Origin of the sequence: Pseudomonas sp. Irchel s3h17, assembly GCF_900187505.1 — a bacterium.
In the GTDB taxonomy this organism is placed as follows: Bacteria; Pseudomonadota; Gammaproteobacteria; order Pseudomonadales; family Pseudomonadaceae; genus Aquipseudomonas.
The window spans coordinates 31,210-88,880 of record NZ_FYDL01000012.1; the positions used below are offsets into that span (position 1 = coordinate 31,210).

The 57,671-nt window shown below is 60.6% G+C and carries 50 protein-coding genes and 3 pseudogenes; 28 read left to right on the plus strand and 25 right to left on the minus strand.

The window, feature by feature from the left end; translation table 11 throughout:
- From CKW25_RS18410 to CKW25_RS18440, 7 genes and pseudogenes are all read left to right on the plus strand, one after another.
- Nucleotides 1-460: glutathione S-transferase family protein (locus tag CKW25_RS18410; RefSeq protein WP_095081582.1), on the plus strand; the 460-nt coding region annotated here is incomplete at its 5' end.
- Between the two features lie 102 nt (nt 461-562).
- Nucleotides 563-1,135, plus strand: a pseudogene (locus CKW25_RS18415) (RHS repeat-associated core domain-containing protein); the annotation flags it as partial.
- 86 nt (nt 1,136-1,221) lie between these two features.
- On the plus strand, nt 1,222-1,494 hold the full coding sequence (locus CKW25_RS18420) for a hypothetical protein (protein ID WP_095081366.1): 273 nt from the start codon (nt 1,222-1,224) through the stop codon (nt 1,492-1,494).
- Nucleotides 1,495-1,548: 54 nt separating this feature from the next.
- Nucleotides 1,549-2,220, plus strand: a pseudogene (locus CKW25_RS18425) (transposase).
- A gap of 279 nt (nt 2,221-2,499) precedes the next feature.
- On the plus strand, nt 2,500-3,138 hold the full coding sequence (locus tag CKW25_RS18430) for a glutathione S-transferase (RefSeq protein ID WP_095081368.1): 639 nt from the start codon (nt 2,500-2,502) through the stop codon (nt 3,136-3,138).
- A 103-nt stretch (nt 3,139-3,241) separates the two neighbouring features.
- Complete coding sequence (locus CKW25_RS18435; protein ID WP_095081370.1) at nt 3,242-4,309, plus strand: RHS repeat-associated core domain-containing protein; 1,068 nt, start codon at nt 3,242-3,244, stop codon at nt 4,307-4,309.
- Between the two features lie 40 nt (nt 4,310-4,349).
- Nucleotides 4,350-5,414, plus strand: a complete 1,065-nt coding sequence (locus CKW25_RS18440; protein WP_095081371.1) for an RHS repeat-associated core domain-containing protein — start codon at nt 4,350-4,352, stop codon at nt 5,412-5,414.
- A 94-nt stretch (nt 5,415-5,508) separates the two neighbouring features.
- Here CKW25_RS18440 and creD read toward each other — a convergent pair whose 3' ends face one another.
- From creD to creB, 3 genes are all read right to left on the minus strand, one after another.
- The gene (gene creD, locus CKW25_RS18445) at nt 5,509-6,870 is read right to left on the minus strand and encodes a cell envelope integrity protein CreD (RefSeq protein ID WP_095081372.1); all 1,362 of its coding nucleotides are present in this window, start codon (nt 6,868-6,870) and stop codon (nt 5,509-5,511) included.
- A gap of 115 nt (nt 6,871-6,985) precedes the next feature.
- Complete coding sequence (creC, locus tag CKW25_RS18450; protein ID WP_095081373.1) at nt 6,986-8,404, minus strand: two-component system sensor histidine kinase CreC; 1,419 nt, start codon at nt 8,402-8,404, stop codon at nt 6,986-6,988.
- Nucleotides 8,404-9,084, minus strand: a complete 681-nt coding sequence (gene creB, locus CKW25_RS18455; RefSeq protein WP_095081583.1) for a two-component system response regulator CreB — start codon at nt 9,082-9,084, stop codon at nt 8,404-8,406. Before creB ends, creC begins: the two co-directional genes overlap by 1 nt.
- A gap of 179 nt (nt 9,085-9,263) precedes the next feature.
- On the opposite strand from creB, the gene CKW25_RS18460 reads away from it, so the two are divergent.
- Nucleotides 9,264-10,247 (plus strand): RHS repeat-associated core domain-containing protein, encoded by a 984-nt coding sequence (locus tag CKW25_RS18460; RefSeq protein WP_095081375.1) that lies wholly within the window; start codon nt 9,264-9,266, stop codon nt 10,245-10,247.
- Between the two features lie 31 nt (nt 10,248-10,278).
- Here CKW25_RS18460 and CKW25_RS18465 read toward each other — a convergent pair whose 3' ends face one another.
- Nucleotides 10,279-10,785 carry an ATP-dependent zinc protease gene (locus CKW25_RS18465; RefSeq protein WP_172736569.1) on the minus strand — a complete coding sequence of 169 codons (507 nt, stop codon included), beginning with the start codon at nt 10,783-10,785 and terminating at the stop codon, nt 10,279-10,281.
- A gap of 265 nt (nt 10,786-11,050) precedes the next feature.
- Here CKW25_RS18465 and CKW25_RS18470 point away from each other — a divergent pair, with 265 nt between their 5' ends.
- A complete protein-coding gene (locus tag CKW25_RS18470) occupies nt 11,051-11,938 on the plus strand; it encodes an acyltransferase (RefSeq protein WP_095081377.1) in 888 nt (295 codons plus the stop codon).
- A gap of 1 nt (nt 11,939) precedes the next feature.
- Here the strand turns inward: CKW25_RS18470 and CKW25_RS18475 are convergent, their stop codons facing one another.
- Entirely contained in the window at nt 11,940-12,488 is a 549-nt protein-coding gene (locus CKW25_RS18475; protein WP_095081378.1) for a DUF2780 domain-containing protein, read from the minus strand.
- Between the two features lie 146 nt (nt 12,489-12,634).
- On the opposite strand from CKW25_RS18475, the gene CKW25_RS18480 reads away from it, so the two are divergent.
- From CKW25_RS18480 to CKW25_RS18490, 3 genes are all read left to right on the plus strand, one after another.
- Nucleotides 12,635-13,270 (plus strand): RNA polymerase sigma factor, encoded by a 636-nt coding sequence (locus tag CKW25_RS18480; protein ID WP_095081379.1) that lies wholly within the window; start codon nt 12,635-12,637, stop codon nt 13,268-13,270.
- On the plus strand, nt 13,267-13,941 hold the full coding sequence (locus tag CKW25_RS18485) for an anti-sigma factor domain-containing protein (protein ID WP_095081380.1): 675 nt from the start codon (nt 13,267-13,269) through the stop codon (nt 13,939-13,941). The genes CKW25_RS18480 and CKW25_RS18485 overlap by 4 nt, the downstream gene beginning before the upstream one ends.
- Nucleotides 13,942-14,110: 169 nt before the next feature.
- Entirely contained in the window at nt 14,111-15,133 is a 1,023-nt protein-coding gene (locus CKW25_RS18490) for an RHS repeat-associated core domain-containing protein (RefSeq protein ID WP_095081382.1), read from the plus strand.
- 47 nt (nt 15,134-15,180) lie between these two features.
- Here the strand turns inward: CKW25_RS18490 and CKW25_RS18495 are convergent.
- Nucleotides 15,181-15,423 (minus strand): annotated as a pseudogene (locus CKW25_RS18495) (formaldehyde dehydrogenase, glutathione-independent); the annotation flags it as partial.
- Nucleotides 15,424-15,604: 181 nt separating this feature from the next.
- Here CKW25_RS18495 and CKW25_RS27105 point away from each other — a divergent pair.
- Both CKW25_RS27105 and CKW25_RS18505 read left to right on the plus strand, forming a co-directional pair.
- Nucleotides 15,605-16,594 (plus strand): RHS repeat-associated core domain-containing protein, encoded by a 990-nt coding sequence (locus tag CKW25_RS27105; protein ID WP_256577991.1) that lies wholly within the window; start codon nt 15,605-15,607, stop codon nt 16,592-16,594.
- A gap of 162 nt (nt 16,595-16,756) precedes the next feature.
- Nucleotides 16,757-17,881: an RHS repeat-associated core domain-containing protein gene (locus CKW25_RS18505; protein WP_095081383.1), complete on the plus strand. Its 1,125-nt coding sequence runs from the start codon at nt 16,757-16,759 to the stop codon at nt 17,879-17,881.
- A 42-nt stretch (nt 17,882-17,923) separates the two neighbouring features.
- Here the strand turns inward: CKW25_RS18505 and fdhA are convergent, their stop codons facing one another.
- The 8 genes from fdhA to CKW25_RS18545 form a co-directional block, all read right to left on the minus strand.
- Nucleotides 17,924-19,123, minus strand: coding sequence for a formaldehyde dehydrogenase, glutathione-independent (gene fdhA / locus CKW25_RS18510; RefSeq protein WP_095081385.1), 1,200 nt, complete (start codon nt 19,121-19,123; stop codon nt 17,924-17,926).
- Nucleotides 19,124-19,258: 135 nt separating this feature from the next.
- Complete coding sequence (gene purU / locus CKW25_RS18515) at nt 19,259-20,116, minus strand: formyltetrahydrofolate deformylase (protein ID WP_095081386.1); 858 nt, start codon at nt 20,114-20,116, stop codon at nt 19,259-19,261.
- Between the two features lie 216 nt (nt 20,117-20,332).
- Complete coding sequence (locus tag CKW25_RS18520) at nt 20,333-20,965, minus strand: sarcosine oxidase subunit gamma (protein ID WP_095081387.1); 633 nt, start codon at nt 20,963-20,965, stop codon at nt 20,333-20,335.
- 168 nt (nt 20,966-21,133) lie between these two features.
- The gene (locus CKW25_RS18525; RefSeq protein WP_095081388.1) at nt 21,134-24,151 is read right to left on the minus strand and encodes a sarcosine oxidase subunit alpha; all 3,018 of its coding nucleotides are present in this window, start codon (nt 24,149-24,151) and stop codon (nt 21,134-21,136) included.
- On the minus strand, nt 24,148-24,477 hold the full coding sequence (locus tag CKW25_RS18530) for a sarcosine oxidase subunit delta (RefSeq protein ID WP_095081389.1): 330 nt from the start codon (nt 24,475-24,477) through the stop codon (nt 24,148-24,150). The genes CKW25_RS18525 and CKW25_RS18530 overlap by 4 nt, the downstream gene beginning before the upstream one ends.
- Before the next feature lie 15 nt (nt 24,478-24,492).
- Nucleotides 24,493-25,743, minus strand: a complete 1,251-nt coding sequence (locus tag CKW25_RS18535) for a sarcosine oxidase subunit beta (protein ID WP_027617102.1) — start codon at nt 25,741-25,743, stop codon at nt 24,493-24,495.
- 23 nt (nt 25,744-25,766) lie between these two features.
- Nucleotides 25,767-27,020: a serine hydroxymethyltransferase gene (gene glyA, locus CKW25_RS18540; protein WP_095081391.1), complete on the minus strand. Its 1,254-nt coding sequence runs from the start codon at nt 27,018-27,020 to the stop codon at nt 25,767-25,769.
- A 314-nt stretch (nt 27,021-27,334) separates the two neighbouring features.
- Nucleotides 27,335-28,057 carry a TraX family protein gene (locus CKW25_RS18545; RefSeq protein ID WP_095081392.1) on the minus strand — a complete coding sequence of 241 codons (723 nt, stop codon included), beginning with the start codon at nt 28,055-28,057 and terminating at the stop codon, nt 27,335-27,337.
- Between the two features lie 130 nt (nt 28,058-28,187).
- On the opposite strand from CKW25_RS18545, the gene CKW25_RS18550 reads away from it, so the two are divergent.
- Both CKW25_RS18550 and CKW25_RS18555 read left to right on the plus strand, forming a co-directional pair.
- A complete protein-coding gene (locus tag CKW25_RS18550; RefSeq protein WP_095081394.1) occupies nt 28,188-29,228 on the plus strand; it encodes a low specificity L-threonine aldolase in 1,041 nt (346 codons plus the stop codon).
- A 261-nt stretch (nt 29,229-29,489) separates the two neighbouring features.
- A complete protein-coding gene (locus tag CKW25_RS18555; RefSeq protein WP_095081395.1) occupies nt 29,490-30,314 on the plus strand; it encodes an NAD(P)-dependent oxidoreductase in 825 nt (274 codons plus the stop codon).
- Nucleotides 30,315-30,354: 40 nt separating this feature from the next.
- On the opposite strand, the gene gbcB is transcribed toward CKW25_RS18555, so the two are convergent.
- A complete protein-coding gene (gbcB, locus tag CKW25_RS18560; RefSeq protein WP_095081397.1) occupies nt 30,355-31,455 on the minus strand; it encodes a glycine-betaine demethylase subunit GbcB in 1,101 nt (366 codons plus the stop codon).
- 295 nt (nt 31,456-31,750) lie between these two features.
- On the opposite strand from gbcB, the gene gbcA reads away from it, so the two are divergent.
- A complete protein-coding gene (gene gbcA / locus CKW25_RS18565; protein ID WP_095081398.1) occupies nt 31,751-33,046 on the plus strand; it encodes a glycine-betaine demethylase subunit GbcA in 1,296 nt (431 codons plus the stop codon).
- A gap of 958 nt (nt 33,047-34,004) precedes the next feature.
- On the opposite strand, the gene CKW25_RS18570 is transcribed toward gbcA, so the two are convergent.
- The 7 genes from CKW25_RS18570 to CKW25_RS18600 form a co-directional block, all read right to left on the minus strand.
- Complete coding sequence (locus CKW25_RS18570; RefSeq protein ID WP_256577992.1) at nt 34,005-34,922, minus strand: RHS repeat-associated core domain-containing protein; 918 nt, start codon at nt 34,920-34,922, stop codon at nt 34,005-34,007.
- A 124-nt stretch (nt 34,923-35,046) separates the two neighbouring features.
- Complete coding sequence (locus CKW25_RS18575; protein ID WP_095081401.1) at nt 35,047-35,817, minus strand: electron transfer flavoprotein subunit beta; 771 nt, start codon at nt 35,815-35,817, stop codon at nt 35,047-35,049.
- Nucleotides 35,818-35,832: 15 nt separating this feature from the next.
- Complete coding sequence (locus CKW25_RS18580) at nt 35,833-37,053, minus strand: electron transfer flavoprotein subunit alpha/FixB family protein (protein WP_095081402.1); 1,221 nt, start codon at nt 37,051-37,053, stop codon at nt 35,833-35,835.
- On the minus strand, nt 37,053-39,014 hold the full coding sequence (gene dgcB / locus CKW25_RS18585; RefSeq protein WP_095081403.1) for a dimethylglycine demethylation protein DgcB: 1,962 nt from the start codon (nt 39,012-39,014) through the stop codon (nt 37,053-37,055). The genes CKW25_RS18580 and dgcB overlap by 1 nt, the downstream gene beginning before the upstream one ends.
- A gap of 210 nt (nt 39,015-39,224) precedes the next feature.
- A complete protein-coding gene (gene dgcA, locus CKW25_RS18590) occupies nt 39,225-41,285 on the minus strand; it encodes a dimethylglycine demethylation protein DgcA (RefSeq protein WP_095081404.1) in 2,061 nt (686 codons plus the stop codon).
- Between the two features lie 15 nt (nt 41,286-41,300).
- Nucleotides 41,301-41,831, minus strand: coding sequence for a DUF5943 domain-containing protein (locus CKW25_RS18595; RefSeq protein ID WP_008033249.1), 531 nt, complete (start codon nt 41,829-41,831; stop codon nt 41,301-41,303).
- A 213-nt stretch (nt 41,832-42,044) separates the two neighbouring features.
- A complete protein-coding gene (locus CKW25_RS18600; RefSeq protein WP_095081406.1) occupies nt 42,045-43,022 on the minus strand; it encodes a dipeptidase in 978 nt (325 codons plus the stop codon).
- A 237-nt stretch (nt 43,023-43,259) separates the two neighbouring features.
- Between CKW25_RS18600 and CKW25_RS18605 the strand changes: the two genes are divergently transcribed.
- Both CKW25_RS18605 and CKW25_RS18610 read left to right on the plus strand, forming a co-directional pair.
- Nucleotides 43,260-43,661, plus strand: a complete 402-nt coding sequence (locus tag CKW25_RS18605; RefSeq protein ID WP_095081407.1) for a lysozyme inhibitor LprI family protein — start codon at nt 43,260-43,262, stop codon at nt 43,659-43,661.
- A gap of 116 nt (nt 43,662-43,777) precedes the next feature.
- Entirely contained in the window at nt 43,778-44,194 is a 417-nt protein-coding gene (locus tag CKW25_RS18610; RefSeq protein WP_095081409.1) for a DUF3010 family protein, read from the plus strand.
- 287 nt (nt 44,195-44,481) lie between these two features.
- Here the strand turns inward: CKW25_RS18610 and CKW25_RS18615 are convergent, their stop codons facing one another.
- On the minus strand, nt 44,482-45,441 hold the full coding sequence (locus tag CKW25_RS18615) for a GlxA family transcriptional regulator (RefSeq protein WP_095081411.1): 960 nt from the start codon (nt 45,439-45,441) through the stop codon (nt 44,482-44,484).
- Nucleotides 45,442-45,634: 193 nt separating this feature from the next.
- Here CKW25_RS18615 and CKW25_RS18620 point away from each other — a divergent pair, with 193 nt between their 5' ends.
- The 6 genes from CKW25_RS18620 (at nt 45,635) to CKW25_RS18650 (ending at nt 51,071) form a co-directional block, all read left to right on the plus strand.
- A complete protein-coding gene (locus CKW25_RS18620; protein WP_095081413.1) occupies nt 45,635-46,579 on the plus strand; it encodes a choline ABC transporter substrate-binding protein in 945 nt (314 codons plus the stop codon).
- 101 nt (nt 46,580-46,680) lie between these two features.
- Nucleotides 46,681-47,568, plus strand: a complete 888-nt coding sequence (locus CKW25_RS18625; protein ID WP_095081415.1) for a 3-keto-5-aminohexanoate cleavage protein — start codon at nt 46,681-46,683, stop codon at nt 47,566-47,568.
- A gap of 142 nt (nt 47,569-47,710) precedes the next feature.
- Nucleotides 47,711-48,676, plus strand: coding sequence for an L-carnitine dehydrogenase (locus CKW25_RS18630; protein ID WP_095081417.1), 966 nt, complete (start codon nt 47,711-47,713; stop codon nt 48,674-48,676).
- A gap of 180 nt (nt 48,677-48,856) precedes the next feature.
- Nucleotides 48,857-49,333, plus strand: coding sequence for a thioesterase family protein (locus CKW25_RS18635; RefSeq protein WP_095081419.1), 477 nt, complete (start codon nt 48,857-48,859; stop codon nt 49,331-49,333).
- Between the two features lie 19 nt (nt 49,334-49,352).
- Nucleotides 49,353-50,516 (plus strand): gamma-butyrobetaine dioxygenase, encoded by a 1,164-nt coding sequence (locus tag CKW25_RS18640; RefSeq protein WP_095081421.1) that lies wholly within the window; start codon nt 49,353-49,355, stop codon nt 50,514-50,516.
- 285 nt (nt 50,517-50,801) lie between these two features.
- The gene (locus CKW25_RS18650; RefSeq protein ID WP_095081584.1) at nt 50,802-51,071 is read left to right on the plus strand and encodes a hypothetical protein; all 270 of its coding nucleotides are present in this window, start codon (nt 50,802-50,804) and stop codon (nt 51,069-51,071) included.
- A 173-nt stretch (nt 51,072-51,244) separates the two neighbouring features.
- Here the strand turns inward: CKW25_RS18650 and CKW25_RS18660 are convergent, their stop codons facing one another.
- Nucleotides 51,245-52,348 (minus strand): GlxA family transcriptional regulator, encoded by a 1,104-nt coding sequence (locus CKW25_RS18660; RefSeq protein WP_095081422.1) that lies wholly within the window; start codon nt 52,346-52,348, stop codon nt 51,245-51,247.
- Between the two features lie 452 nt (nt 52,349-52,800).
- A complete protein-coding gene (locus CKW25_RS18665) occupies nt 52,801-54,177 on the minus strand; it encodes an L-serine ammonia-lyase (RefSeq protein WP_095081424.1) in 1,377 nt (458 codons plus the stop codon).
- 435 nt (nt 54,178-54,612) lie between these two features.
- On the opposite strand from CKW25_RS18665, the gene CKW25_RS18670 reads away from it, so the two are divergent.
- From CKW25_RS18670 to choV, 3 genes are all read left to right on the plus strand, one after another.
- Nucleotides 54,613-55,560, plus strand: a complete 948-nt coding sequence (locus CKW25_RS18670; protein WP_095081426.1) for a choline ABC transporter substrate-binding protein — start codon at nt 54,613-54,615, stop codon at nt 55,558-55,560.
- Nucleotides 55,561-55,626: 66 nt separating this feature from the next.
- Nucleotides 55,627-56,472 (plus strand): choline ABC transporter permease subunit, encoded by an 846-nt coding sequence (gene choW, locus CKW25_RS18675; protein WP_095081427.1) that lies wholly within the window; start codon nt 55,627-55,629, stop codon nt 56,470-56,472.
- The gene (gene choV / locus CKW25_RS18680; protein WP_095081429.1) at nt 56,469-57,647 is read left to right on the plus strand and encodes a choline ABC transporter ATP-binding protein; all 1,179 of its coding nucleotides are present in this window, start codon (nt 56,469-56,471) and stop codon (nt 57,645-57,647) included. The genes choW and choV overlap by 4 nt, the downstream gene beginning before the upstream one ends.
- Nucleotides 57,648-57,671: the final 24 nt, after the last annotated feature.

The following is a 57,671-nucleotide window of genomic DNA, read 5'->3' on the forward strand; positions in this document are numbered from 1 at the left end:
AATCCCGGCACTGCGCCTGGCCGACGGCAATGTGCTGTACGACAGCCGGGTGATCCTCGACTACCTCGACCAGCAACACGTCGGCAACCCGCTGATCCCTCGTGAAGGCAGCGCCCGCTGGCGGCGCCTGACCCTGGCCGCACTGGCCGACGGCATCATGGACGCCTCGGTGACGATCCGTTACGAACTGGCCTTGCGCGCCCCGGACAAACACTGGGACCAATGGCTCGACGCCCAACGCGACAAAATCCGCCGCGCCCTCGCGGTGCTGGAAGCCGACGCCATCGCCGAACTGACCAGCCACTTCGACATCGCCGCCATCAGCGTCGCCTGCGCCCTGGGCTACCTGGACCTGCGTCATCCGGATCTGGATTGGCGCACAGCGAATCCACAACTGGCGGCATGGTATTTCGAGGTGAGTCAGCGGGCTTCGATGTTGGCGACGATGCAGAAATTTTGAAACAGGAAAGCTCAGAAGACTAGCAGTTCTGCTAGTGGGCAACACCTGAGAAATCTCCGATGCTAAAGGTCCGGTTTTTTTGACATCCACGGAACTCAGCCAATGCCTACGCCACCTCGCGAAACAGTGCTTTGCCGCTACCGCTACGATCCGCTGGATCATTCGATTGACTGGGCGCCAGACCAACAGGCCAACATCCAGCGCTATTACTGCCAAAACCGCTTGGCCACCGAAATCCAGGACGCCGCGAAGTGCAGCATTTTCCAGCATGACGACCATGTGCTGGCGCAACAGCGCCACCTGAACGCCAAAGCCGAAACCACCCTGCTGGCAACCGATCAACAACGCTCAGTGCTGAACGCACTCGACTCAACTCGACCTAACCCCATTGCTTATTCACCCTATGGTCATCGCCCGGCGGAAAATGGCCTGCTCAGCCTGCTCGGTTTCAACGGCGAACGGCCGGACCCAGTGACCGGGCATTATCATTTAGGCAATGGCTATCGGCAGTTCAATCCGGTGTTGATGCGCTTTAACAGCCCGGACAGTTGGAGTCCGTTTGGGAAAGGTGGAGTGAATGCCTATGCGTATTGCAAGGGAGACCCTAGGAATCACAATGATTCGACAGGACATGTTTCTAACCCTTTTAAGGGGGCTGCGAATTTACTGGGTCGAACGAAAAGTCCTAAAACGGTCGTAATTAAGTACCTATCAAAAAAACTGTTTGAAATGAAAAAAAACTAGCCGCTGAAGATAAGGAATTGAAAAAGGAGTTTAAAGCATTCGATAAAAAAACAGCCTCAGAATCACTAAAGCTCAAAGAAACCCACCTCCCAACAAAAGAAAGAACAAATGAGATACTCACCAATAAGCATGATGCTCCTGACAACAAGTTTAAGGCAACCATGCACAATCGCGCAGAAGAATACGCTAAAACATACCAGCAACTCTCCCAAAGAGTTGACAAAAGTACCAAAGAAAAAATCGAAATCGACTTCTTGGAAAGAGACATCAAAAACCTAAGGAAAAGCTAAAAAAGACTTCCTGATTTGGCAAAACCCACAGGACACCTGTCGCCGAGTTTCCCGATGAAGCAAATGACCTTCACCGACGCCGAGTACGCCGGCAAACGCAAGCAGACCCGCAAAGAGCTGTTCCTGATCGAGATGGATCAGGTGGTGCCGTGGAAAGGGTGATCGCCCTGATCGAACCGCACTACCCGAAGGGTGAGGGCGGTCGTCCGGCTTATCCGTTGATGGCGATGCTGCGAGTACATCCGATGCAGAACGGGTTCGGCTACAGTGATCCGCGATGGAGGAAGCGCTTTACATCAGGATTGGTACACCGCGTGGTGGTCAAGGTGGCCAATGTCGTGGACGTCACCCAGGTCGACAAACGGCTGCACGGCGAGGAGAGCGTGGTGTGCGCCGATACTGTCTATACCGGGTTCGAGAAACGCCAAGAGCATGCGGGACGCCAAATCATCTGGCAGATTGCGGCGTGGCGCAGCTCCTACAAGAAACACGGAAAACGCAGCGCGTTATACAAGGCGATACGTAAAATCGAGAAGGCCAAGGCCCAAGTGCGCGCCAAGGTCGAGCATCCGTTCCGGGTGATCAAGCGTCAGCTTGGTTATACCAAGGTGCGCTTCCGGGCGCTTGACCAAGAACACCGCTCAGAGGGTGACGCTGTTTGCACTGTCAAACCTGTGGATGGCGCGCCGACATCTACTGGCGAGCGCGGGAGAGGTACGTCTGTAATACAGGGAATGGCCACTGCGAGATGCTCGCAGCGGCGAAAAGTGCGTACTCAGCAACGATTTTGATCGTATTTTGAGCTACCGCCGTTTTTGAAATCGCAGCTGGAGAAATGGTCGGAAAATATCGGGACTGTCCATGAATTTTGTGTTCAACCAAGGTCAACTGTACAAGCGGGCTTGCCCGCGAAGGCGATTTCACAGGCGCCATCAACCTCCTCGCCAGCACGCCGGAACTCACTAGGCTAAGCCTCTGCTCCCCGATGATCGCCGAGGAATGCCCATGTCCGCCCCCAGCATGACCCTGTTCCACAACCCTGCCTCGCCCTACGTGCGCAAAGTGATGGTGCTGCTGCACGAAACCGGTCAACTGGACCGCGTGACCCTGCAACACAGCCAGCTCAGCCCGGTCAGCCCGGTCAGCCCCGATGCCGCGTTGAACCAGGACAACCCGCTGGGCAAGATCCCGGCACTGCGCCTGGCCGACGGCAATGTGCTGTACGACAGCCGGGTGATCCTCGACTACCTCGACCAGCAACACGTCGGCAACCCGCTGATCCCTCGTGAAGGCAGCGCCCGCTGGCGGCGCCTGACCCTGGCCGCACTGGCCGACGGCATCATGGACGCCTCGGTGACGATCCGTTACGAACTGGCCTTGCGCGCCCCGGACAAACACTGGGACCAATGGCTCGACGCCCAACGCGACAAAATCCGCCGCGCCCTCGCGGTGCTGGAAGCCGACGCCATCGCCGAACTGACCAGCCACTTCGACATCGCCGCCATCAGCGTCGCCTGCGCCCTGGGCTACCTGGACCTGCGCCACCCCGATCTGAACTGGCGTGACGCCCATCCGCAACTCAGCGCCTGGTACGCGCACGTCAGCCAACGGCCGTCGATGCTGGCGACTGTGCCGAAGGTGTGAAACCGGCAAGGTCCGGTACCTAGCAGTTCTGCTAGTAGGCAACGCCTGAGAAAGCTCCGATGCTGAAGGTCCGGTTTTTTGGACCCTGCACGGAGCCCAGTCGATGCCCTCCTCATCTCGCCTGACCGAGTTGTGCCGCTACCACTACGACCCGCTGGATCGCCAGGCCGGTTGCACCCTCACGCTATTGCAGCCGGCCACCCTCCAGCACTTTTACTGCAAAAGCCGCTTGGCCACTGAAGTACAGGGCGCAGTCGGGACCAGTCTGTTCCAGCACGACGACCAGCTATTGGCGCAACAGCGGCACCAGAACGATCAGGTCGATACCACACTCCTGGCGACCGATCAGCAGCGCTCGGTATTGACTGCGCTCGACACAACCCGCCCCCATCCCCTCGCCTATACCCCCTACGGCCATCGTCCGGCAGAAAGCGGCCTGCTCAGCCTGCTCGGTTTCAACGGTGAACGGCCGGATTCGGTGACCGGGCATTATCATTTGGGTAATGGTTATCGGCAGTTCAATCCGGTGTTGATGCGGTTTAACAGCCCGGACAGTTGGAGTCCGTTTGGCGAGGGTGGGTTGAATGCCTATGCGTACTGTGAGGGGGAGCCGGTGCTTGGAAGCGACTCATCAGGCCACTTCAACGTCATTAGAAGTTTCTGGAAGGGTGTTAGGAATCGCCTTGGCATGCGAACACCCAATGAAGCTAAAAAACATTTCACTGCTAAAACAACGCAAACATCTAAAACTGACAGCCATAATACTCAACATAAAAGCCCCACCAACAACAGCCTCGACCAAAACCTCAGCAATATCCAAACACCCGCCTCCATATCTCTCCAAGAGGATATCGCAGGCTTAAACAAATATAAGTCTTGGATAGAATCACAGAAACGGAACAAATTAAAAATCAGTGAAATAATATCAAAAAACACTCGAGAATCCGAACCCCACAGCAGTGAGCATTATTGGCCAAGAAGGACTAAAGCCACCACACCACAACCAGCGCCAGAGCCTTCCTATAAAGAATTCATATCAAACGCACCTGGCTCAGAGCTTAATAACGCCTATAGCGAGTTACTCACAGAAACCAAACATGCAGCATTTCCACGAGAGATCAAGATAGCTGCCGCAATGGAAAGAGAGATCATTCGGCGTCTTACCAGTTGACTTTTCAATTCACCACGCAGGCCTTCTTGGAGCACTGTCGATGCCCACTTTCCCTCGCGCAAGCCTATTGTGTCGCTACCACTACGACCCGCTGGATCGCCAGGCCGGTTGCACCCTCACGCTATTGCAGCCGGCCACCCTCCAGCGCTTTTACTGCAAAAGCCGCTTGGCCACTGAAGTACAGGGCGCAGTTGGGACCAGCCTGTTCCAGCACGACGACCAGCTATTGGCGCAACAGCGGCACCAACACGGCAAGGTCGATACCACACTCCTGGCGACCGATCAGCAGCGCTCGGTATTGACTGCGCTCGACACGACCCGCCCCCATCCCCTCGCCTATACCCCCTACGGCCATCGCCCGGCAGAAAACGGCCTGCTCAGCCTGCTCGGTTTTAACGGCGAACGGCCAGATCCGGTGACCGGGCATTATCATTTGGGTAATGGCTATCGGCAGTTCAATCCGGTGTTGATGCGGTTTAACAGCCCCGACAGCTGGAGTCCGTTTGGCAAAGGCGGGTTGAATGCTTACGCCTATTGCGAAGGAGACCCGAGGAATCAAGCAGATCCCACCGGGCACTCACTCCATGGGATTTTAAGTTTGTTTAGATCAAGAAATTCGCCAGCAAGAGTCATGACAACACCAGCAATTAGCCCAGAAATAACAAATACCGCTTCCGATATCGCGAACATGAAACGAGGAATGACTTATAAAGGCCAGGTCTTAGGCTATCAACTTGGTGAAAGTTCATCAAATATAAAACTAGACAACATGAGCGTCAAAGACATCAATCTCCACGCCCGAGTAATCGAAGAAGCCAACCTCAAATTAACCACCGAAAGAACCTCCCTATTAAACAACACACCAAGTTCTCCAGAAAAACAAAGAGCAATTGAACATTTCACAATGCCCATACAATACCCCACCGTGACAAATCCTTCGAGCGCCAGAGGGAAAGCAGTACTCAACCTACACTCACAAGCAATGTACTTCGACCAGCACAAAAACGACCTAAATTTCCTCAACAACATCAATTCCAACCCAACACCGACCCACCAGAACTCTGCTGTACGGCAACTTACATGGCCTCCTGCCTCTAACCACTAAACTGTCACGTTCAATATGATTCAAGACGAATAGACTGGCGATATTGATCGCCAGTTCTCTTGCTAGCGCCCTCTCCTCCCGCAACCCCAACGATCTACTCACCCCCCACCTCCGCCTTGCTCAACTTTCCCCGCCCCATCCCATACCAATCCAGCCTACGCGTCAGCACCATAAACACCCCCAACAACCCAAACAGCAACAACGAGCCCATCAACAACGCGTAATCCTCGGCACTCAACAGCCCGTAAAGCAGCCCATACAACGCCGCCAACCCCGCCGAAAAACTCAAGCCATGCACCGCACTGCGCAGTACGTGGCAGACATAAAACCCGATCAGCAACACACAGGCACTGGCCGACAACAGATACGCCAGGGCAAACCCAATGTGCTCGGACAGTGACAACAGCAGCAAGTAGAAGAACGCCAGCGCCACGCCGACCAGGGCGTATTGCACCGGGTGCACCGCCAGGCTTTTCAGCACTTCGAAGAGGAAGAAGCCGGCGAAGGTCAGCACGATGAACAGCAGGGCGTATTTGATCGCCCGCTCGCTCTTGAGGTACTGGTCCACCGGATCGATGAAGCTCACGCCGAAGCTGCGGCTTTTGAACTCTTCGCAACTGTCACGGGCAACGCAGGTGCTCAGCGCTTGTTCCAGGTTGGTGGAGAAGAACGAGGTCTGCCAGTTGGCCTTGAAGCCTTCAGCGCTGATCGCTCGTTGGGCCGGCAGGTAGTTGCCGATAAAGCTGGGGTGGGGCCAGTTGGCGGACACCGTCACGTTGCTGGTCCTGCCCACCGGGGTGATCTGCAGCTGGCCGGTGCCCTGCAAGCGCAGGTCGAATGCGAAGGTCAGTTCATTGGCTTTGCGAACATCCAGTGGTGCCAGCGTGGCATGCACGCCTTCCCCCAACCATTCCTCTTGGCTGCCCGGCACAAAGTCCAGGCGCTGGCCATCGAGTTCCAGTTGCAAGGCGTTTTCGATGCCGCGGATATCACTGATGCCCACGGCCAGATAGGGCGAATCAAACGTGTAGTCGGCAAAGTCTTCCTCGATCCCCAGGCGTTCCGGGATCGAGAAGTGCCCGCTGATGCGGTTATCCGCATGGAACAGCCGCGCCTCGTAAATACCACGGGCACGCAGTTCGGTCTGCACCTGCCCCTCAAGTTCGAAACGCTCCGGCAGGAAATACAGGCGCCCGCGCTCCAGGCTGGTCTCCTGGTAACGCGCGCTGGTTTTTTCGTTGCGTTTCCAGGTACGCACCACCTTGCGGTACGGCACCACCATCACCGGCCCGCTCAACTGCTGGCTGTAACTGGAACTGCGGGCGATGTCTTCTAGGACGCCGTCGCGCAGTTGCTGGCGGTCGTCAATCATGCTGCTGATCATCAATAACGGAATCAGCAACAACAGAATCAAAAGGGCAATCGCCCCGACTTTCAAGGCCAGGCTACGGTTCATGGGGTCTCTCCCTGTTCGAATGAGGGAGAGTCTGAGGGGGCGCTGTGGGGGTTTTATGGAGAGAATGTGGAGACTGTGTGGAGAACACTCACTTCAATAAGCCACAAACAGGTCGTCAGGGAAGCTGCAGCGTGACTTCCACGCCGCCCGGCACATTGCCGACGTGCATTGCCCCGCCATGCAGCTTCACCACCTCTTCGACAAAGTTAAGTCCCAGCCCGGTGCTTTTACGTCCACTGTCCGGACGCGGCAGTGAGTAAAAGCGCTCGCTCAATCGCGGCAAGGCATATTCGGGAATCGGCTCGGCCTGGTTGAACACCTTGAACACACACTGATCGCCGTGCCGCTCTGCACTGAAGCGCAACACGCCCTCGACCGGGCTGAAGTCCAAGGCGTTTTCCAGCAAGTTGGCCAACGCCTGACGCAGTAAAAACGGCTCGCCCATCAGGTTTAGATCCGCTGGAATCTGCAGGTCGACCCGCAATTGCTTACGCTCGATCCGCGCCTGCTGGCCGCTGAGCAATTCTTCCACCAACGCTGCCAGCGGCACCGGCACACGCGCCTCCAGCCCCTGGCGCTGCTCAACCTGGGCCAGGTTCAACAAACGCTCGATCAACTGCTGCATCCGCGCGCTTTCGCTGTCGATGTTGCTGACAAAACGCTGTTGCTGCGCCGCCGGCATCTCACCCTGCAGCAACTCGGCGGCACCGCGAATCGCCGCCAGCGGGCTTTTCAATTCGTGGGTCAGGGTATGCACATAACGCTCGACGTAGGCCTTGCCCTCCAGTTGCGTGCGCATGTGCTCCACGGCCACGGCCAACTGCTCCAGTTCGCCTCCCCGATAGTGGGGCAATTGGGCCCGCTGGCCTTCACTGACGGCCTTGGCGTAACCGGTCAAACGCCGCAACGCCCTGCTCAGCCACCACGACAGCGCCGCGCCGAACAGCAAGCCCAGGCCGATCAACCCGGCGCCGTACCACAGCAAGCGGCGCTCGGTGCGGTCGACGTAGGGCTGCAAGGAACTGTTGGGCTTGGCCACGGTGACCACGCCGATGATCTGCCCGTTGTCGCGAATCGGCGCGCCGACGTGCATCACCGATGAACCGGGGTCGTCGGTGATGCTGCGGGTCGAGCGCGCACCGTATTGACCGCGCAGGGTCAGGTAGACATCGTTCCAGCGTGAATAGTCCTGGCCCAGCGCCGTGCCGCTGGAGTCCAGCACCACGATGCCCTTGGCGTCGGTGACGTAGATACGGTGGTTGACCTGGTTCTTCGGCAAGCCCCAGATGCTTGCCGCGGGTTGCCGCTCGCCATAGGCCTTGAGCAACTCGGGCCAGCGGTTCTGATTGAGGGTGCCGGCCTTGAAGTCGTCGCGCAGGATCTCGGCCATCAGGTTGGCGGTGTCCACCAGGGTTTCTTCGGTGGACTGGCGCACGCCGGGGCGGATCTCTTCCATCACGGTGCTGAGCACGAAGTAACCGGTCAGGCCGACGAACAGCACATAGACCAGGAAGATCCGGATTCCCAATGGCATCAGCTGTGCCCTGGGCTGTAGCTGTAACCGAGGCCACGGTGGGTCTGGATTGGCTCGGCGTTGGCCGCCACCAGGCGCAACTTGGCGCGCACGCTTTTGATATGGCTGTCGATGCTGCGCTCGTACCCGGCATCGGCGGCCACCCCGAGCGCATCAAGCAATTGCTCGCGGCTGAACACCCGCTCGGGTTGTTCCAGCAAGCACTGGAGCAATCGGAACTCATGCCGGGTCAGGCTCAACGGCTGACCGCGATAGCTGATCAGCACCCGCTCGCTGTCGACCTGAAACAACGCGCTGGTGGACTCGATCCCCGGACGCGGCGCCACGCGCTTGAGAATCGCCCGCACCCGCGCCGCCACTTCCCGTGGGCTGAACGGCTTGACCACATAATCGTCAGCGCCAATCTCCAGGCCCACCACCCGGTCGATCTCACCATCACGGGCACTGAGGAACATCACCGGCACCTCGCTGAAACGCCGCAACTGCTTGCAGGTTTCAAAGCCGCTGATGTCCGGCAAGCCGATGTCCAGAATGATCAGATCGGCCGGTGTCAGCCGTTGATGCTCAAGCGCGGCAGCCCCCAGGCTCAACCACGTGGTGGCAAACCCCTCGCCTTGCAACGCATACACCAGGGTATCGGCAATCGCTGCTTCGTCTTCGACAATCAGGATATGAGGCATGGCATCCAGGCCCGGCAATTGAATGGACGAACGGTGCCCCAAGGCGCAGTCGTCGTCAATCCGACACCGGCAATCAGCGGCAAGGCCTGTAGTACCTAGCAGTTCTGATAGTAGGCAATGACTGAAAAAAACCGGATGCTGGTGATCCTGTCATTCGGAACTTGCACGGAGATCAGCCAATGCCTGTTTCCCGCAGCGGCACCGTACTGAGTCGGTACAGCTATGACCCGCTGGATCGTCAGACCGATTGCTCTCTCCTCGCGCTGCCCGCCATCCAGCGTTTCTACTGCAAAAGTCGCTTGGCGACCGAGATCCAGGGCACGCTACGGACCAGCGTTTTCCAGCATGACGATCAGTTGCTGGCGCAGCAGCGGCAGCAGGACGGTAGCGTCGACACCACCTTGTTGGCGACGGATCAGCAACGATCGGTGTTGGGTACACGCGGGTTAACCGGTTCTCATCTTCTCGCCTACAGCCCCTACGGTCATCGCCCAGCGGAAAACGGAATGCTCAGCCTGCTCGGGTTCAACGGCGAACGGCCGGACCCGCTGACCGGGCACTATCATTTGGGGAATGGGTATCGACAGTTCAATCCGGTGTTGATGCGCTTTAACAGTCCGGACAACTGGAGTCCGTTTGGGGAGGGAGGGCTGAATGCTTATGGGTATTGTGGGGGCGACTCGGTGAACATGGTGGATCGAACCGGGCATGCCCGATGGTACATCAAGCTATTACGGCACATACCTGGACTTGAAAATCTGGGGAAGACAAATGCCCCAAAACCTCTCTTGGCAACGCCCTCGGCACCGGGTAATACCTCAAAAGTCGTGGATAACTTGCAAGAAGGATCCGTGCCTCCACCACTACCACCCCGAGGAGTACCAGCACTACATCCGCCACGGCCCCTTACAAAACCCCAGGCACAACCGCCAAAAAATTTCACCATCATGGAAAATGGTCAGGCATGGATAAAACTTCCCGGCACCACAACTCATGCGTACAACGCTAAAGTCCCATTAAATCATGACTCTATAATCAAACTCAGAAAGGAAGGAGTGCATATCCACCCTGATCTACTATCTCCAGATATAGGCAAATCACATGACAACGCCGGCTTCATACCTGATACCCCTAAACCTGCGTGGAAGATCCGCAAACAGTAATCCTTCAATAAGTTGCAGCGAAAAATAATCCTCAACAGTCCGGCTTATCCGCCGTAAACCGCCGCGCCGGGTTCACCGCCGCGCCAAACTCGCGCAACGCCTTGGCACCAATCAACAGCGGGTAGTTGAAGCTGCTGCGGTCGGTCAGGTTGACCTCGACGGTGCGTTTCACATCCCCCAGGCACAGTTCCAGATCGACCACCGGACGCTTGGTGGGCTCGATCACTTCATTGTCATCCTCGTCTTCTTCGGAGCGGGTCTTGATCTTGCTGATCCGCGCCACCTTGTGCTCGTAGACCTTATTGCTCGCGTCCTTGGTCGCCAGGCGGAAGCGCACCCACTCTTCGCCATCGCGGGTGAAGGTCTCGATGTCTTTGGCCGACAACGAAGCGGTCAACGCGCCGGTGTCCATCTTGGCCTTGAGCACTTCACCGCCGATTTCCGGCAACTGGATGTATTCGTAGCGGCCATACAGGGTCGGCTCGGCGGCCATGACTGGCAGGGCCAGGAGGGATAACAGTGCGAAGACGGATTTCACGTAAGGGATTCCCTGGGAGTAGGACAACGGGATTTTAGACCGCATTGGCGATGATCGTTCCCACGCTCCCGCGTGGGAATGCAACTCGTGACGCTCCGCGTCACTGGACGCGGAGCGTCCCTTGAGGCATTCCCACTCAGAGCGTGGGAACGATCATCACGAGTAGGTTAGAGGGTCAAAGGTGAAACATTCGTCGGCCCCCACATTTGGCCTCGGCGTCGAAGCTGCTTATCATGGCGCGCCCAAGGATTGCCAAGAGTTACTTATGCGCCGCCTGCTCACCGGCTGTTTCGTCACCCTGTTGCTGTTACTCAACACCCTGGTCCTGATCGGGCCGTTACTGGTGTTTGCCCTGCTCAAACTGCTCCTGCCCGGGCGTTATCGCGACGATGCCAGCGCGGCGGTGATGTGGATCGCCGAGACCTGGGCCGAAATCGACAAGCTGATTTTTGCCCGGTGCATCCCCACCCAATGGGACATTCGCGGAGGCGAAGGCCTGCGGGTCGACACCTCCTACCTGGTGGTCAGCAACCACCAGTCCTGGGTCGATATCCCGGCACTGATCCAGACCCTCAACCGGCGCATACCGTTCTTCAAGTTCTTCCTGAAAAAGGAACTGATCTGGGTGCCCTTCCTGGGCCTGGCCTGGTGGGCGCTGGACTACCCGTTCATGAAGCGCTACAGCAAAGCCTTCCTGGCCAGACACCCGGAGCTGCAAGGCAAGGACCTGGAGATCACCAAAGCCGCCTGCGAGCTGTTCAAGCGCCAGCCGGTGACCGTGGTCAACTACCTGGAAGGCACGCGCTTCACCCAGGCCAAAAGCCGCGCCCAACAGCCCCCCTTCAAGCACCTGCTCAAGCCCAAGGCTGGTGGCGTGGCGTTTGTCTTGGCCGCCATGGGCGAACAACTGGACGCCATCCTCGACGTGACCGTGGTCTATCCGCAGGCGAAGATTCCGGGATTCTGGGATTTGATCAGCGGCGCGGTGCCACGGGTGATCATCGACATCAAGCCCCGCGAGCTGGACCCGGCACTGTGGCAGGGCGACTACGAAAACGATCCGGCGTTCCGGGAAGCCGTCCAGAACTGGGTCAACCAGCTCTGGACCGAGAAAGACGCACGCATCGACGCCTTGCGCGCCGAGCGTCGCTGAATCAGCTACCGGCGCCCCAGATACCGCCCAGGCTCTGCAGCAGCGTACCGGCCACACCCTGTTGGCCCAGGAACTGCAGCAGGATCGGGGCAAACTGGCCGACCATGCCACTGTCCATGCCCAGTGCGCTGAAGGCGGTATTCAGGTCATTGGTGTCCTTGACCGTGCCCAGGGCATTTTCCAGGCCGGCCGTTTTACCGGACGAACCCAGCAAGCCCGCCAGGGCGCCCAGCTCACCGCCACCCGCCAGTTTTTCAATCCCCGGCACGCTCTTGGCCAGTTCGGAGTAGTCGGTGGTACTGAGCTGGTTCTTCGCCAGGCCCAACATCGCACTGGTGCCGCCAATCGCTTGTTCCGGCGTCACGTTCAGCGCGCTCAGGGCACTCAGCAAACCGGCGGCCTGCGAGGTCGGCGCAGCCGCCGCAGCCTTGTCGCCACCTTGCATACCCGATACCGCACCCGCCACATCGTTCAGGCTGAAACCGGCGAAGACCGGACTGGCCGCCAGGGTCATGAGCGAAGCCAAAGCAAACCCGCGTGAAATCTTCATCGAAACCAACTCCTGAACTCTCAAAGGTGCCCTTCATGGGCGACGAACCGCCATTTTGACTGAAACCGACCCGGGATTGTTCCGCGTTCACCCATCCATTTTCAGCGCTGAGACGTATAACGGCCGTGCCCCCGTACCAGCAGCCGATGAATGGCACGACCGCCCAGGCTGAACTAGCCTGTGAACACTGTGCCCCAACAAGCCCGCGCACCGCTTTCGCCTGGAGAATCACCATTTCCACTGCCGACGCCGATTCCCTCAGCCAGCTCCTCGCGCAATGCTCACTCGGTGACCGCCGTGCATTCGAGACCCTGTATCGCAGCGCCGCACCGCGCCTGCATGGCATGGCCCTGCACTTCATGGGCAACAAGGCGTTGGCCGAAGACGTGCTGCAGGAAAGCTTCGTGCGCATCTGGAACAACGCCTCGCGTTATCAAGCGCAGGTGTCGGCGCCGATGACCTGGATGATCAACATCACCCGCCACCAGGCCATCGACCAGCTACGCAAACACCGCGACCGGCGCCTGACCGATCAAGAACAACAGGTGCCGGTCGACAACCCGCCTTCCACCCACGAACCGCTCAGCAGCGACCGCGAGGCCCGTGCGTTGAACCGCTGCCTGGACACCCTGGATGTCCAGCAGCGCCTGTCGATCAGTGCCGCCTACTTTCAGGGATTGTCCTGTTCGGAGCTGGCCGAGCACCTGGCCGCGCCACCGGACTCGGTCAAATCCTCGGTTCGCCGTGGCATGGAACGCCTGCGCAGGTGCCTGGAATCATGAACGCTCACAACCGTCGCCTGCGCCGAGCGCTGGCCGCCGACTATGCCATTGGCCTGATGTCGGCACCGGCCCGCCGCCGTTTCGAACAGCGGCTGCTGGACGACGCCGAACTGCGCAACGAGGTGGCCAAGTGGCAAGAAAGCCTGGCCCAACTCAATGAACCCCTGGTGGCCGTCCCGGTGCCAGACCGGATATGGGCCGCCATCAACGCGCGCATCGAACCACAACACCTGCACGTACCGGCCAAACGCCCGCTCTGGAACAGGTTGCGCGTCACGGCGGCGGTCTGCTCGCTGTTGGTGGCGCTGACCCTGGGGCTGCTTTACCACCGCGACAACGCCCGCTACAGCGCCACCTTGCTCGACGCCAGCGCCCAACCGGCCCTGCGCATCCAGGCCCATGACAATTATCTGCAAGTCGAACCCCTGACCCTGCCCACCGTCACCCCTGGCCGCAGCCTGGAACTGTGGGCGATCCCGGCGAACGGCAAACCCATCTCGATGGGCATGATCCCGGCGGGCGGCCAAGGTCGAGTTGAATTGAGCGATGAACAACAGGCACTGCTAGGCGAACCGATTGCACTGGCGGTCAGCCTGGAGCCGGAGGGCGGCTCACCCACCGGGCAACCGACTGGGCCGGTGTTGTATCAAGGGGCGTTGGCGGGCTTGTAGGCCGACCCTGCTCAGACTGATCGTTCCCACGCGAGACAAAGGAATGCCGCCCGTGACGCTCCGAGTCACCTCCAGCCGTCGACCCTGGCAGTTCTGCTAGTAGGCAACCCTGGCCGATTGATCCACAGTAAGAACCCTGAATCGCCGCACTTTTCAGGGAGCCCCACCGATGCCACTCAATCAACAAACCCTGCTCTGCCGCTACCGCTACGACCCTCTGGATCGCCTGGCCGATTGCACCCCTACGGCGCAGGCCAGCACCCAACGCTTCTACCTCAAAGACCGCTTGTCCACCGAAATTCAAGGCGTGTTACAGCATTCGATCATGCAGCACGAAGATCAACTGCTGGCGCAGCAACAACGCCAGGACGGCACGCAGGAAACTCGCTTGCTCACCACTGATCAGCAACGCTCGGTGCTGGCCATCCTCGACGTCGCACGCCCCAATCATCTCGCCTACACACCCTACGGCCATCGTATTCCAGAGAACGGCTTGCTCAGCCTGCTCGGCTTCAACGGCGAACAGCCGGACCCGGTGACGGGGCATTATTTGTTGGGTAATGGCTACCGGGCGTTTAACCCGGTGTTGATGCGGTTCAACAGTCCGGACAGTTGGAGTCCGTTTGGGAAGGGGGGGTTGAATGGGTATGCGTATTGTGTGGGGGATCCGGTGAATCGCCATGACCCGACGGGACATACCCCGAAATGGTTGAAAACCTTTCTGCGCTCAATCAAGTTCATGAAAAAAAACACACCTATTGTTAATCTCGACAGCACCAGTGCTGCTAGTACCCCCCTTCAAAAAATCCAACGGCCGCGCAATACAAGCATAGGGTCCGAGAGGATAAGCAATGACCAAGCAAACCTCTCAGAAATTTCAAAAACAGAACCATTAAACATCACTAAAGAAGAGGCAATCGAAAAAATTTCAGCTTTACGAGAACTGCAGAAACATACGACTAGCCAAATCGAATACTTAGGTAAAGTATCGAACGACACCGGCACCACCATTAAAAAAAGTACAGAAAAAAAATATACCTATGGCAGACCTTCAGACCATGAAACCTCGCCCTCTAATACCTTAGAATTAATTCACAAACGAAACTCAACACGTGAGGTGCGCGCACATAATGCCAGAGACCTATACAACATCGAAAAACTTATAAAAAAATACTCACTATATATACAATGATTAAAAACTGTTTGAAAAATGGCGGCAACATGTCGCCCTAAACTTATTTACGCCGCACTAAACATTTTATGCGATTCAATCACAAACTTCTTCGGCACGCCGGCATCGAACTCGCCATAACCCTGCGGCACCTGATCCAGGCTGACCACCTGAACGCCCACCACTTCGGCGATGTTGATGCGGTCCCACATGATCGCCTGCGTCAGTTGGCGGTTGTACTTCATCACCGGGGTCTGGCCGGTGTGGAAGTTGTAGGATTTGGCTCAGCCCAGACCGAAGCGGATGCTCAGGTCGTGGGGGCCTTGACGCTGCCCAGGGCATTGTCCAGCCTGCAACTTTGCTTTGCTGCTGAAGCCGAGCAAGCCGCTCGTCACAAAGCAGCCCGGCACTATCAGATCTGCTAGTAGCCGGCTCCGTTCAAATGCACCACATTAAAACCCTAGATCGACAAACTCATTCAGGAACCCGGCCATGTTCCCCCATCGCGAAACGTTGCTCTGCCGCTACCACTACGACCCGCTGGATCGTCTGGTTGATTGCACTCCCTCTGCGCAGGTCCCCACCCGGCGCTTTTACCTGAAAGATCGTCTGGCCACCGAGATTCAAGACGCGGTGCAGCGTTCGATCATGCAGCACGACGATCAGTTGCTGGCTCAGCAACAACGTCAGAGCGGCACGCAGGAAACCCGCTTGCTCGCCACCGATCAGCAACGCTCGATGCTGGCCATCCTCGACGCCACACGTCCTCATCATCTCGCCTACACACCCTACGGCCATCGTATTCCAGAGAACGGCTTGCTCAGCCTGCTCGGCTTCAACGGCGAACAGCCGGACCCGGTGACCGGGCATTATTTGTTGGGCAATGGTTATCGGGCGTTTAACCCGGTGTTGATGCGGTTCAACAGCCCGGACAGTTGGAGTCCGTTTGGGAAGGGGGGGTTGAATGGGTATGCGTATTGTGTGGGGGATCCGGTGAATATTGAGGATCCGTCTGGGCACATGCCCTTTAAATTCTCTAAGTCATTTAAGAGCAGTTCGCGCCCTAACTCAACCTCCCGACCTAACGTTAGCCCTCCGACAAACACCACATCACAACCAACCCCCTCCCTTGCTACAGCATCAACTTCCAGAAACGCCTCGACATCGCAAGCGGCACCAACTGATCGCCACGACGCAAGAACTGAAAATACAAACGACCTGTCAAGCAACCATCGTATAAACCAAGCGAACCTCAGAAACAATCTACAACCAGCCCAAATCACAAGCCTTCCCCCTGATATGACCTATATAATCGGCTTTGGTTCGAACAATGGACCTCTCAAATATTTTCAAATCCCCCAAAAACAACTAGACCTCTACCGTCGCGCTCAAGACCAGGAAATGTCACGACATGCTTTATCCGACCTAATTAGAAAGGGATCGAATCTTCCTGAAGGCTACACTTACGTAACATTCAGATAAAAATGGTGGATATATTGATCATTCCCACGCTCGCGTGGGAATATCGCCCGTGACGCTCTGCATTACCTCCCACCGCCGACCCTGGCAGTTCTGCTAGTAGGCAACCACCGACTGATTGGGCCACAGTAAAAACCTCGAATTGCGCACCGGGGAGCCCCGCCCATGCCAGCCCACCGTGAAACCCTGCTCTGCCGCTACCGCTACGACCCTCTGGATCGCCTGGCCGATTTCACCCCGGCGACGCAGGCCAGCACCCAACGCTTCTACCTCAAGGACCGCCTGGCCACCGAGATTCAAGGCGCGATACAGCGCTCGATCCTCCAGCACGAAGATCAACTGCTGGCGCAGCAACAGCGCCAGAACGACACCTTGGAAACCCACTTGTTCGCCACCGATCAACAACGCTCGGTGCTGGGCATCCTCGACGCCACACGCCCCCATCACCTCGCCTACACACCTTATGGTCATCGCGTACCGGAAAATGGCTTGCTCAGCCTGCTCGGTTTCAACGGCGAACGGCCGGATCCGGTGACTGGGAATTATTTGTTGGGCAATGGCTATCGGGCGTTCAGTCCGGTGTTGATGCGGTTCAACAGCCCGGACAATTGGAGTCCGTTTGGGGACGGTGGGTTGAATCCGTATGCATATTGCGTGGGGGACCCGGTGAATCGAAGGGATCCTACAGGGCACACGCCGGCCTGGTTGAAAGTTGTACTGCGTTCGATAGGGTTTATGAGGAGCAGAGTGTCTGCCGCCTCCAATGAAGTTTACAGCGCCGGTGGAGCGTTTCGTCGGAGCTCTTCAGTAGATGGTCCCCCCACCCTCCCTATAACCCAGAAGACCCCTGCCTGGACGACCCAAGACAGGTTAGCTTTCTCAGGTACCGAAGCACGCCACCCTGGTGCTCCCCGCTCTGCCACTTCACAAGAATCATTAACTTCATTCTCAAGTGACGGTTCGCGTACCTCAGATGCCGATATTCAACCGTTGTCCGCACGACAATCAACATCAGCCAGCACACCACCAAGAAGAAGACGTGGAGCCGATGTCTATGATGCCATGATGGATACAGCGATATCTGACTTAAGAGCCAGATATGGAAATGGCAATCTCACGACGAACCTGGCCGAACCCGTTTTCGATCCGCCACCCGGGTACTCTCAATCGTTTATCCCACCCCCAAACTATGGCGCCCCCCCTCTACCTTCTTTTCGGCAAGCTCTGGTCAATGCTGAGTATTTGAAAGAGCCATCCAAACGACAAAGCATCGTAAGACGAGAGAACTAAGAAAGCGGCGACAAAAAGGTCGCCGCTTTCTTACGCTAGACCTTACGCCGCACTAAACATCTTATGCGGATCAATCACAAACTTCTTCGGTACACCCGCATCAAACTCGCCATAACCACGTGGCGCATCATCCAGGCTGATCACCTCAACGCCCACGATGTCGGCAATCTTGATCCGGTCCCACATGATCGCCTGCATCAGCTGGCGGTTGTACTTCATGACCGGGGTCTGGCCGGTGTGGAAGCTGTGGGATTTGGCCCAGCCCAAGCCGAAGCGGATGCTCAGGCTGCCCATTTTCGCGGCGGCATCCACCGCACCCGGGTCTTCAGTTACGTAGAGGCCAGGAATACCGATCTTGCCGGCGACACGGACCACGCCCATCAACGAGTTGAGCACGGTGGCCGGGGCTTCGTGTTTCACACCGGCATGGCCGTGGCCACGGGCTTCGAAGCCAACGGCGTCGACGGCACAATCCACCTCCGGCTCGCCGAGCAAGGCGGCGATCTGTTCGTGCAGCGGGGTGTCCAGGGACAGGTCGGCGATTTCGAAACCCTGGGCCTTGGCATGGGCCAGGCGGATCGGGTTGACGTCACCGATGATCACCACCGCCGCACCCAGCAGGCGCGCGGAAGCGGCAGCCGCCAGGCCAACCGGGCCGGCGCCGGCGACGTACACGGTGCTGCCCGGGCCAACGCCGGCGGTGACAGCGCCGTGGTAGCCGGTGGGCAGGATGTCGGAGAGGCAGGTCAGGTCACGGATTTTCTCCATGGCCCGGTCGCGATCCGGCAGTTTCAGCAGGTTGAAGTCGGCATACGGCACCATGGCGTATTCGGCCTGGCCGCCAGTCCAGTCGCCCATGTCGACATAACCGTAGGCACCACCGGGACGGGCCGGGTTGACGCTCAGGCAGACGCCAGTGTGCATCTCCTTGCAGGAACGGCAGCGCCCGCAAGCCACGTTGAACGGCACCGACACCAGGTCGCCGATTTTCAGGTTCTCGACATCGCTGCCCTTCTCGATCACCTCGCCGGTGATCTCATGACCCAGCACCAGACCGGTCTGGGCGGTGGTGCGACCGCGCACCATGTGCTGGTCCGAACCACAGATATTGGTGGAGACCACGCGCAGGATCACACCGTGCTCGATCTTCCTGCCGCGCGGGTCCTGCATTTTCGGATAGTCGATTTTCTGCACTTCGACCTTGCCAGCGCCGAGATACACCACACCACGATTGCCAGACATGCTTTCACCTCGCTGTTGTTTTTATGTAGCGGTCGCGTCACCAGGGATCGGCGGCGCGTTGATTGCTCGGGTTATTGCCTGTGTGTCTTGTGTTGTCTGTTATCGCTTCTTCGCGGGCAAGCCCGCGATAGCGACCTAGAGAACGACCGTGCGATTGGCGTTCAAGAACACCCGCCGCTCGATGTGATACCCCACCGCCCGGGCCAGGGTCAGGCCTTCGATGTCACGGCCCTTGGCGATCAGGTCTTCGGGGTAGTGGCTGTGATCCACCGCTTCCACGCCCTGGGCGATGATCGGGCCTTCGTCGAGGTCGTTGTTGATGTAGTGCGCCGTGGCGCCCACCAGTTTCACGCCCTTGTTGTAGGCCTGGTGATAGGGCTTGGCACCCTTGAAGCCAGGCAACAGGGAGTGGTGAATGTTGATCGCCTTGCCGTCGAGCTTGCGGCACAGCTCCGGCGACAGCACTTGCATGTAGCGGGCAAGGACTACCAGTTCGGCACCGGACTCCTCGATCACCTGCCACACCTGACGCTCCTGGGACGGTTTGTCGTTGGGGTCGAGGGGGAAGTGGTAGTAGGGAATGTCGTGCCAGTCGGCCAAGGGCTTGAGGTCCGGGTGGTTGGACACCACGGCGACGACGTCCATCGACAACTGGCCGATGCGCTGGCGGTAGAGCAAGTCGTTGAGGCAGTGATCGGCCTTGGAAACCATGATCACCACTTTGGGTCGATGATGCGGCGGTGTCAGCTCGAAGATCATGCCGAAGGCTTCAGCCCGTTCAGCCAGGCCTGCGTGGAATGACTGTTCGTCAAAGCCGTCGGGCTGACGGAATTCCACGCGAATGAAGAATCGGCCCGAGAGCCGGTCGTCGAAGGAATGGTGTTCGGTGACGTAGCAACCCTGTTCGAACAGAAAGCGGGTCACCGCGTCGACCGTGCCGAGCACGCTAGGGCAGTCGGCGGTCAGAATCCATGTATCTGGGGCGCGGCTCATAGTGCGGTGACTCCTGTTCGAAAATACCTACGCGACTGCGCAGACCTGTGGCGAGGGAGCTTGCTCCCGCTGGGTTGCGAAGCGACCCCAAAATCAGCAACCGCATTCTTTCAGGAAGAATGCGGACTCAGGTTTTACGACTCCTTCGCCCGGGCGCGGATCGGCCGACGGGAGCAAGCTCCCTCGCCACAAAAGCAGTCATGACACGACACTGAGTTACGCCTGGACGCTCAGGCCGTACTCGGCAGAAGCATCCTGCAACCACAGCCACCAGTAATCGGAGAAGCTGCGACGGATCAGCAGTTCCCAGGTGTCTTCAGCGGTATGGCGAATCATCAGCTGGGACTTGGCGAACACCGTGCCCACCGCCTTGCCCACCGGGAAGTTGTTGGGATGCACGTCATAGCTGGTGGATTTCATCAGCACTTCACGCACATTCGGGCCGCTCAGTTCGAGGAGCTGCTGACCGCCGCTGACGTTGACGATAGCGATGTGCAGGTCACCCAGCGCGGCGCGCAGCTTCTGCTCGGCGGCGAACTCTTCGCCGGTCGGTACGATCAGCAGCCACTCGTCCGGTCCCATCCATTGCAGGCTGGTTTCACCTTTGCCGACCACGGTCAGGGCCACGGGCAGTTCCAGGCCCAGGGCCTTGTGCACACCGGCAGCGAATGCCGGGTCATGGCCATCGCCGCGAAGGGTCAGGTGGCCCAGCAGTTTTTTCTCGCGCACGGTGACACCGGCGCTCTTGCGGCCCTTGCCCACCAGGCTGGCGAGGTCGGCATGATGCAGCGACGACTCGGCCTTGGCCCCGGTGGTTGGGCGTTGTTGGTACACATTGGCTGCGGTCATAAAACACCTTTCCTCAATTCTGTTGGTTCCGGCCCTGTGGTGGCTGTACTGCCGCCTTCGCGAGCAAGCCCGCTCCCACATCCGACCGCGTTCTCCTGTGGGAGCGGGCTTGCTCGGGAATCGATCAAACGACTCGGCGCAGCTGGCACCCCACAGGACCCGAAGCCCTTACACGTTCTGGCGATCGCCTTTCGGATCGAAGAACACCGAAGAAACGATTTCCGCTTCGATCACGCTGCCGTCGGCCAGCGGTGCGAACACTCGCTCACCGAGGCGCTTCAGACCGCCTTTGACCACACCCATGGCAAACGAGTAGCCCAGGGAGTTGTGGGCGTAGCTGGAGGTCACGTGACCGACCATGGTCATCGGGATCGCTTGCTTGGTGTTGAACACCAGCTGCGCACCCTCCGGCAGCCATTTGGTCGGATCGATCGGCTTGAGGCCGACTAGCTGTTTACGCTGATCGCGCACGCAGTCTTCGCGATTCATGCCACGCCAGCCGATCCACGAGAACGGTTTGGTGCGACCCACGCACCAGCCCATGTTCAGGTCATCCGGGGTCATCGAGCTATCGGTGTCCTGGCCGACGATGATGAAGCCCTTCTCGGCCCGCAGTACGTGCATGGTTTCGGTGCCATACGGCGTCAGGTTGTACTTCTTGCCGGCCTCGACGATTTTCTCGAGCACGCCCATGGCGTAGTCGGCCTGCACGTTGACTTCGTACGACAGCTCACCGGTAAACGAAATCCGGAACACCCGCGCTGGCACACCACCGACCAGGCCTTCTTTCCAGGTCATGAACGGGAAGCCGTCCTTGTCCAGGTCGATGTCGGTGACTTCGCTGAGCAGCTTGCGGCTGTTCGGCCCGGACAGGGTCATGGTCGCCCAGTGGTCGGTGACCGAGGTGAAGTACACCTTCAGGTCCGGCCATTCGGTCTGGTGATACAGCTCCAGCCATTGCAGCACGCGCGCGGCGCCGCCCGTGGTGGTGGTCATCACGAAGTGGTTGTCGGCCAGGCAAGCGGTGACGCCGTCGTCGAAGACCATGCCGTCTTCTTTACACATCAGGCCGTAGCGCGCCTTGCCCACGTCCAGCTTGGTCCAGGCGTTGGTGTAGACGCGGTTGAGGAACTCCCGCGCATCCGGCCCTTGAATGTCGATCTTGCCGAGTGTCGAGGCATCGAGCAGGCCGACGCTTTCACGCACGGCCAGGCATTCGCGCTTGACCGCGGCATGCAGGTCTTCGCCGTTGCGCGGGAAGTACCAAGGGCGCTTCCACTGCCCGACGTCTTCAAATTCGGCACCGTTCTTCACGTGCCAGTGATGCAGCGCGGTGTAGCGCACCGGCTCGAAGATGTGCCCACAGTGACGACCGGCCACCGCGCCGAAGGTGACCGGCGTGTAGTTCGGGCGGAACATGGTGGTGCCCATCTGCGGGATGGTCACGTTCAGTGAACGGGCCGCGATGGCCAGGCCATTGACGTTGCCCAGTTTGCCCTGGTCGGTACCGAAGCCCAGTGCGGTGTAGCGTTTGACGTGCTCGACCGATTCGAAGCCTTCGCGAGTCGCCAGTTCGATGGCGGCGGCGGTGACGTCGTTTTGCAGGTCGACGAATTGCTTCGGCGCCCGTGCGGTGCTCTTTTCATGAGGGACCTGGAACAGCGCCAGGGTCGATTCCTCATGACGGCTCAGGGCCTTGGGCAGCACGCCTTCGACCGTTTTGAAACCGGCTTCGGCGGCGGCGCGGGCGCCCCCTTCAAAACCGTCGGCCAGTGAATCGCCGAGGCCGTAGACGCCGTTGATGCCACCGACGCATACGCGCTTCTGCGGGGCTTCACCCGGTACAAAACCGAGGATGTCTTCACGCCAGATCGGCTTGCCACCCAGGTGCGAGGCCAGGTGAACCACCGGGCTGTAACCGCCGGAGCTGGCGACAATGTCGCACTCCAGCCACTCACCCGGACTGGTCACGGTGTGGGCCTTGACATCGATGGCCGCCACGCGGGCAGCGGTCACGTGCTTGCTGCCACGGGCTTCGATCACCGCGCTGCCGGTCAGGATACGGATGCCTTTGGCTCGCGCTTCTTCCACCAGCGCACCACGCGGGTTGCTGCGGGCGTCGGCGATGGCGACCACTTGCAGGCTGGCATCGAGCCAGTCCAGGGCCACGCGGTAGGCGTGATCGTTGTTGGTGGACAGCACCAGTTTTTTACCCGGCGCAACACCGTAGCGACGCACGTAAGTCGAGACGGCGCCGGCCAGCATGTTGCCCGGTACGTCGTTGTTGCCGTAGACCAGTGGACGCTCGTGGGTCCCGGTGGCCAGCACCACGCGCGTGGCGCGAACCCGGTGGATGCGCTGGCGCACCTGGCCGATCGGCGCGCGGTCGCCGAGGTGATCGGTGAGGCGCTCGTGAATGGTCAGGAAGTTGTGATCGTGGTAGCCGTTGACGGTCGCCCGTGGAAGCAACAGCACATCCGGGGTCGCTTTCAGCTCGGCGATCACGTTGGCGACCCACTCGGTGGCTGGCTTGCCATCCAGGCTTTCACGGGTATCGAGCAGGCTGCCGCCGAACTCTTCCTGCTCATCGGCCAGGATCACCCGGGCACCGCTGCGCGCAGCGGCCAGGGCGGCTGCCAGGCCGGCGGGACCGGCGCCGACGATCAGCACGTCGCAGTGCTGGTTCATGTAGTCGTAGGTGTCCGGATCATTCTCGGTCGGCGAGCGACCCAGGCCGGCGGCCTTGCGGATGTACTTCTCGTAGGTCATCCAGAACGATTGCGGGTACATGAAGGTTTTGTAGTAGAAGCCCGGCGGCATCAGCTTGCCGCCGACCTTGCCGAGAATCCCCATCATGTCGTTGTTCACGCTCGGCCAGCCGTTGGTGCTGGTGGCGACCAGGCCCTGGTACAACGCCTGTTGCGTGGCCCGGACGTTGGGAATCTGGGTGGCTTCGGTGGCGCCGATCTGCAGCACCGCGTTCGGCTCCTCGGAGCCTCCGGCGAAGATCCCGCGCGGACGGGAATACTTGAAGCTGCGACCGATGATGTCGACACCGTTGGCCAGCAGTGCAGCGGCCAGGGAGTCGCCTTCAAAGCCTTTGTAGACCTGGCCGTTGAAGGTGAAGGTCAGGACTTTGTTGCGGTCGATCCGTCCACCGTTGGACAGGCGATTGATCTGGCTCATACCTTCGCTCCCAGAGCCTGCGCGGCCGCTTTCGGACTTTCAGTCTTGTCGGTGAACTGCGGCTTGCTGCCGATCTTGTAGGTCTCGAGAATCTCGTAGGTCACGGTGTCGCGGGTGACGTTGAAGTACTGGCGGCAACCGGCGACGTGGTCCCACAGCTCGTGGTGCAGACCGCGCGGGTTATCGCGGAAGAACAGGTAGTCGCCCCACTCCTCGTCGGTGCAGGTGTTCGGATCCAGTGGACGCGGGATGTGCGCCTGGCCGGATGCGTGGAATTCCTCTTCGGAGCGCAGTTCGCCGCAGTGAGGACAGAAGATATGCAACATAGGAAATTTCTCCTGTTAGTGGGCGACGGCAGCAGCGCCGTGTTCATCGATCAACGCACCGTTGTGGAAACGGTCGATGGAGAAAGGTGCGGCCAACGGGTGCATTTCACCCTTGGCCAGGCTCGCGGCAAACACGTTGCCCGAGCCGGGTGTGGCCTTGAAGCCGCCGGTGCCCCAACCGCAGTTGAAGAACATGTTCGGTACCGGGGTTTTCGAGATGATCGGGCAGGCATCGGGGGTGGTGTCGACGATGCCGCCCCACTGGCGGTTCATGCGCACGCGGGACAACACCGGGAACATCTCGACGATGGCCTGGATGGTGTGTTCGATCACCGGGTAGGAACCACGCTGGCCGTAGCCGTTGTAGCCGTCGATACCGGCGCCGATCACCAGGTCGCCCTTGTCGGACTGGCTGATGTAGCCGTGTACGGCGTTGGACATGATCACGCTGTCGATAATCGGCTTGATCGGCTCGGACACCAGCGCTTGCAGCGGGTGGGACTCGATCGGCAGGCGGAAACCGGCCAGCTTGGCCATGTGCCCGGAGTTACCGGCAGTGACCACGCCGACGCGCTTGGCGCCGATGAAGCCCTTGTTGGTTTCCACGCCGATGCACACACCGTTTTCCTTGCGAAAACCGATCACTTCGGTCTGCTGGATCAGGTCCACGCCCAGGGCGTCGGCGGCACGGGCGAAGCCCCAGGCCACGGCATCGTGGCGGGCCACGCCGCCGCGACGCTGGACGGTGGCGCCCATCACCGGGTAGCGGGTGTTCTTCGAGCAGTCGAGGTACGGAATCTCGTCGGCCACTTGCTGGGCGTTGAGCAGTTCGCCATCGACGCCGTTGAGGCGGTTGGCGCTGACCCGACGCTCGGAGTCACGGATGTCCTGCAGGGTGTGGCACAGGTTGTAGACCCCACGCTGGGAGAACATCACGTTGTAGTTCAGGTCCTGGGACAGGCCTTCCCAGAGTTTCATGGCGTGTTCGTAGAGGTGCGCCGACTCATCCCACAGGTAGTTGGAACGCACGATGGTGGTGTTGCGCGCGGTGTTACCGCCGCCCAGCCAGCCTTTCTCGACCACGGCCACGTTGGTGATGCCGTGTTCCTTGGCCAGGTAGTAGGCGGTCGCCAGACCATGCCCGCCGCCGCCGACGATGACCACGTCGTAGACCTTTTTCGGGGTCGGCGTGCGCCACATCCGCTGCCAGTTTTCGTGGTGGCTGAGGGAGTGTTTGAAGAGGCCGAAGCCTGAGTAGCGTTGCATAGTCATTTACTCCAAAACCGCGCTCAGCGATAAACCGGGAAGTCCGCGCACAGGGCCGCGACGTTCTTCGCCACATCGGCTTCAACGTCGGCGTCGCCGAGGTTGTCGAGGATGTCGCAGATCCAGCCGGCCAATTCCGTGCACTGGGTGACCTTGAAGCCACGCGAGGTCACGGCCGGGGTGCCGATGCGCAGGCCCGAAGTGACGAACGGCGACTGTGGGTCGTTCGGTACGGCGTTCTTGTTCACGGTGATGTGGGCGCGACCCAGGGCGGCGTCGGCTTCTTTACCGGTCAGGCCCTGGCGGATCAGGCTCACCAGGAACAGGTGGTTGTCGGTGCCACCGGACACTACATCGTAGCCACGTTTGATAAAGATGCCGGCCATGGCCTGGGCGTTGTCGATCACTTGCTGTTGATACACCTTGAAGCCGGGCTCCAGCGCTTCCTTGAAGCACACGGCCTTGGCGGCGATCACGTGCATCAGCGGGCCGCCCTGGCCACCGGGGAACACGGCGGCGTTGAGTTTCTTTTCCAGCTCTTCGTTGGCGCGGGCCAGGATCAGGCCGCCCCGTGGACCGCGCAGGGTCTTGTGGGTGGTAGTGGTGACCACGTCGGCGAACGGAATCGGATTCGGGTACAGGCCGGCAGCCACCAGACCGGCAACGTGGGCCATATCGACAAAGAGATAAGCGCCGACTTTGTCAGCGATCTGACGGAAGCGCGGGAAATCCAGGGTCTTGGAGTAAGCGGAGAAGCCGGCGATGATCATTTTCGGCTGGTGTTCGACCGCCAGGCGCTCGACTTCGTCGTAGTCGATCAGGCCGGTGTCGGTGTCGATGCCGTATTGCACCGCGTTGTAGAGCTTGCCGGAGAAGCTGACCTTGGCGCCGTGGGTCAGGTGCCCGCCGTGGGCCAGGCTCATGCCCAGCACGGTGTCGCCGGCTTGCAGCAGGGCCAGATAGACCGCCGCGTTGGCCTGGCTGCCAGAGTGCGGCTGGACGTTGGCGTAGTCGGCGCCGAACAGCTGCTTGGCGCGCTCGATGGCCAGCGCCTCGACCTTGTCGACGTGCTCGCAACCGCCGTAGTAACGCTTGCCCGGATAACCTTCGGCGTATTTGTTGGTCAGGCCGCTGCCCTGGGCTTCCATGACGCGCTTGCTGGTGTAGTTCTCTGACGCGATCAGCTCGATGTGATCTTCCTGGCGCAGCTCCTCGGCATTCATCGCCGCCAGCAGTGCATCGTCGTAACCCTGGATCTGGTCTTGCTTGCTGAACATCGCGTATCTCCCAGCGGCGGCGGTGCGCCATTCGTCTCGGTGAGGCACCTGCCTTTGCGCAGTGCCCTTTGGATGCGATGGTATGGCCGGCTTCGAGTGGTCAAATGCCTATGGACGCCACGCAAAGGTGCGTTTACGACATGGGCCGATATGGCACGAAAAATGTGGATGACTCTTGTGGCGAGGGAGCTTGCTCCCGCTGGGCTGCGTAGCGGCCCCAAAAACGGCGACCGGGATTTCCTCGAGCGCATTGACGAGATCAGCGCGGGCTTCGCCCACGAGCGGGAGCAAGCTCCCTCGCCACGGGGATGGGGTCAGGCGATGATTTGGCGCACGGCCAATAGCACGAGAAAATGCACGGGATAGAGCGCGTAAGCCCAGCGCCGCATCGGCGGTGGCGAGCACTGGCGCAAACCGCGCAACAGCAACAGACCGCCCAGCGGTGCGATCAGGCAAACGCCAAAAGCGACCTCGGCGAGCGTGTTGCCGTGGCGACTGGCGGCAATCAGCGCCTCCCACTCATTGGCCGCCAGGCAGACCAGCCCCGGCAACACGGCGAAATACCACGGCTTGCGGATCACCAGCAGCGTCGCCAGGGGCAACAGGACACCGAACATACCGAACATCAGTCGCTCACTGAACAGGGCCCCCAGCAGCAGCGCCACCAGCCCCAGCCCGCGCGCCTGAAGGTCCGGTTGTTGCCAGCCACGCGCAACCAGCAACCCCAGCGCCAGTGTGGGCAACACGTTTAAAACGCCAGGATCAGGGATATACAACCGGTAGGGAATTTCACTCAACAGACTGAACAGCAGTAACCAGCCCAGGTAACGCCACTGACGCCCGCCATCGTGGGGCACCGCGGCCGGCCGCGCCAGGTTGGCCGCCATTGCCAGGCAAAACCACGGGAACGCCAGACGCCCCGGCACATACAGCAGGTCCAGGGGCAACCCGACGTAACGCAGGTGATCGAGCACCATGCTCAGCAGCGCCAACCATTTGAGCAGATCGAGCGCCCCGTCACGTTGAGTCACGTGCATAATCGCCCATCGACTGTGTAGTTTTCTGACAGACACATCCCGTGTGCTCCCCGGACGATCTTCGGTAAAGTACGCACCCTCATTGACCAACGAACTCTTCACCCAAGAGTCTCGACCACGGAAGCGGGCCATGACCGATAAGAGCCAACAATTCGCCAGCGACAACTATTCCGGCATCTGCCCTGAAGCCTGGGCCGCCATGGAACAGGCCAACCAGGGCCACCAGCGCTCCTACGGCGACGATGAATGGACTGCCCGCGCCTCGGACGACTTCCGCAAGCTGTTTGAAACCGACTGCGAAGTGTTCTTCGCCTTCAATGGCACCGCCGCCAACTCACTGGCCTTGTCGTCGCTGTGCCAGAGTTACCACAGTGTGATCTGCTCGGAAACCGCCCACGTCGAAACCGACGAATGCGGCGCACCGGAGTTCTTCTCCAACGGCTCCAAGTTGCTGATCGCCGGCACCGAGAACGGCAAGCTGACACCGGCCTCGATCCGCGAAATCGCCCTCAAGCGCCAGGACATCCACTACCCGAAACCCCGGGTCGTGACCCTGACCCAGGCCACCGAAGTCGGCAGCGTCTACACCCCGGACGAAATCCGCGCCATCAGTGCCACCTGCAAAGAACTGGGGCTGAACCTGCACATGGACGGCGCGCGCTTCTCCAACGCCTGCGCCTTCCTCGGCTGCTCGCCCGCCGACCTGACCTGGAAAGCCGGCGTCGACGTGCTGTGCTTTGGCGGTACGAAAAACGGCATGGCGGTCGGTGAGGCAATTCTGTTCTTCAACCAGAAACTGGCCGAAGACTTCGACTACCGCTGCAAACAAGCCGGTCAACTGGCGTCGAAAATGCGCTTTCTCTCGGCACCCTGGGTCGGCATTCTCGAAAACGATGCCTGGCTCAAATACGCCCGCCACGCCAACCACTGCGCGCAGCTGCTGGCCGAACTGGTCAGCGATATTCCCGGCGTTGAACTGATGTTCCCGGTGCAGGCCAATGGCGTGTTCCTGCAACTGTCGGAGTCGGCCGTCGCGGCACTGACCGAGAAAAACTGGCGTTTCTACACCTTCATCGGCAAAGGCGGCGCCCGCTTCATGTGCTCATGGGATACCGACGAAGAGCGCGTGCGGGAACTGGCGGCGGATATCCGCGAAGTGATGTCCCACTAAGTCCTTCGAGCAGCAACCCGATCCCCGGTGGCGAGGGAGCTTGCTCCCGCCGGGGCGCGAAGCGGCCCTGAAACCTGAGCACGCGGTCTGCCTGACAGACCGTGTTCTGAGGGTTTGGGTCTGCTTCGCAGCCCAGCGGAAGCAAGCTCCCTCGCCACAAAAGCTCATTCGCCACTCTATTCCTCCCACCACAGCGTCTTGGTCTACATTGTCCTGCGAGCCACTCGATCCGCATCGATAACAACAAGCAGGAGCGAACGCATGTCACTACAAGGCAAAACCCTGTTCATTACCGGCGCCAGTCGCGGGATCGGCCGTGAGATAGCGCTGCGCGCCGCACGGGACGGGGCCAATATCGTGATCGCCGCCAAAAGTGCGGAGCCCCACCCCAAGCTGCCCGGGACCATCCATAGCGTGGCCCTGGAAGTTGAGGCGGCAGGCGGCAAGGCGCTGGCCCTGCAGGTCGATGTTCGCGACGAAGCCGCGGTACAGGCGGCACTGGCCCAGGCCAATGAACATTTCGGCGGTATTGACGCGCTGGTCAACAATGCCGGGGCAATCAAGCTGACCGGGGTTGCGCACATCGAACTCAAGCGCTTCGACCTGATGCATCAGATCAACACCCGCGCCGTGCTGCTGTGCAGCCAGGCCGCCCTGCCCTATCTGAAAAAAACCGGCGGACACATCCTCAACCTGTCGCCACCGCTGAACCTGGCCAGCAAATGGTTCGCCCAGTACAGCCCCTACACCGTGACCAAATACGGCATGAGCATGCTGACCCTGGGCATGAGCGAGGAATTTGCAGCCTTTGGCATCAGCGTCAACTCGTTGTGGCCGCAAACCATGATCGCCACGGCCGCCATCGAGTTTCAGCTCGGCTCGCGGGAGTCGTTCAAGCACGCCCGTACACCTGCCATCATGGCCGATGCCGCCCACGCCATTCTCAGCAGCGCCAACCGTAGCCTGACCGGACGTTTGTTGATCGACGAGGAAATACTTCGGGAACAGGGGGTCACCGAGTTCGATCACTATCGCTTCGCGCCGGGCACCACCGATAAGCTGATGACCGACCTGTTTATCGATTGAGGCGCCGCCGATCCCGCCCTGGCGGGCGGGATCGTTTCGACTAGAACTCGATGCGCACGTCGCCTTTCGGCACGCTGCAGCACGACAGGATGAACCCGTCGGCTTCGTCCTCCTCGGTGATCCCGCCGTTGTGCTCCATCTCCACTTCGCCCCCTAGCTTCAACACCTTGCAGGTGCCGCAAATGCCCATGCCGCAGGCTTTCGGGATCATCAGGCCGACCTTGGCCGCCGCCGCATGCACGGTCTCGCCCGGGGCCACGCGGATGCTCTTGCCGGAGGCGGTGAACTCCACTTGATGCAGGTCCGCCGCGTCGACTTCCGGCGCGTCGGCTGCCTGCTCGGCTTGCTCCACCGCATCGGCGCGGGCTTCCGGTGGCGTGGCGCCGAAGGATTCCTCGTGATAGCGCTTCATGTCGAAGCCGGCGTTTTCCAGCAGGCGCTTGACCGCGTTCATGTACGGCGTCGGGCCGCAGCAGAACACTTCGCGCTCTAGGAAGTCCGGCACCATCAAGTCCAGCATCTTGTGGTTCAGGTAGCCGCGATAACCGGCCCAAGGCTCGCCCAGGCCATGTTTCTCGCAAATCAGGTGCAGGCTGAAGTTGTCGATCCGCGACGCCATATGCTCCAGCTCGCGGTGATAGATGATGTCTTTGGGCGAGCGGGCACTGTGGATAAACGTCATGTCGACGTTGCCGTTGGTGTCGTAGAACCAGCGGGCCATGGACATGCACGGGGTAATGCCGACACCGCCGCTGAGGTACAGCACTTTCGGGCTGGGGAAGTCGATGGCGTTGAACAACCCCACCGGCCCGTGCACCGCCAGCTCCTGGCCTTCGTGCAGGGTGTCGTGCAGCCAGTTGGAAACCTTGCCGCCCGGCACGCGCTTGATGGTCACCGAAAAACTGTAGGGTACCGACGGCGAACTGGAAATGGTGTAAGACCGCATGATCGGCTGGCCTTCGATCTCCAGTTCCAGGGTGACGAACTGCCCCGGCTTGAAGAAGAACATGATCGGCTGATCGGCCATGAAGCAGAAGGTGCGCACGTCCCAGGTTTCCTGGATGACTTTGACGCAACGGACAATATGTCGACCATTGGCCCAGGTCTGGGTGGTTACCGGGTTCAGGAAGCTGTTGGACATGCTGATCTCCACGGCCGACTGTCGGCCTCATATTGGCGATTCTGCTCAAGGCGCGAGGCGACCACTTACCTATCTACGACATTCACGTACTTATCGCGACCAGCCCCTGTACACCGGGGGTTGAGCGTCGGGAACAGATTGCATCATGTCGCCCATGGATAAGGTTCTGACCAGCGCCGGCCCCACACTCGCCCCATACCAAGACACAACCTTTACACCTTGCGTAGCAACCCTGAGCAGCACACCTGATTAGCCACTTTCGCCGGCCACACAGAATGGCCTTGAGGATTAAACGATGGACGTCACCACTACCCTGAGCCTGGGCGATCCACTGGAACCCGCACGCAAGGCCACCGCACAAATGCTGCAAGAACGCGAACGCACGTTCTCGCTGCCACAACCGTTCTACTCCGATGACCGCCTGTTCGATATCGACATGCAGGAAATCTTTCAGAAAGAGTGGTTGATCGCCGGCATGACCTGCGAGATCCCGACCAAGGGCAACTACCTGACCCTGCAGATCGGCAAGAACCCGATCATCGTGATCCGCGGCGCCGAAGGCGTAGTGCATGCCTTCCACAACGTCTGCCGCCACCGTGGCTCGCGCCTGTGCACCAGCGACAAAGGCAAGGTCGCCAAGCTGGTCTGCCACTACCACCAGTGGACCTACGAGCTCGACGGGCGCCTGCTGTTCGCCGGCACCGAGATGGGTGACGACTTCGACATGAAACAGTACGGCCTCAAGCCGGTGAACGTGAAAACCGCCGGCGGCTACATTTTCATCAGCCTGGCGGAAAACCCGCCGGCCATCGATGACTTCCTGTCGACGCTGAACCATTACATGGAACCGTACGACATGGAGAACACCAAGGTGGCGATCACCACCACCTTGATGGAAAAGGCCAACTGGAAACTGGTGCTGGAAAACAACCGCGAGTGCTACCACTGCAACGCGTCGCACCCGGAACTGCTGAAAACCCTGCTCGAGTGGGACGACGTCACCGACCCGCGCGCCGACCAGGCGTTCAAGGACCACGTGGCCAATTCCGCCGCTGCCTGGGAAGCCGAGAAGATCCCTTACGCCCACGCCAGCTTCGGCCTGCGCAACCGCATCGTGCGCATGCCCCTGCTTAAGGGCACCGTGTCCATGACCCTGGACGGCAAGCAAGGCTGCAAGAAGCTCATGGGCCGCATCCAGAACCCGGACCTGGGCTCGATGCGCATCCTGCACCTGCCGCACTCCTGGAACCACTGCATGGGCGACCACATCATCGTCTTCACTGTGTGGCCAATCAGCGCCCAGGAAACCATGGTCACCACCAAGTGGCTGGTGCACAAGGACGCCGTCGAAGGCGTGGACTACGACGTGGAGCGCATGCGTCAGGTCTGGGATGCCACCAACGACCAGGACCGCCGCCTGGCCGAAGAGAACCAGCGCGGGATCAACTCCACCGCCTACCAGCCTGGACCGTACTCCAAGACTTACGAGTTTGGCGTGGTGAACTTCGTGGACTGGTACAGCGAGCGCCTGCTGAACAACCTGGGTGCAGAGCCTGCGCCATACCTCAAAGGGGTTCCGGTTCAAGGCTAAAGCAAGCCTCTGTAGGAGCGTAATGCTGTTCAGTTAAGAAACGCTTGAAGCGAGTGAGAGACCCGTGGCGAGCGAGCTTGCTCGCGCTGGGGCGTGAAGCGCCCCCAACAAAGTGACTGCGGTCTTTCTGAACGAACTCGGCGATAGTTTTTTGGGCTGCTGTGCAGCCCAGCGCGAGCAAGCTCGCTCGCCACGGGGGATGTATTGAGCAACCCTATCGTTAACTGAACAGCATTGCTGTAGGAGTCTTGTTTGCATTAGGTTTTCTTCCGGCTATATCCTTCTCATCCTTTAGAACTGTACGAAATATGATCTATTTCGTTCAGAGCCATACCCCCCGTGGCTCCCAGCCTTCAGCAAACAAGTTATCCACATCTTCACCCACAGCAATTGGGGACAACTGTGGATACGTGGAAGATTTTCTCCACAGAAAACCAAGAAAATCCGTGACTTATTCAATTAACGGTTTTTCACCGGCAATTGAACACTTTTTAACCAAAACCCTGTAAGCCACGGTATACGTGGCTTGCATCGGATCGCAAACACCTTATCCACAGAAGCGCCAACAGACTTTGGGGGCAACTCGTGCACTGTCGTCATGTTTTGTGGAAAACCCGGTCCAGACAGCAGATTTCAAGGCTTTGAGTGGCCATCGAGGGGTAAAAACACGCATTTGGTTATTTATTGATCAAAACCTTGCAGAGCCCGACCCATAAGGCTCGCAGCCGACAGCGAACATCTTATCCACAGAAGCGCCAACAGAGATTGGGGGCAAGTCTCGAACAAGGGATCTCCTCATCCACTGAAAAAAGCTTGAAAAAACAACCAGTAGCACTGGTTGTTTTTCGTACAAAGGCTTGCAGGGCTTGCTGTGCAGGGGGTGTAGCGATGGGAGAACATGTTATCCACAGAAGTGCTAACAGGGATTGTGGGTAATTCGTCAGCAACGCCTGAACCGTTAGGTTGACTGACGTATAACGCCGACATTATTCACCAGGCCGGGCGCTTGCGGGGTTTCGCCTGTGGCGCCCACCACGACCTCTGTCAAAGGAACATCAGGGTGCCTCCCCGGGACCTGACCAGGCGCCTGTCCCCGGAGCAAGTTCCATCCACTGGCCTCCTTGGTCGCCTCCCACAGTACTCGTCCTCGTGACTGCCCGTTATTCGCTGCCGTTCTCCACCATTGTCCAGCACTCACGGAGTTCTGCATGACGGCACCTGTGCCTGTCAGGCTCTGACCTGCAATAACGCCCGCGTTCGATACGAACGACATGACGGTGCCAGGCATAGCGGCGGTCGCCGCAGCAGGTACTCCTACTGCGCGTAACGGCACGCTCGAAGCACCGCCCCAGAAACTGAACATGTTACCAATTCGTGTACGCAGCGTTGGCGTTACGCCGGACACAATCGAGGCTGCCGCCCTGTTGATCGCTGCACCCGCAAAAACCATATTCAAACCGGTGGAAACCGCATTCCCAAGCAGCGCCAGCCACGCCTCACCGGATGGATCAACCCGGTTCATGGGTGAGCCCGAACAATATGCATATGGATTCAATCCCCCCTCACCAAACGGACTCAACCGATCCGGGCTATGAAACCGCATCAACACCGGGTTATAGACCCGATGACCATTGCCCAGGTGATACCAACCAGTGGGATGTTCAGCAAGTTGCCCATTGAAACCCAGGCCCGCACTCGTCGGGCGCAGGCTACTGGGCGAGCCATAGGCGGTGTAAGTGCGAAGGTTCGGACCGCTGCGGTCCAGTTCGGCGAGGATCGATTGTTGCAGATCGGTCGCCAGCAACAGGGTGCGTGGCAGCGCTACCGTGGTTGCTGGTGGGTGGGCAGGACGTGGGGCGTTACCGGCGGTGGGCATCAGGTGGCCTCGCATCAATCCAGACGCCCCGCAGTGCTGCTGCGGGGGGCTCAATCCATGCTCATCAACCTAACAAAAGCGCGTTGAATGCAACACTAGCAGTTCTGCTAGGGCGCCCTCAGAACTAGCGAACAACGCCCTCTTCAATCAGCAGCTTGAGGATCGCCTCGGCGCCTTCCTGGGCACTCACGCCCTTGAGCACCTGGCCACCGCCGCCACTGGCCTTGGCCGTGGCCGCCTTCATGCGGTCAGCGCCGCTCTTGGCCTTGATCACTTTCAGACGTTTAGGTCGGGGCTTGGCCGGTTGCAGCGTGGCGACGGCGAGCAGTTCGTCGTCGAGCACTTCAACGTCCTCGGCCTGCAAAACCCCGCGCCGCGCCGGGCCGAACGCGCTTTGCCGAGGCTTGGGCGCGGCGTTATCCACCGTCGCCAGAAACGGCAAGCGGACTTTCAAGCGCCGCCGCTGGCCACGGGGCAAGGCTTGCAACACCAGGGCCGAACCGCCGTCGATGGACTCGACCTGCGCCAGCCCCACCACCAGCGGCCAGCCGAGGCTTTCGGCCAGCAGGAACGGCAACATGCCCGAGCCTTCACCGGTTTCCGCCTGGCTACCGGTCAGCACCACTTGGGCACCCGCGCCGCGCAAATAGTCGGTCAAGGCCGGCAACGCATCGGCGCCCGCCGGTTGTTCCAGCACATGCAACTGTTCAAGGCCCATGCCCAAATAGGCGCGCAACGCAGGCTCGGCGACGTCGCCGGCATGCAACACCTGCAAGTTATCCCCAGCCAGTTGCAGACCGAGTTCCACCGCCCGCGCATCCTGTTCCGCGCGACGTGGCCGACCGGAAGTCGGGTGGGCGCCGATGGACACCAGGCTGATGATTTTCGTGCTCATAACCCTTTCCTTCCCTTAAGCCGCATCGCGCTTGGCACCGTTGCGGTAAGCCTCTACCGCCGCGATCAAGGCGTGAAGCATCTCGGCGCTTTCGCCGATCACCGACAGGTCGGCCCGCTTGATCATGTCGCACCCGGGGTCCAGGTTGATCGCCACCACCTTGTCGCAGGCACCAATGCCCTGCAGGTGCTGGATCGCCCCGGAAATCCCCACCGCCACGTAGACCCGCGCGGTGACCCAGGTGCCGGACGCCCCGACCTGACGGTCGCGGGCCATGAAACCGTCGTCCACCGCCACGCGGGATGCGCCTTCGGTCGCACCGAGGGCTTCGGCGGTCCTGTGGAAAAGTCCCCAGTCCTTGACCCCGTTGCCGCCGGAGAAGATGAACTCGGCCTCGGCCATGGGAATCGCCGCCGGGTCCACCGCCACCGCGCCCAGATCTTCGATCCGCGACAGGCTGCGCGCCACGGTTGTGGATAACTCCACGGGCAGTGCTTCGTGACGGGTGTCGCTGACCGGTTCGGCACATTCCACGGCCGCCAGAATCAAGCGCGCGACAGGTCGCGCCAAGTCCTGCAGACCGGCACCGGCACGGCCGATGCAGTGCTCATCCTTGACCTGCCAGACCCGTGTGGCCGGGCGTTCGCCCACGGCGGCGGCAAAGCGTCGACCCAATTCGCCACCACCAGTGCGGCTGTCCGGCAGCAACCAGTGACGTGGGCTGAACTGGTTATCCACAGCCCGCAGGCCCTGGACTCGTTGCTCCGGCGCATAACCTGAGAATTCGTTGCCCTCGAGCACCAGCAGGCGGTCGACACCGGCCGTGCTGAAGGCGTTTTCCTTGTGTTCGCCAAAGACAATCGCCAGTACGGCGCCGTCCTCGCCCGCCAACTGATGGGCCAAGCCCAGCAGGTCGCGGTCGTGGCTGCTCAAGCGACCACCGACCATGTCCGGCACCACACCGATGTAGAACGCAGGGGCTGCTACCTGATGCAACGGCAGTTGCACTTCAACGGTCGCCGTACGCTTGGCCGCACCGCCCTGCTGGGCACCGCTGCGGTCGATCCGCTTGATGCCGTTGGGGCCGATGAAGCCGATGCCATGGGGATTCTTGCGGATGACCCCGTTAGGGCCCATCCAGCTGTGTTGCACCGGCTGCATGGCCGCGTGCAGCGGATGCAGGCGGTTACGGGCGATCCATTCGGCCCGTGGGTCGCGGCGGATAATGTCGCTCATCAGTGGGCCTCCGCAGGTTCACGTTTGGCCGGTGAGTTCGGCCGGGGCGCCGCGTCTTCGAGCAGCGCGTCGGCCACCAGTTCGGCGATGTCCTTGATCAGCGGCCGGGGCTCGACCACGCCTTCAAGCATCGCGGTGCACTGTGGACAACCCACGGCCACCAGTTCGGCACCGGTCTCGCGGATGTCTTCCATGCGCATGTCGGGAATCCGCTGCTTGCCGGGGATATCGGTGATCGGCGCACCGCCACCGCCGCCGCAGCAGCGCGAACGGAAACCGGAGCGTTGCATTTCCTTGACCTCGATCCCCAGCGCACGCAGGACCTGGCGCGGCGCCTCGTATTCGCCGTTGTAGCGCCCCAGGTAGCACGGGTCGTGGTAGGTCACGCTGTTGCCCTTGTGCTGACCGAGATTGAGCGCACCGGCGTCGATGATTTCTGCCATGTAGGTGCTGTGGTGCTGCACCAGGTAGTTGCCATCGAAGGCACCGTACTCGTTTTTCAGTACGTGGAAACTGTGGGGGTCGCAGGTGACGATGCGGTTGAAGCTGTACTTGGCCAGGGTCTGGATGTTGCGTTTGGCCAACAGCTGGAAGGTCGCTTCATCGCCCAGGCGCCGGGCCACGTCGCCACTGTCACGCTCCTCAAGGCCCAGTACGGCAAAGTCGACGTTCGCCGCTTTCAGGACTTTGACGAACGCGCGCAAGGTACGCTGGTTACGCATGTCGAAGGCACCGTCGCCGACCCAGAACAGCACGTCAGTGGCTTTCTTTTCGCTGAGCAGATTGAGGCTCAAGTCCGCCGCCCAGTTCATCCGCCCGCCCGGGGCAAAACCGCCCGGGTTGTCGGTGGCGATCAGGTTTTCCAGGACTTCGGCGCCCTTGTTCGGCGTCGCGCCTTTTTCCAGGGTCAGGTGCCGACGCATGTCGACGATGGCGTCCACGTGCTCGATCATCATCGGGCACTCTTCGACGCAGGCACGGCAGGTGGTGCAGGACCACAGTGTTTCGGCATCCACCAGACCGTTGACGATCGGTTGATGCGGGTTCCCGGCGTGCTCACCGATTGGCTTGCCCCTGCCGTCAAGGGATGGGTAGGGGCTGCCGGCGAACTTCGCATCCGTGCCTCCGGCCAGGCCGACCACCATGTCCTGAATCAGTTTTTTCGGATTCAGCGGCTGGCCGGCGGCGAACGCCGGGCAGGCCGCCTCGCATTTGCCGCACTGCACGCAGGCGTCGAAGCCCAGCAACTGGTTCCAGGTAAAATCCTTGGGCTTTTCCACGCCCAAGGGGGCTTGCGGGTCGTTCAGGTCAAGCGGTTTGAGACCCGTGGAACGACCACCACCAAAACGTTCGGCGCGACGGTGCCAGGCCAGGTGCAGGGCACCGGCGAAGGCGTGCTTCATCGGCCCGCCCCAGGTCATGCCGAAGAACAATTCCGAGACGCCCCACAACACACCGACGCCAAGGATCACCGCCAGTACCCAGCCGCCAAAGTTTTCCGGGAGGATGCCTGCCACCGGCAGGGTCACCAGGAAGAACGACGCGGAGAAGGCCAAGAGGCTTTTCGGCAGGCGCATCCATGGGCCTTTGGACAACCGGGCCGGAGGATTGCGCCGACGCAGGTAAACAAAGATCGCACCGACGAACATCACCGCCGACATCAACAGCAGCGCATAGCCGAGGATGCGGTTATGCAGGCCGAAACCGTGGACCAGAATCGCCAGCACCATGGACGCCACCGCACCGCCGGCCGTGGCGACGTGGGTGTTGGCGATGTATTTGTCCCGCGCCACCACATGGTGCAGGTCGACCATGTAGCGCTTGGGCATGGCCAGCAGGCCACCGATCAGGTCGACTTTCGAAGGACGGCCCCGGCGCCACATATTCACCCGCCGCAACGCACCCAGAACCGCGAGGCCCAGGGCAGCGAACAGCAGGATTGGAAGAAGGGTGTTCAACATGGTGAAGCTCCCAAAGACCGCAGGGTCATGTGCGCGCCGGTAACGGCAACGCACCTACTTGTGGCGAGGGAGCTTGCTCCCGCTGGAGTGCGAAGCGCTCCCAAAACAGCCGAAGGTGCATATCTGATGCGCCGCGACTGCTGGTTTTGGGGCTGCCTTGCAGCCCAGCGGGAGCAAGCTCCCTCGCCACAGGTGATGGTGGTGATACCGTTAGAAATCCTTGCACAGCCGCAACGCATCGTAGATCGCCGCGTGCACGTTACGCTGGGCCACGCAGTCGCCGATGCGGAACAGCAGGTAGCCGTCGCCGCTCTGTTCGAGGCATGGTTGCGGCTTGATCGCGAACAGGGCTTCGACATCCACCTGGCCCTTGTTGCGCGAGCCTTCCTTGAGCGCGTAGTAGATTTCCTCATCCGGCCGCACGCCGTTTTCCACCACCACCTGGTCCACCACCCGCTCCTCTTTGGCGCCGGTGTATTCGTTTTCCAGCACCGCAATCAGCTTGTCGCCTTCGCGGTAGACCTTTTCCAGCATCATGTCGCCGGTCATGATCACTTCTTTGGGGTACATGCTGCGGTAGTAGGTCGGGAACGATGTACCGCCAATGGCCACACCCGGCTTGATGTCGTCGGTGACGATCTCGACCTGGCTGCCCTTGTCGGCGAGGAAATCGGCGGTCGACATCCCGGTGAACTCGCAAATGGTGTCGTAGACCAGCACGTTCTTGCCAGGCGCCACCTTGCCGTCGAGCACATCCCAGCTGCTGACCACCAGGCCTTCAGCCGCGCCCCAGTGTTCGTTCTGCTCCAGGAATGGATGGCCGCCAACGGCCAGCACCACCACGTCCGGACGCAGGTCGAGAATGGTCGCCGCATCAGCGGCCACGCCCAGGCGCAGGTCGACTTTCAAGCGTGCCAGCTCCAACTGGAACCAGCGGGTGATCCCGGCGATCTGGTCCCGTTGCGGGGCTTTCGAGGCGGTCGTGATCTGCCCGCCGATGAATTCTTTTTTCTCGAACAGGGTCACGTCGTGGCCACGCTCGGCGGCCACACGCGCCGCTTCCATCCCGGCAGGGCCGGCACCGACCACTACCACCTTGCGTTTTGGCCCGGTGGACTTCTCGATGATGTGCGGCACCCCCATGTATTCACGGGAAGTCGCGGCGTTCTGGATGCACAGCACGTCCAGGCCCTGGTACTGGCGGTCGATGCAGTAGTTGGCGCCGACGCACTGCTTGATCTGGTCGATCTGGCCCATCTTGATCTTGGCGATCAGGTGCGGGTCGGCGATGTGGGCGCGGGTCATGCCGACCATGTCGACGTAGCCGCCCTCCAGAATCCGCGTGGCCTGGTTCGGGTCCTTGATGTTCTGCGCATGCAGCACCGGGATCTTGACCACTTCCTTGATCCCGGCCGCCAGGTGCAGGAACGGCTCCGGTGGATAACTCATGTTGGGGATCACGTTGGCCAGGGTGTTGTGGGTGTCGCACCCCGAGCCCACCACGCCCAGGAAATCGAGCATGCCGGTGTCGTCGTAATACTTGGCGATCTGCTTCATGTCCTCGTGGGACAGGCCGTCCGGGTGGAACTCGTCACCGCAGATACGCATGCCGACGCAGAAATCGTCGCCGACCTCGGCGCGCACGGCTTTCAATACTTCCAGGCCGAACTTCATTCGCCCTTCGAAAGTGCCGCCCCACTCGTCGGTACGCTTGTTGACCCGCGGGCTCCAGAACTGGTCGATCATGTGCTGGTGCACCGCCGACAGTTCGACGCCATCCAGGCCGCCGGCCTTGGCCCGACGCGCGGCCTGGGCGTAATTGCCGATTACCCGCCAGATTTCTTCCGGCTCAATGGTCTTGCAGGTGGCGCGGTGCACCGGCTCACGGACGCCCGACGGCGACATCAGGGTCGGCCAGTTGAAGCCGTCCCAGCGCGAGCGACGGCCCATGTGGGTAATCTGGATCATGATCTTGGCGCCGTGCTTGTGCATGGCGTCGGCCAGATTCTGGAAGTGCGGGATGATGCGGTCGGTGGACAGGTTCACCGAACTCCACCATTCCTGTGGGCTGTCGATGGCCACCACCGACGAGCCGCCACAAATCGCCAGGCCGATCCCGCCCTTGGCTTTCTCTTCGTAATACTTGACGTACCGGTCGGTGGTCATGCCGCCGTCGGTCGCATAGACCTCGGCGTGCGCGGTGCTGAGCACGCGGTTGCGGATGGTCAGTTTGCCGATCTGGATCGGCTGGAACATTGCTTCGAAAGCCATGGCGGGGTCCTCGACTTACAACGGCTTGACGGTGAACAAACCGTCGTCGTGGCCTTCTTCGGAGCCACCGTAGACTTGCTCGGCAACCGTGCGGATCTTGCTGCCACGCGCCTGCAGGATCTGGTCCATGGCACCGGCAAACCAGCCGGTGAACATGTAGTCGACCTTGCGTCCGACCTTGCCGTAGACGTAGACGAACGCCGAGTGCTCGAGCTTGACGCTGGCAGTGCCTTTGTCCAGGTCAATGTCCTGGATCTTGAACAGCCCCCAGCCACGTTGCGACAGGCGCTTCATGTAGTGTTCGAACACCGCGACGCCTTCCAGGCCATGGCATTCGGCTTCTTTTTCACACCAGTGCCAGGCGGACTTGTAGCCGGCCTTGTAGAGAATCTCGGCGTAGGCGTCGGCGCCCAGCACTTCCTCGATGCCCATGTGGTTGTTGACGAAGAAATGACGCGGTACGTACAGCATCGGCAGGGCGTCGGAGGTCCAGACACCGGTCTCGCTGTCGACTTCGATAGGCAATTGCGGGGCGATCTTGGCCATGGAAACTTAACTCCAGAAAATTCGTGGTCAGTGCTTAGCAAAGCTTTTGCTTTGCTCTTATAAACAAGCCGAGTGAATGACTTTGGAGCCGTAGCGAGCACGTCGAGAGCAAGGAAGGACCGGAGCGACAAGCGAGACAGTACGGGACGTACGGCGAGCTTGGCGCGAGGACCTGACGCAGCTATCGGCGAGCGGAGTAGGCTCCAGAGTTATTCACTCGCCCCAGACGTCTTTGAGAACGTTCACCCAGTTCTCGCCCATGATTTTTCTCACCACACGCTCGGGATGGCCGCGCTTGAGCAGCGTCTCGGTCAGGTTCGGGAACTCGCCTACGGTGCGGATACCCAGCGGGTTGATGATCTTGCCGAAGCTGGTCAGGCGGCGGGCGTAGCCCTTGTCATGGGTCAGGTATTCGAAGAAGTCCTGGCCATGGCCCTGGGTGAAGTCGGTGCCGATACCGATGGCGTCTTCGCCGACGATGTTCATGGTGTATTCGATGGCTTCGGCGTAGTCGTCGATGGTCGAATCGATGCCCTTGGCCAGGAACGGTGCGAACATGGTCACGCCGACGAAACCACCATGGTCGGCAATGAACTTGAGCTCTTCGTCAGACTTGTTGCGCGGGTGCTCCTTGAGCCCCGACGGCAGGCAGTGGGAGTAGCAGACCGGCTTCTTCGATTCGAGGATGACTTCTTCGGAGGTCTTGGAGCCCACATGGGACAGGTCGCACATGACGCCGACGCGGTTCATCTCGGCCACGATTTCGCGACCGAAACCCGACAGGCCGCCGTCACGCTCGTAGCAACCGGTGCCTACCAGGTTCTGGGTGTTGTAGCACAGCTGCACAATACCGACGCCCAGCTGCTTGAAGACCTCGACATAGCCGATCTGGTCTTCGAAGGCGTGGGCATTCTGGAAGCCGAAGAGGATGCCGGTCTTGCCCAGCTCCTTGGCCTTGCGGATATCAGCCGTGGTGCGCACCGGCATCACCAGGTCGCCGTTCTCGCGAATCAGTTTCTGGCTGGCGGCAATGTTGTTGACGGTCGCCTGGAACCCCTCCCACACCGACACGGTGCAGTTGGCCGCGGTCAAGCCGCCTTTGCGCATGTCTTCAAACAGCTCACGGTTCCACTTGGCAATGATCAGCCCGTCGATAACGATGCTGTCGGCGTGCAATTCGGCTGGGCTCATCAGGCTGTCCCCTTATTAGCGATTCATGCGCCGAATCGTCTGCCGGCGCTTTGGGGTCAGCATATGCCTCGGTGCCTGTGCAGCCGGGTGCAAAAACGACAGGGGAATTGCCGAAAGCGTCAAGACACGACAAAGGGACCAGGCCAGTGCTGATTGCCTGCCTGTTCTTTAGCCGGCGCTTGAGCCAGAATTCGCCGCATCAATGGATGGTTCACTGGAATATGGGGCGGCGGCGCAATGAAATCGATCTTCCTGGCTTTGGCACTGATGACCACCGGCGTACATGCCGCCGAAGAGGCTGACAACAGCCCGTGCGACGCGGTCGAAAACGACATCCAGACCCTGGAGTGCTCGGCCTACAACAAAACCACCGCGGAACAGTTGCTCAAGGAGAATTTCCAGGGGTTGCTGGAGCGGGTCAAAGCCCAATACGCGGATAACAAGACACAAGTGGTCGACATCACCGGCAAACTCCAGACCGCCGAACAGTTGTGGATGAAGTCCCGGGATGCCGATTGCGCCATTGCGCCGTTCCCCGCCGCCGTGGGCAGCAAGGCCTATGCCATCGACCAGAACGACTGCCTGGCGAACAAGAGCGACGAACGATCGGAGTTTCTCGAGTCGATTGCGCAGGAATGAGGTCTTCGGCGACCGTTCGGTAACCCCGGCCCCATTGGGCGCGATCTGGCTGAGCTGCGATTGTCCGCAAGCGCCAGGACAAACAACGCACCTCCCACACACTCCAAAGGACTTACATGAAACTCTGCGGCATCGAAATCAAAGGCAGCGAAGCCATCATCGCTGTAGCTTCCCTTGACGGCCAGGCGCTGAGCCACGTCGCCCTGAACACCAAGAAAATCGCCCTGGACGATGACGACGAAGCTGCCAACGTCAAAGCCTTCGCGGCGCACGTCGCCTCGTTTGTCCGCGAGCATGCCATCGACCGGATCGCGATCAAGAAACGCAGCAAGAAAGGCGAGTTCGCCGGCGGGCCGACCACGTTCAAGATCGAAGGGGTTTTCCAGCTGCTGGACAATTGCGAGGTGACGCTGCTGTCGCCGCAGACCATCAATGCGCAAAACAAAAAACACGACTTCGCCCTGCCGGCCACGCTGAACAAGTATCAGCATGAAGCCTTCAAAGCGGCATGTTCGGCGCTGATGAAGAAGTGACCTGCTTGCCCAGGCGCAGCTGATCCCATGTGGGAGCAACGGTCCTGACACCGGGGGGGAGCGCCGAGCACATCCCCCGTGGCGAGCGAGCTTGCTCGCGCTGGGCTGCGCAGTAGCCCCAAAACCGGTCACCGGGGTTTATCTGAACGACTGCAATAGTCTTGTTGGGGTCGCTTCGCAACCCAGCGCGAGCAAGCTCGCTCGCCACGGGACAGCGTTCACACTTGGTTGAACGACATGAGTGCATACGCTCCCACAGGGCTCTACGGTGAAACCCAAGTCCGTGCCTAGACCACCTCCCGCCCATCCCCCAGCCGGCGCCGATCCTCCCGTGGGCATCGAACAAATTTTGTCCGATAACTGCGGGTGAAATACGACGGCGATTCAAACCCGCAGGCAATACTCACTTCCAACACGCTCATGTCGGTCTGGCGCAGCAGTTGTCGGGCTTTTTCCAGGCGCAGGCCCAGGTAGAAATTGCTCGGCGTATCGTTGAGGTGCAGGCGGAACAGGCGCTCCAGCTGCCGTCGCGTGACCTTGATCGACTCCGCCAGTTCCAGGGTGCTCAGGGGCGGCTCGCTGTGCCGTTCCATCTCGCCGATGACCTGCACCAGTTTCTTGTTGCTGATGCCATAGCGCGTGGCGATCTGCATGCGCTGGTGGTCTTTGCGCGGGCGGATGCGCCCGAGTACGAATTGCTCGCTGACCTGGACCGCCAGCTCTGGACCGTGGGCCTGGTCGATCAGGTCCAGCATCAAATCGATGGACGCGGTGCCGCCGGCCGAAGTGATGCGTCGGCGGTCGATTTCGAACAGTTCCTGGGTGACGCTCAGCTGTGGATAGGACTCCTTGAAGGCCTCGATGGCTTCCCAGTGCAGGGTCACCCGATGGCCGTCCAGCAGGCCGGCTTCGGCGAGGACAACACTGCCGGTATCGATCCCACCGAGGGTGACGCCCTCGTGATCCAGGCGGTGCAGCCAGTGCTCCAGAGCCGGGTCGACGAACTTCAGCGGTTCGAAGCCAGCAACCACCAATAACGTCGCGCCCTTCTTCAGCGGTTCCAGCGCCGCGTCGGCGTTGAGTGACATGCCATTGCTGGCCAATACCGGCCCGCCGTCGGCGCTCAGCACATGCCAGCGGTACAGCTCGCCGCGAAAGCGGTTGGCCACCCGCAGCGGCTCGATCGCCGAAATGAAACCAATCGCCGAGAATCCCGGCATCAGCAAAAAGTAGAAATCCTGGGACATGGAACGCACTCGGATAGCGGGCAGCGTGTGGACGTTGATACGCCACTTGCCAGCGACAGACAAGGGCACAGGTCGCTGCAGTGCAAGAGCTGGTCGCCGCTGTGCGTTTTCTGCGATGTTGAGCTGCGTAACGTGACATCACCGGCACGACAGATGCCGGACCCGACAATAACGACCTGCCGAGGATCCCACCATGAAACGACTGATCAGCAGCTGTGTGCTTGCACTCAGTGGTACCGCTTTCTTGAGTTCTGGCGCCATGGCTGCCGACCCTGCCGCGTGCCAGAACGTGCGCATGGGCGTGGTGAACTGGACCGACGTGATCGCCACCAGCGCCATGACACAAGTGCTGCTCGATGGCCTCGGCTACAAGACCAAACAGACCAGCGCTTCCCAGCAAATCATCTTCGCCGGCATCCGCGACCAGCGCCTGGACCTGTTCCTGGGCTACTGGAACCCGCTGATGACCCAGACCATCACCCCGTTCGTCGACGCCAACCAGGTCAAAGTCCTTGAAGCCCCGAGCCTCAAGGACGCCCGCGCCACCCTGGCCGTGCCGACCTACCTGGCCGACAAGGGCCTGAAGACCTTCGCCGACATCGCCAAGTTCGAAAAGGAACTGGGCGGCAAGATCTACGGCATCGAGCCCGGCTCCGGGGCCAACACCCAGATCAAGGCGATGATCGCCAAGAACCAGTTCGGCCTGGGCAAATTCCAGCTGGTCGAATCCAGTGAAGCCGGCATGCTCGCGGCGGTGGATCGCGCCGTACGGCGCAAGGAAGCCGTGGTGTTCTTCGGCTGGGCGCCGCACCCGATGAACGTCAACGTGCAGATGACCTACCTCACCGGCAGCGACGACGCCCTCGGCCCGAACGAAGGCATGGCCACGGTCTGGACCGTCACCGCACCGAAATACGCCGAGCAGTGCCCGAACGTCAGCCGCCTGCTGAGTAACCTGACCTTCACCGCCGAAGACGAGAGCCGGATGATGCAACCGCTGCTCGACCACAAGGACGCCTTCGAGTCGGCCCGCCAGTGGCTCAAGGATCACCCGCAGGATCAGCAACGCTGGCTCGAAGGCGTGACTACCTTCGACGGCAAACCGGCTGCCGCGAACCTGCAACTGACTCACCAGTAACACCGACATGAACCACCGCTTCGCAGCCGCCGACGGCTGCGAACGGGATCGCTACGCCTCCCCATTACGCCCGGAAAATCCGGCCTGAAGGAAATCCCACCATGAACCATGACGTCATCATCACCTGCGCACTCACCGGTGCTGGCGACACGACCGCCAAGAGCCCGCACGTGCCGGTCACCCCGAAACAGATCGCCGCGGCCGCGGTAGAGGCCGCCAAAGCCGGGGCCACCGTGGTCCATTGCCATGTGCGTGACCCGCAAACCGGCAAGTTCAGCCGTGACGTGGCGCTGTACCGCGAGTTGATGGAGCGGATTCGCGAAGCGGACGTCGACATCATCGTCAACCTCACCGCCGGCATGGGCGGCGACCTGGAGATCGGTGCCGGCGAGAATCCGATGGAGTTCGGCCCGAACACCGACCTGGTCGGCCCGCTGACCCGCCTGGCCCATGTCGAGGCGTTGCTGCCGGAAATCTGCACCCTGGACTGCGGCACCCTGAACTTCGGCGATGGCGACACTATTTACGTCTCCACCCCGGCCCAGTTGCGTGCCGGCGCCAAACGCATACAAGAACTGGGGGTGAAGGCCGAGCTGGAAATCTTCGACACCGGTCACCTGTGGTTCGCCAAGCAAATGATCAAGGAAGGCCTGCTCGACGACCCGCTGTTCCAGCTGTGCCTGGGCATCCCGTGGGGCGCACCGGCCGACACCACCACCATGAAGGCCGTGGTCGACAACCTGCCCGCCAATGCGGTGTGGGCCGGCTTCGGCATCGGCCGCATGCAAATGCCGATGGCCGCCCAAGCGGTGCTGCTCGGCGGCAACGTCCGGGTCGGGCTGGAAGACAACCTCTGGCTGGACAAGGGCGTACTGGCGACCAACGGCCAACTGGTCGAACGCGCCAGCGAAATCCTCAGCCGCCTCGGCGCCCGTGTCCTGACCCCGGCCGAAGGCCGCAAGAAAATGGGCCTGGTCCAGCGCGGTTAAGCCCAACCTACTTCTAACACCTGTGGGAGCGGGCTTGCCCGCGAAGAGGCTGGTGCATCCAAAGCCTCTTCAGTGGTGATCCACCGCTTTCGCGGGTAAGCCCGCTCCCACAGGGATCACCGGTATCTTTCAGGAAATCGCCATGAGCTTTATCACCGAAATCAAAACCTTCGCTGCACTGGGCAGTGGTGTCATCGGCAGCGGCTGGGTGTCCCGCGCCCTCGCCCATGGCCTGGATGTGGTGTCCTGGGACCCGGCACCCGGTGCCGAGGCCGCCTTGCGCCAACGCGTCGCCAATGCCTGGGGAGCCCTTGAGCAACAGGGCCTGGCACCCGGCGCGTCACAGGATCGACTGCGTTTTGTGGCGACCATCGAAGAGTGCGTGCGGGACGCCGATTTCATCCAGGAAAGCGCCCCGGAGCGCCTTGAGCTGAAACTCGAACTGCACGGCAAGATCAGCGCGGCGGCCAAGCCCGATGCCCTGATTGGCTCCAGCACCTCGGGCCTGCTGCCCAGCGAATTCTACGAGAGCTCGACCCACCCTGAACGCTGTGTGGTCGGCCACCCGTTCAACCCGGTGTACCTGCTGCCCCTGGTGGAAGTGGTCGGTGGCAAGAACACCGCACCTGAAGCCATCCAGGCCGCAATAAAGGTGTACGAGTCCTTGGGCATGCGCCCGCTGCATGTGCGCAAGGAAGTACCAGGATTCATCGCCGACCGCCTGCTCGAAGCGCTGTGGCGCGAAGCGCTGCACCTGGTCAACGACGGCGTGGCCACCACCGGTGAAATCGACGATGCCATCCGCTTTGGCGCCGGGCTGCGCTGGTCGTTCATGGGCACCTTCCTGACCTACACCCTGGCCGGTGGCGATGCTGGCATGCGCCACTTCATGGCTCAGTTCGGCCCGGCCTTGCAACTGCCGTGGACCTACCTGCCGGCACCGGAACTGACCGACAAGCTAATCGACGATGTGGTCGACGGCACCCGCGATCAGTTGGGTAAACACAGCATTTCGGCGCTGGAGCGCTATCGTGATGACTGCCTGCTGGCGGTGCTGGACGCGGTGAAGACCACCAAGGCCAAGCATGGGATGTCCTTCAGCGAATAAACCCCGAAACCTGTGGCGAGGGAGCTTGCTCCCGCTGGACTGCGCAGCAGTCCCAAACCCTGTGTCTGCGTACTCACAGAAAAACCGCATTCACCGGTTTAACGACCGCTTCGCGGCCGAGCGGGAGCAAGCTCCCTCGCCACGCCTGTGTACACCCACGAAAACCTGTGGAGTTCCACCATGCCCACCCTCACCACCTACCAAACCACCATCATCCCCGACTGGGTCGATTACAACGGCCATCTGCGCGATGCCTTTTACCTGCTGATTTTCAGCTACGCCACCGACGCGCTGATGGATCAGCTGGGCATGGACAGCAGCCACCGCGAAGCCACGGGCAACTCGTTGTTCACCCTTGAGCTGCACCTCAACTACCTGCACGAAGTGAAGCTCGGCACCGAGGTTGAAGTGCATACCCGGATCATCGGCCACGACCGCAAGCGCCTGCACCTCTACCACAGCCTGCACCGGGTGGACGACCCACTGGAGCTGGCGGGCAACGAGCAGATGCTGCTGCACGTCGACCTTGCCGGCCCCCGTTCGGCGCCATTCAGCGAGCAGGTCGCCAACAAGCTGATGGCCCTGACCGCCCTGCAATCGGACCTGCCCACACCGACTTACATCGGCCGGGTCATTGCACTGCCACCGGAAAAATAACACCGCACAAGGAGCGTCCATGAACCCCCGCGCCGCCGTAGCCGACTTTCGCCGTTACCCAATCATCAGCGCGTTGACCGCCGTCCACCCCTTGGTGGATCGCGTGTTGGTGAAGTGGGCCGATGGCCGGACCAGCCCCTTTCATCACCCCTGGTTACGCGATAACTGCCCCTGCGCCGAGTGCGTCTACAGCGTGACTCGCGAGCAAGTGCTGGAAATCGTCGACGTCCCTGAAAACCTGGTTCCCGCCATCACCCGGGTGGACACCGAGGGCTGCCTGCGGATCGACTGGCAGGACGGCCACGTCAGTCACTTCGATCCCGGCTGGTTGCGGGCCCATGCCTATGACGACGACTCCCGTGCCGAGCGCCGCGTCGGCCAACCCAAGCGCCAATTATGGGACAGCCAGTTACAGTTGCCGGTGTTCGAGTACCAGGCCGTGATGGATGATCCGCAAGCCCTGTTGCAATGGTTGTTGGCGTTGCGCGATACCGGCCTGACCCAGGTGCGTGGCATGCCCACCGAACCCGGCGCCCTGACGTCGATCGCCAAGCGGATTTCGTTTATCCGCGAGAGCAATTTCGGCGTGCTGTTCAACGTGCAATCCAGGGCCGATGCCGACAGCAATGCCTACACCGCCTTCAACCTGCCGCTGCACAGCGACCTGCCGACGCGGGAGTTGCAACCGGGGCTGCAGTTCCTGCATTGCCTGGTCAACGACGCCGACGGCGGCGAGAGCATTTTTGTCGACGGTTTTGCCATCGCCGTCGCCTTGCGCCAGGAAGACCCCGAAGCCTTCCAGGCGCTGTGCGAGATCCCCGTGGAGTTCCGCAACAAGGACCGCCACAGCGACTATCGCTGCCTGGCACCGATCATCGCCCTGGACGCCATGGGCCAGGTGTCGGAAATCCGTATGGCGAACTTTCTGCGCGGTCCGTTCGATGCCTCGGCCGAGCAGATGCCCAGCCTCTATCGCGCTTATCGCCGCCTTATCGCCATGACCCGCGAGGCCAGGTTCCGCCTTGTCCAGCGCCTGGATCCCGGCCAGATGTGGTGCTTCGACAACCGTCGCACCCTGCATGCCCGCAATGCCTTCGACCCCACCAGCGGCGCCCGGCATTTCCAGGGTTGCTACGTCGATCGTGATGAGCTGTTGTCGCGCATTCTGGTGTTGCAACGCTAGGCCGGCTCAGGCCCCTCGGTCCTCCCGGACTTCCAGGCAAAAAAAACCCGATCAAGCCGTGACAGGATCGGGGCAGAGGGTACTGTTGAGGAGCCGATGCGCGAGGGTGACCAAACCTTCGTGTAGCGAGCTGAGTCCAGTGTGCCCAGTCGCCGAGCGCTGGAGTTAGCCGAAAACGACCTGTTCATAGGTATTGCGGCCATCGCGACAAATCGCCCTTGCTCGCGCCCGACACCCCCACCAGAATCGAGGCAAGACACCGTTCCCTTAAAGAAGGATTGCGTCATGATGCACGCCGATTTGATCGACCAGGAAGACCTGCTGGGCCAACTCAAGTCGCTGGGTTTTGAAGTGCCCAGTGGCGCCACGGCCGAACAGGCCTGCGAGTGCGCGGTACGCGGCCTGGACGATGTACGGGCCAACACCCTGCGGACCATGGTCAAGCAGATGTACACCAGCAGCGCGATGATCTTGCCCGTGGTACGCCAGGCCATCGACAAGCAACTGCTGCCGGCATTGGCGCAATACCAGCAAGGCCAAAGCCGACGGGCCTGATGTCCAGAGCGGACGGCTTTCCTGTGGCGAGGGAGCTTGCTCCCGCTGGGTTGCGTAGCAGCCCCAAAAAGACAAACGCGTCAGGTCTGTAGAAACGCGTTTGTCCAATGTGCGACCGCTTCGCGGTCGAGCGGGAGCAAGCTCCCTCGCCACAAAAGCCCGCTCGAAGGTGACTACAGCCTCACGCTGGCAAAGGTCGACTCGTTGCGCGCCTGGCTCAAGGCCGACATCGGCCCGGACAACGGTGCCAATACCATCGCTTGCGGGATCGGCATCATCGCCACTTGTTGGGTGGTGTTGGAGCCCACGCGCTCGTCACGCGGAGGAATACCGAAGTATTCGCGGTAGCACTTGGAGAAGTGCGGCGTGGAAACAAAGCCGCACACCGAGGCCACTTCGATGATCGACATCGGCGTTTGCTTGAGCAATTGCCGGGCGCGGATCAGGCGCAGCTTGAGGTAGTAACGCGATGGCGAGCAATGCAGGTATTTCTGGAACAGCCGCTCCAGCTGACGACGCGACACGGCGACGTACACCGCCAGCTCATCGAGGTCGATCGGCTCTTCAAGGTTGGCCTCCATCAGCGCGACGATTTCCTGCAACTTCGGCTGATTGGTCCCCAGCATGTGCTTGAGCGGTACACGCTGGTGATCCTGCTCGTTACGAATGCGCTCGTAGACAAACATTTCCGAGATCGCCGCCGACAGCTCACGGCCGTGATCGCGGCTGATCAGGTGCAGCATCATGTCCAGTGGCGCGGTGCCGCCGGAGCTGGTGAACCGGTTACGGTCGAGGGTGAACAGGCGAGTGCTCATGGCCACACGCGGGAAGGCTTCCTGCATCGCGGCCAGGCATTCCCAGTGCACGCTGCAATCGAAGCCGTCCAGCAGCCCCGCGCAGGCCAGCGCCCAACTGCCGGTGCAGACCGCCCCGAGGCGGCGCGACTGGCGGGCCTGGCTTTGCAGCCACGACACGTGCTCACGGGTCACGGTACGTTGAATGCCGATGCCACCGCACACAATGATGGTGTCCAGGGCCGGGGCTTTGTGCATGGAGGCGTCAGGGGTTATCTGCAGCCCGTCACTGGCCCAGACCTGGCCGCCATCAACGGTGAGGGTCGTCCAGCGATACAGCTCGCGTCCGGACAATTGGTTGGCCATGCGCAGGGGTTCTACGGCGGAGGCCAGGGAAATCAGCGTGAAATTGTCCAGCAGCAAAAAGCCGATGGATTGAGGCGCACGGTTCTGGGGTTGAGCCCCGGAGTTGAACGACGTCATCGCGGTATCTCCTCACACAAAGCAGGTGATGGCCTCAGGCGGAGGCTCTTTTTATGGCCATCGTTCTCGTGCCGTGAGACGGGGCTTTGTCATGACAGAGCAATTGCCATGCCTAAAGTTGAATGAGCATTCAATAACTCCTGAAAACGACGTCGCAGTGTGTCTACATGTGTCAATCGAGACACAAATCGATTCAGGGGTTATCGAGCTGGCGAGTGCCCAGCCCGGCAGGCTGTGAGCAGATCGGTAGCACTTGTGGGAACAGGGCTGTGGCCCGTCGAGAAAGAGTGTCACCGCAGGCACGAGCGACGGACGGTCAGGCTCGGTTTGGAGCCCTGACCTTGCGGGAATGGCGTGTCTGTTTGCGACGCGCCAAAAGGTGGCGCGTCGCTGTATGAGTGCGCACTTAGCGCGCAGTGTTGATCTCTCCGTGGCGGGGGTTCATCCGCCACTCAACACTCCACCGCACTGACCGCCAACCCACCGCGCGAGGTCTCTTTGTACTTGTCGTGCATATCAGCCCCCGTATCACGCATGGTGCGGATCACCCGGTCCAGCGAAATGAAATGCTGGCCGTCACCGCGCAAGGCCATTTGCGCCGCATTGATCGCCTTCACCGCCGCAATCGCATTGCGCTCGATGCACGGCACCTGTACCAGCCCGCCGACCGGATCGCAGGTCAGGCCAAGGTTGTGCTCCAGGCCGATTTCCGCGGCGTTGCACAACTGCTCGGGCGAGGCGCCGAGAATCTCCGCCAACCCGGCCGCCGCCATCGCGCAGGCCGAACCGACCTCGCCCTGGCAGCCGACTTCGGCACCGGAAATCGACGCGTTCTTCTTACACAGGATGCCCACCGCCGCCGCCCCGAGGAAGTAGTCGACGACATTGGCGTCGGTCACCGCCTCGCTGAACTTCATGAAGTAATGCAGCACCGCCGGGATGATCCCCGCCGCGCCATTGGTGGGTGCCGTGACCATGCGCCCGCCCGCCGCGTTTTCTTCGTTGACGGCCAACGCGAACAGGTTGACCCACTCCATCGCGCTCAAGGTCGAGCCGATCACGTTGGGTTTGTTCAACTCTTGCAGGCTGCGGTGCAGCTTTGCCGCGCGCCGACGCACATTCAGCCCGCCCGGCAGGATGCCTTCGTGCTTGAGACCTTGCTCGACGCAATCCTGCATTGCACGCCAGAGCTTCATCAGGCCGCCGCGGATTTCCTCTTCAGAGCGCCAGACCCGCTCGTTCGCCATCATCAGCTCGGCAACCCGCAGGTTGTGCGTGCGGCACAGCGCGAGCAACTCCACCGCGCTGGAGAAATCGTACGGCAGCACCGTGCTGTCCAGGTCCACCACGCCGCTTGAGGCCTGGGCCTCATCGACGACGAAACCGCCGCCGACGGAATAGTAGGTGTCACGGTGCAGCTCGCCGTTGTCCCCTTCGGCCACCAGGGTCATGGCATTGGGGTGGAAGGGCAGGTTTTCATCGATCAGGCGCATGTCCCGCGCCCAAACGAATGGCACCGGTAAACGGCCGTCCAGCAGCAAGGTATCGGTCTCGCGCAGGGTGTCGATGCGAATGCCGATTTGCGACGGGTCGATTGCGTCCGGCCACTCACCCATCAACCCCATGATCACCGCGTTGTCGCTGCCGTGGCCGATACCGGTGGCCGACAAGGAGCCGAACAGTTGCACTTCGACGCGCCGAACCTGTTCCAGGCGCTGTTGCTCACGCAGTGATTCGACGAACAACGCCGCTGCGCGCATGGGCCCCACGGTGTGCGAGCTGGAAGGGCCGATGCCGATTTTGAACAGGTCGAAAACGCTGATAGCCATGACGTACGAGACTCCTCGGTGAGCAGATTCCGGGTGCCGAGGCACCCGGTGACGGAGCTGCTACGCTCAAGCAGCAATCCGTTGACAGGCCCGCATCATCAAGCTTTTGTCAGGTCACGCGACGTCTCACACCGACGCACTCATGCCCACTAACGCCGCAGGCCGCAGACGACACATTTCGGCCGTTTTTTTGCGGCTCAGAGGACTAAAAAGGTCCGAATAAAGCTGTAAACGACCTCACTGACACTGGATGCGACCCTCCCTGTACTGGATACGACGCGCCCTGTAGGCGTCAGATTTTCACTGGTACATGATCAGTTACGACTCGATTGCGAAGCGCCGTGGCACAGCTGTCTCCAGCGCCACCAACCGCAACACTTATAAGTGCGGCTGTCCTGTCGGAACACCGCCAAAAAAACACCAAGGAGTCCACCCATGAAAGGTTCCCCGTCGTTGTTGTTGGCCGCCATGCTGAGTCTGCCGCTTCTGGCTCAAGCCACAGAACCGGCGCAATGCAGTACCGTAAACTTCTCCGATGTTGGCTGGACCGACATCACCGTGACGACAGCCGCCACCAGCGTCATCCTCGACGCCTTGGGCTACAAGACCAAGACCACCATGATCTCCGTGCCGGTGACCTACAAGTCGCTGGCTGACGGCAAGAACATGGACGTGTTCCTCGGCAACTGGATGCCGACCATGGAAAACGACATCAAGCCATACCGTGATGCCGGCACCGTGGAAACCGTGCGCGCCAACCTGGAAAACGCCAAGTACACCCTGGCGGTTCCTGAAGCGCTGTACGAAAAAGGTCTGAAGGACTTCTCCGACATCGCCAAGTTCAAGAAAGAACTCGACGGCAAGATCTACGGTATCGAGCCTGGCAACGACGGCAATCGCATGATCCAGAGCATGATCGACAAGAACGCCTTCGGCCTCAAGGACGCCGGCTTCAAGGTCGTCGAGTCCAGCGAGGCTGGCATGCTGTCCCAGGTCGAGCGCGCCTCGCGCCGTAGCACCGACGTGGTATTCCTGGGCTGGGAACCGCACCCGATGAACACCCGTTTCAAGATGAAGTACCTGACCGGGGGCGATGAGTTCTTCGGCCCCAACTATGGCCAGGCCACCATCTACACCAACACTCGCAAAGGCTACAGCCAGGAGTGCAGCAACGTCGGGCAGTTGCTGAAAAACCTGTCGTTCACCCTGGACATGGAAAGCACCCTGATGGGCAATGTTCTGGACGACAAGATGAAAGCAGACGCGGCTGCCAAAGCGTGGCTGAAGAAGAACCCACAAGTGCTCGATACCTGGCTCGCTGGCGTGACCACCATTGACGGTAAACCAGGCCTGGAGGCCGTGAAAGCCAAGCTCGCACAGTAATCGTTGATGCCGGGCGAGCGTGCTCGCCCGGGCTGTTTATTTCCTTGCATGCGGACGTTCACTACCATGCTGATTGATCAGAAAATCCCTTTAGGCCAGTACATCGCGGGCTTCGTTGAATGGTTGACGCAACACGGCGCCAACACCTTCGACGCAATTGCCGTGACACTGGAAACGATGATTCACGGCGTGACGTTTGCGCTGACCTGGTTCAACCCGCTGGCATTGATCGGGCTCATCGCACTGCTGGCGCACTTCATTCAACGCAAATGGGGCCTGACCGCCTTCGTCGTCCTGTCCTTCCTGCTGATCCTCAACCTGGGTTACTGGCAGGAAACCATGGAAACCCTCGCCCAGGTGCTGTTCGCCACCCTGGTCTGCGTGCTCATTGGCGTGCCGTTGGGCATCGTCGCCGCGCACAAACCGATGTTCTACACGATGATGCGTCCCGTACTCGATCTGATGCAGACCGTACCGACGTTCGTGTACCTCATTCCTACCCTGACCCTGTTTGGTCTGGGTGTCGTCCCGGGGCTGATCTCCACGGTGGTGTTCGCGATTGCCGCGCCCATCCGCCTGACCTACCTGGGCATTCGCGATGTACCGCAGGAACTGATGGATGCCGGCAAGGCCTTTGGCTGCTCGCGCCGCCAGCTGCTCTCGCGCATTGAACTGCCCCACGCCATGCCTAGCATCGCGGCCGGTATCACCCAGTGCATCATGCTGTCGCTGTCGATGGTGGTGATCGCGGCACTGGTGGGTGCCGATGGCCTGGGCAAACCCGTGGTCAACGCACTGAATACCGCTGATATCGCCCTGGGCTTCGAAGCAGGCCTGGCGATCGTACTGCTGGCGATCATGCTCGACCGTATCTGCAAACAACCCGACGCCAAAGTAGGGGGTGACGCATGAGCATAATCCGCTTCGATAACGTAGACGTTATCTTCTCCAAGGATCCACGCGAGGCCCTCAAGCTGCTGGACCAGGGCATGACCCGCAACGAGATCCTGAAAAAGACCGGGCAGATCGTCGGCGTTGAAAAGGCCAGCCTGGATATCGAGAAAGGTGAAATCTGTGTGCTGATGGGCCTGTCCGGCTCCGGTAAATCCAGCCTGCTGCGCTGCATCAACGGCCTCAACACCGTCAGCCGTGGCAAGCTGTTCGTCGAGCATGAAGGCCGGCAGATCGACATCGCGTCCTGCACCCCGGCCGAGCTGAAAATGATGCGCACCCAGCGCATCGCCATGGTGTTCCAGAAGTTCGCCCTGATGCCCTGGCTGACCGTGCGCGAGAACATCAGCTTTGGCCTGGAGATGCAGGGCCGCCCCGAGAAGGAACGGCGCAAACTGGTGGACGAGAAGCTGGAGCTGGTGGGCCTGACCCAATGGCGCAACAAGAAGCCCGACGAGCTCTCCGGCGGCATGCAGCAACGCGTGGGCCTGGCCCGGGCGCTGGCGATGGACGCCGATATCCTGCTGATGGACGAACCCTTCTCGGCCCTCGACCCGCTGATCCGCCAAGGTCTGCAGGACGAATTGCTGGAGCTGCAACGCAAGCTGAGCAAGACCATTGTGTTCGTGAGTCACGACCTGGATGAAGCCCTGAAACTCGGCAGCCGCATCGCGATCATGAAAGACGGCCGGATCATCCAGTACAGCAAGCCGGAAGAGATTGTCCTCAACCCGGCCGATGACTACGTACGAACCTTCGTCGCGCACACCAACCCGCTGAACGTCTTGTGCGGACGCAGCCTGATGCGCACCCTGGACAACTGCAAGCGCATCAACGGCTCCGTGTGCCTGGACCCGGGCGGTGACTCGTGGCTGGACCTGGCCGAAGGCAACACCATCAAGGGCGCGCGCCAGAACGGCTCGGCCCTGGACCTGCAGAACTGGGCACCGGGGCAAGCCGTTGAAGGCCTGGGCCGCCGCCCAACCCTGGTGGACTCCAACATCGGCATGCGCGACGCGCTGCAGATTCGCTATCAGACCGGCAACAAGCTGGTGCTGCACGACAACCAACACGTCGTGGGGATCCTGGGCGACAGCGAGCTGTACCACGCGCTGCTCGGCAAGAACCTGGGGTAAGGGCAGCAGACACAAAAACGCCGC

Bases quoted from the DNA above. Each gene is read 5' to 3' on its own strand.
- CKW25_RS18430 (WP_095081368.1), top strand. From the start codon at position 2,500: ATGTCCGCCCCCAGCATGACCCTGTTCCACAACCCTGCCTCGCCCTAC.
- CKW25_RS18435 (WP_095081370.1), top strand. From the start codon at position 3,242: ATGCCCTCCTCATCTCGCCTGACCGAGTTGTGCCGCTACCACTACGAC.
- CKW25_RS18440 (WP_095081371.1), top strand. From the start codon at position 4,350: ATGCCCACTTTCCCTCGCGCAAGCCTATTGTGTCGCTACCACTACGAC.
- creD (WP_095081372.1), bottom strand. From the start codon at position 6,870: ATGAACCGTAGCCTGGCCTTGAAAGTCGGGGCGATTGCCCTTTTGATT.
- creC (WP_095081373.1), bottom strand. From the start codon at position 8,404: ATGCCATTGGGAATCCGGATCTTCCTGGTCTATGTGCTGTTCGTCGGC.
- creB (WP_095081583.1), bottom strand. From the start codon at position 9,084: ATGCCTCATATCCTGATTGTCGAAGACGAAGCAGCGATTGCCGATACC.
- CKW25_RS18460 (WP_095081375.1), top strand. From the start codon at position 9,264: ATGCCTGTTTCCCGCAGCGGCACCGTACTGAGTCGGTACAGCTATGAC.
- CKW25_RS18470 (WP_095081377.1), top strand. From the start codon at position 11,051: ATGCGCCGCCTGCTCACCGGCTGTTTCGTCACCCTGTTGCTGTTACTC.
- CKW25_RS18475 (WP_095081378.1), bottom strand. From the start codon at position 12,488: ATGAAGATTTCACGCGGGTTTGCTTTGGCTTCGCTCATGACCCTGGCG.
- CKW25_RS18480 (WP_095081379.1), top strand. From the start codon at position 12,635: ATGAATGGCACGACCGCCCAGGCTGAACTAGCCTGTGAACACTGTGCC.
- CKW25_RS18485 (WP_095081380.1), top strand. From the start codon at position 13,267: ATGAACGCTCACAACCGTCGCCTGCGCCGAGCGCTGGCCGCCGACTAT.
- CKW25_RS18490 (WP_095081382.1), top strand. From the start codon at position 14,111: ATGCCACTCAATCAACAAACCCTGCTCTGCCGCTACCGCTACGACCCT.
- CKW25_RS27105 (WP_256577991.1), top strand. From the start codon at position 15,605: ATGTTCCCCCATCGCGAAACGTTGCTCTGCCGCTACCACTACGACCCG.
- CKW25_RS18505 (WP_095081383.1), top strand. From the start codon at position 16,757: ATGCCAGCCCACCGTGAAACCCTGCTCTGCCGCTACCGCTACGACCCT.
- fdhA (WP_095081385.1), bottom strand. From the start codon at position 19,123: ATGTCTGGCAATCGTGGTGTGGTGTATCTCGGCGCTGGCAAGGTCGAA.
- purU (WP_095081386.1), bottom strand. From the start codon at position 20,116: ATGAGCCGCGCCCCAGATACATGGATTCTGACCGCCGACTGCCCTAGC.
- CKW25_RS18520 (WP_095081387.1), bottom strand. From the start codon at position 20,965: ATGACCGCAGCCAATGTGTACCAACAACGCCCAACCACCGGGGCCAAG.
- CKW25_RS18525 (WP_095081388.1), bottom strand. From the start codon at position 24,151: ATGAGCCAGATCAATCGCCTGTCCAACGGTGGACGGATCGACCGCAAC.
- CKW25_RS18530 (WP_095081389.1), bottom strand. From the start codon at position 24,477: ATGTTGCATATCTTCTGTCCTCACTGCGGCGAACTGCGCTCCGAAGAG.
- CKW25_RS18535 (WP_027617102.1), bottom strand. From the start codon at position 25,743: ATGCAACGCTACTCAGGCTTCGGCCTCTTCAAACACTCCCTCAGCCAC.
- glyA (WP_095081391.1), bottom strand. From the start codon at position 27,020: ATGTTCAGCAAGCAAGACCAGATCCAGGGTTACGACGATGCACTGCTG.
- CKW25_RS18545 (WP_095081392.1), bottom strand. From the start codon at position 28,057: ATGCACGTGACTCAACGTGACGGGGCGCTCGATCTGCTCAAATGGTTG.
- CKW25_RS18550 (WP_095081394.1), top strand. From the start codon at position 28,188: ATGACCGATAAGAGCCAACAATTCGCCAGCGACAACTATTCCGGCATC.
- CKW25_RS18555 (WP_095081395.1), top strand. From the start codon at position 29,490: ATGTCACTACAAGGCAAAACCCTGTTCATTACCGGCGCCAGTCGCGGG.
- gbcB (WP_095081397.1), bottom strand. From the start codon at position 31,455: ATGTCCAACAGCTTCCTGAACCCGGTAACCACCCAGACCTGGGCCAAT.
- gbcA (WP_095081398.1), top strand. From the start codon at position 31,751: ATGGACGTCACCACTACCCTGAGCCTGGGCGATCCACTGGAACCCGCA.
- CKW25_RS18570 (WP_256577992.1), bottom strand. From the start codon at position 34,922: ATGCCCACCGCCGGTAACGCCCCACGTCCTGCCCACCCACCAGCAACC.
- CKW25_RS18575 (WP_095081401.1), bottom strand. From the start codon at position 35,817: ATGAGCACGAAAATCATCAGCCTGGTGTCCATCGGCGCCCACCCGACT.
- CKW25_RS18580 (WP_095081402.1), bottom strand. From the start codon at position 37,053: ATGAGCGACATTATCCGCCGCGACCCACGGGCCGAATGGATCGCCCGT.
- dgcB (WP_095081403.1), bottom strand. From the start codon at position 39,014: ATGTTGAACACCCTTCTTCCAATCCTGCTGTTCGCTGCCCTGGGCCTC.
- dgcA (WP_095081404.1), bottom strand. From the start codon at position 41,285: ATGGCTTTCGAAGCAATGTTCCAGCCGATCCAGATCGGCAAACTGACC.
- CKW25_RS18595 (WP_008033249.1), bottom strand. From the start codon at position 41,831: ATGGCCAAGATCGCCCCGCAATTGCCTATCGAAGTCGACAGCGAGACC.
- CKW25_RS18600 (WP_095081406.1), bottom strand. From the start codon at position 43,022: ATGAGCCCAGCCGAATTGCACGCCGACAGCATCGTTATCGACGGGCTG.
- CKW25_RS18605 (WP_095081407.1), top strand. From the start codon at position 43,260: ATGAAATCGATCTTCCTGGCTTTGGCACTGATGACCACCGGCGTACAT.
- CKW25_RS18610 (WP_095081409.1), top strand. From the start codon at position 43,778: ATGAAACTCTGCGGCATCGAAATCAAAGGCAGCGAAGCCATCATCGCT.
- CKW25_RS18615 (WP_095081411.1), bottom strand. From the start codon at position 45,441: ATGTCCCAGGATTTCTACTTTTTGCTGATGCCGGGATTCTCGGCGATT.
- CKW25_RS18620 (WP_095081413.1), top strand. From the start codon at position 45,635: ATGAAACGACTGATCAGCAGCTGTGTGCTTGCACTCAGTGGTACCGCT.
- CKW25_RS18625 (WP_095081415.1), top strand. From the start codon at position 46,681: ATGAACCATGACGTCATCATCACCTGCGCACTCACCGGTGCTGGCGAC.
- CKW25_RS18630 (WP_095081417.1), top strand. From the start codon at position 47,711: ATGAGCTTTATCACCGAAATCAAAACCTTCGCTGCACTGGGCAGTGGT.
- CKW25_RS18635 (WP_095081419.1), top strand. From the start codon at position 48,857: ATGCCCACCCTCACCACCTACCAAACCACCATCATCCCCGACTGGGTC.
- CKW25_RS18640 (WP_095081421.1), top strand. From the start codon at position 49,353: ATGAACCCCCGCGCCGCCGTAGCCGACTTTCGCCGTTACCCAATCATC.
- CKW25_RS18650 (WP_095081584.1), top strand. From the start codon at position 50,802: ATGATGCACGCCGATTTGATCGACCAGGAAGACCTGCTGGGCCAACTC.
- CKW25_RS18660 (WP_095081422.1), bottom strand. From the start codon at position 52,348: ATGACGTCGTTCAACTCCGGGGCTCAACCCCAGAACCGTGCGCCTCAA.
- CKW25_RS18665 (WP_095081424.1), bottom strand. From the start codon at position 54,177: ATGGCTATCAGCGTTTTCGACCTGTTCAAAATCGGCATCGGCCCTTCC.
- CKW25_RS18670 (WP_095081426.1), top strand. From the start codon at position 54,613: ATGAAAGGTTCCCCGTCGTTGTTGTTGGCCGCCATGCTGAGTCTGCCG.
- choW (WP_095081427.1), top strand. From the start codon at position 55,627: ATGCTGATTGATCAGAAAATCCCTTTAGGCCAGTACATCGCGGGCTTC.
- choV (WP_095081429.1), top strand. From the start codon at position 56,469: ATGAGCATAATCCGCTTCGATAACGTAGACGTTATCTTCTCCAAGGAT.